This window comes from Nonomuraea diastatica (assembly GCF_004349015.1).
In the GTDB taxonomy this organism is placed as follows: Bacteria; Actinomycetota; Actinomycetes; order Streptosporangiales; family Streptosporangiaceae; genus Nonomuraea; species Nonomuraea diastatica.
The window spans coordinates 1-41266 of record NZ_SMKP01000086.1; the positions used below are offsets into that span (position 1 = coordinate 1).

The window sequence follows — 41266 nt, forward strand, 5'->3', positions numbered from 1 at the left end:
GGTGTCGTCGCCCTTGCTGTGAGGGCCGAGGCGGTGGGTGGCGAACTCGACGATCAGGGGCCGGGGGTCGGCGCGCAAGGAGGCGATCAGGGGCGCCAGGTCGGCCCGGACGCGGGCAATCTCGAACAGGTCCACGCGGTGGTGACCGATGCCGAACGCCCGTGCCCGGCCCTCGATCGTCCCCGCCATCTGGAGAGCCGTGGGCGTGGACTGGGCGATGCCGTTGTGCTCGACCACGACCAGCAGTGGCAGGCGCCACAGTTGAGCCAGGTTCAGAGCCTCGTACACGGCGCCCTCGCCCCACGTGCCGTCACCGATGTACACGCACGCCAGCGCGCCCGGCTCGTGCCGCTTCAGCCGCAGCGCCACCCCGGCGGCGACCGGCAGGCTCTGGCCCTGCACGCCGGTCGACAGGTAACGGTCCCGCCGCAGGTGCTGGCTGCCGCCGACTCCCTCGCAGACCGCGCCCTTCCTGCCCATGATCTCGGCGAGCAGCCCTTCGGCGTCGCCGAACCTGGCCAGGTAGTGCCCGTGCCCGCGGTGGTTGCTGAACACCCAGTCGGATTCGCGCAGGAGCGGGCGCAGGGACACGGGGACGTACTCCTGCCCCAGGCAGGTGTGGGTGGTGCCGTTGAGCTCGCCCCGCTCGAAGAGGTCGAGGAGCTTCAGCTCGAAGGATCGGATCAGGAGCAGCAGCGCCAGGTCGTCGTCAGAGAGTCTGTCCATAGGCTCCTCAGCACCAGGAAAACCTCCTGAAAGGGTATACACACCCGCACATGGCGTCCAGGACGGGGATGCCGCCGGGGCCGCGCCGCGCCTTGACGGCACGACGCTGCCCCGGCGTGCAGAGGCTGGACAAGAGGGATCAATCAGGCAGGGTCAGGCGGCGGCCTTGGCGGTGGCCGCTACCGACGCCCGCTCGGTGACGCCGTTGACGGTCACCGCGACCGTCACCTTCCCCTCGCGCAGCGCCGTGAGCGTGCCCTTCTCCGGGTCGAGCACGGCGACGTGCCAGGGCCTGGCCGTCTTGCGGCTGCCGACGTGCAGGTTGGGCGAGCCCGACCACGCCGCCGAGACGGGGTAGGCGGCGGGCACCGTCCTGTCGTCCTGCTTGACGGCGGCCGTCACCTCGGCGGGCGCGCCGACGGCGACGGTGGGCGGGGCGGTCAGCGTGAGCTCGTCCACGTGCGGGCGCACCTGGGTGCCGATCCAGTCGGGCGCGTCGGCGAACCAGTTCCGCTTGACGTGCTCGGCCTCGGCCGGCGTGACCGGGTCGACGCCCCACAGCGACCAGCCGGTGAACCCGCCGTCCTCGGGTGCGGTGGCGGGGTTCTTGCCGGAGTTGCCGTTGATGAAGTACGGCACCGCGTCCACGTGCTCGGCGTGGAACGTCCCCACGTGCGCCCCGATGTGGGCGGCGCCCTTGCCGGTGGTGCGCTGGAAGTCGGCCAGCCAGCCCTCCACGAGCGCCGCCTCCTTCCGGTCGCCGAGCCGGCTGCCCTTGCCCGGCGTGGGGTCGCGCGGCGGGACGTGGAAGAGGACGGTGACCGACCCGATCGAGGCGTCCTTCGCCGCCTTGTCCAGCTCGGACCTGAGCATGGCCACCTGCTCGAAGCCGCCGCCCCGCAGGCTCAGGCGGGAGGTGTCCAGGGTGATGAAGCGGGTGCCCTTGTGGTCGAAGGTCCGGTAGGTGTCGCCGAAGGCGGCCCTGAAATTGTCGATCGCTCCACCCATGACCTCATGGTTACCGGGGATGTAGTGATATTTCAGCTCTCCGCCCAGTTCCTCGTCGAGGATGCGCTTGGCCAGCACGAAGTCCTCGGGCGACGCCTCGTCCACCAGGTCACCGTTGATGACCAGGAAGTCGGGCTTGGCCGCCTTGATCTCGCGCAGCGTGCGGCGGGCGTTCTCGACGAGGTCGCTGTCCGGCTCCCTGGCCACGAACTGCGCGTCCGACATGACCGCGAACCGCCACGGCATCGTCGCCACCTCGTCCCTGACCACCGGGTCGGCGACCTTGGGCGCGGGCCGCGCGTCGACCGGCGGCGGCACCTTGGCGACCAGGCCGTCGATCATGATCTCGTTGGTGTACTGCACGTCGGCCTTGGTCTCGGCCACGTAGAAGCGCCGCAGCCGCAGCGGGTGGTCGACGCCGGGCGGCACGGCGAACTCGACGTACCTCCAGCCGGTCCACGTCATGTACGGCCCGCGCAGGATCTGCGACTGCCCGAGCGCGTCGTAGAACTCCAGGCTCGGCCACTCCCCCTTGCCGGTGGAGTGGATCCACAACCCGAACGCCTGCGGTTGCCCCTCCACCACGATCTCCTTCGGCGGGGCGGCGTACGCGGCCCGGGTGGCGGTCGAGGTGCTGAAGTCGTACGACAGCTTGAGGCCGCCGCCGTCGTGACCGGGCGCGGCCGACAACGAGCCGGTGGCGCGGGCGGCGGCGAACTTCCACGCGGCCGCGTCCTCGAAGTCGGCGACCGGTTTCTCGTCGAACCCCACGGTGACGGGCACGGCGGTGGTGAGCTTGCCGACCTTGGCGGTGATCAGCCCCGCCGCCGAGGCCTGCTTGGCCTTGACGGTGAAGAAGCCGTGCTCGGCGGCGCTCACCTCGAAGAGGTTCCTGTCGTAGCCGAGCTTCAGGTCGGCGGGCTCGATGGGCGCGGAGTTGCCGTTGCGGTCGTAGCCGACCACGCCGAACGTGGCCACGCCATCCGCGCCGGCGATGCCGAGCCGGTCGGCGGTGGCGCCGAGCCGCTGGAGCGGCTGCAGGACGGTCAGCTCGATGCTGCCCTTGGCGCGGCCGCGGGAGGCGGTGACGGTGGTCTGGCCGGGCACCAGGGCGTGGAACCTGCCGTCGCGGACGACGCCGTGAACGGCGGGCTTCGTCCGCCAGGAGGGCTCGCCCTTGGCGGGACCGTACGTCTCGTCGTACCCGGCGGTGGTCAGGCTCCTGGTGAGGCCGGGGAAGACCCGGTCGGGGCGGCCACCGGCGACGGGCGCGACGCCTGGTGCCTTGGAGGGGTCGCTCGCGGTCTCCAGCCAGAAACCCTTCAACTTGCCGCTGCCTTCGGGCGCGTAGAGCGCCAGGCCGTTGGGGACGTGCCGCTCGCCGCCGTCGGAGGGGCTGTTCTCCACCTGGACGTCGGCGGCGCCGGGCTCGCGGGCGAGCATGGTGGAGGAGCCGCCGCCGTCGAGGTTGAGCGCGTGGGCCGCGCCCAGCTCGACCATCATCGCCGCGAGCTCGTTGAGCGTGACGCCGCGGCTGTCGGCCTGGCGGCCGTCCACGGTCAGCAGGTACATCTTCCTGCCGTCGGCCGAGAACCCGACGGCGGTGCGCGGGTGGGCGCTGGTGTCGGTGGAGTTCTGTACGGCACCGTCCTTGACCAGCACCCAGTTGCCGCCGACGGCCGCCTTGACCGTGCTGCCGTCCGACGCCTTGGGCTGGTACTTCACGTCGACCCGGTCGCCCTGTTTCAGCGCGGACAGCGCCTCGGCGCCGGCGTCGCGGCCGAGCAGGATCGAGGTGCCCGCCGGGATCGCGCCGGTGCCCGCGGAAGTGCGTACCTCGGTGACCACGCCGTCGTCAAGGACGACCTCGGCGACGGACGTGGCGCCCTCGACGGCGCGGGCCCGGTTGTAGGAGCCCCACAGCGGCGTGAAGAGCCCCACGCCGCCGTCCTGCACGATCTGGTTGAACTGGGTGAGCGTGATCGGCGAGCCGCCGGCGGGCGTGGCGGTGCCCTCGAAGTACATCTTGAGCACGCGTCCGACGCCGTCGCCGGTGATCGCGACCGCGTTCTCGTGCCCGGCGACGGGTGACTGGACGAGCGTGCCGTCCTGGACACCGATGCCCCGGGCGGCGCCGGAGTTGTTGATGTCGAAGAAGTCGCCGTTGACGGCGGCGACAGCGTGGGAGCGCCTGGCGGGGCCGGACAGCGGCTCGGTCTTGGACACCTCGCCGGAGAACACGTAGTCGGCCTTGGCTCCGTGCTCTCCGGCCAGGTCTGCGGTGATCGCGTCGGCGCGCAGCCAGCCGAGCGGGTCGTAGGTGTCGAACGAGGTCAGCGAGATCCCCGGCGCCACCGGCCGGGTCCTCTTGGCCGTCTCCAGCCGTTGCCGCCCTTCGGCGGTCCCATGGCCAGAGGTGGTCCCAGAGGTGATCAGCGTGGACGGCGGCGGATAGGACGACGCTTGGGGAGCGTCCTCCACGGGGGGCGCGGGATCGGCGTGCGCGGGCGCGCTCAGGGCCACGGGGGCTAACAGGAGCGCGGCGGCGGCCAGCAATCTGAGGGTCTGCACGACCGAACTCAATCGCTCATGGATATAACTTTCAAGGCTTAAGTATGAACTAAAAGAAAATTTCAGATCTTGTACGCCTCGCGCGCGGACCGCCACGATGGCACGTGTGGATCGAGAGGCCTTCTACCGCGACCCGTACCCCGTCTACGCCCGCGCCCGCGCCACCCCCGAGCTGACCTTCGCCGGCGAGCTGGACGCCTGGCTCGTGGTCCGGCACGCGGACGTGCGCGAGGTGCTGAGCCGGCCGGCCGACTTCTCCTCCCAGGGCGCCTTCCGCGGCGACGTGACGCCGAGCCCGCGCGCGTTCGCCGAGCTGGCCGGCGCGCCCGGCAACGCCCCCGTGGTGCTCAGCTCGGACGGCGAGGCCCACCAGCGTTACCGCAGGCCTCTCACCCGCGGCCTGTCGGCCGCCAGGGTGGCCGCCGCGCGGCCGTTCATCCAGGCCGCGGCGGCCGGGCTGGTCGCGTCGTTCGCGGCAGCGGGCCGGGTGGAGTGGATGGGCGGATACGCCAGGCCGCTGCCCGCGACCGTCATCGGCCACCTGCTCGGCCTCGACCCGGCCGACGTGCCCGCCGTCATCCAGGCGGGCGACCGCGCCGAGGACCTGATCTTCACGCCCATGCCGGAGGACGAGCAGATCGCCGCCGCCCGCGAGGTGGCCGCGCTGCGGCACCGGCTGGTCGCGCACGCCGCCCGTTCGCGCGAGCAGGAGACCCTGACCGGCGAGCTGGTCCGCGGCCTGGCCCCCGGCCCCGGCGAGCCGACCACCCGGCAGCGCGACGAGATCGTGTCCAACACCCAGAACCTCATGCTGGCCGGTCACCTGACCACCACCGCGCTGCTCGGCACCGCCGTGCACCACCTGCTGCGCGACCGCCGTCAGTGGGAGCTGCTGTGCGAGCGGCCCGAGCTGATCCCGGCGGCGATCGAGGAGGCGGCCAGGTTCGAGGCGCCGGTGCAGGGCTTCCGCCGCCGGGTCACCAGGCCGCTCACGCTGAGCGGCATGGAGCTGGACGAGGGCGACACGGTGTTCGTGTCGTTCGCCTCGGCGGGCCGGGACGAGGCCGTGTTCGCGGAGCCGGACGTGTTCGACATCGCGCGGGAGCCGGCGCGCCACCTGTCGTTCGGGCACGGCGTGCACGGCTGCCCCGGCGCGCTCCTGGCCCGCGAGCAACTGCGGATCACGCTGGAGCTGCTCGTACGCGACCTGCCCGGGCTGCACCTCGCCGAAGGCGAGGTCACCATGGCGGCCACCCTGATCCACCGCGCCCCCGAGAAGCTCGTCCTGGCCTGGTGATCCGGGCCCGCCCGGGCCTGGACCGCTACCGGGCCGTACGCTCGGGCGGCAGGCTGGGCGTGATCAACCGGGCCAGCTCGTCGTGGTAGGGCGGATCGAGCCAGTAGCCCGAGTGCCAGCGCGCCTCGGGCAGCGGCTCGCCGGGCTCCGGCCGGAGCGGATCCCAGCAGAACCGGTCCACCGTGTTGCCGCGATCGGGTTCGGCGGCGAGGGGGTCAGCGCGGCGGAACGCGGGACCGCCGATGGGGTCGCTCAGCCGGTACAGGTTGCGCCAGGCGACCGCGTCGCGCAGGGCCGGCAGGCCATGGCCGGCGAAGTACGCGGGGAAGAACGGGGCGTACAGGCGGCGCAGCGGCGACCCGTGGGTGAGCAGCCTGATCCGCCGGCGCGCGTCCGGGTCGAGCTGCAGGACCAGCGCGGCCGCGATGACGCTGCCCTGGCTGTGCCCGGACAGCACGACGGTGTCGCGATCGGTCGTGGCCAGCCTGCCGATGCGCGCGATCAGCTCGGGGATGACGCGCTCGGTGTAGCAGGGCGGGGCCAGCGGGTGGATGGCCCTGGGCCAGAAGGTGGACACGTCCCAGACGATCCCGACGGTCCTGCGCAGCCGCGAGCTGCCGTACGTGCGGCGGCCGAGCAGCGCCAGGCCGACGACGGTGGCCGCCGTGGCCCAGCTCCCGATCGAGGCGAGCAGCCCCGCGAACCCCGCCTTCGGCGTGTACAGCTGGAGCTGGTAGATCGCGGTCACCACGGCGAACCCGGCCACCCCGATGCCGGTGAGCACGCCCAGCACCAGCCCGGCCCGGTCGGTGAGCGCGGCCAGCGCCCACTTCCGCGCGACCGCGGCGCCGCCGCGCTCCCCGTAGTGGGCCTCCAGCCCGGGCGCCAGCCTGCCCGCCTCGGCGCGGCGGATCAGCCAGAGGGCGATCGCCACCCCGGCGAACGCCGCCGCCAGCAGCGGCACCAGGGCGGCCGTCCACCAGACCGGGTCGTCGATGAAGAGCCTCCTGCCGGGCGGCCCCGGGTCGGCCATGCTGCCGGGGACCCCGAAAAACGTGGCGGTCCAGAAGAGCACGCCGAGCGCCAGCACGTTCGCGCAGCCCGCGGCCACCATCAACATGAACCACGCGGCGAGGCCGCCCATCGCCGGCCGGTCGAGCGGGTCCCCGCCGGGGCCTGGCCGGTCCATGCGGGCCAGCACCCAGGTGGCGGCCAGGACGAACGCCCCGAGCCCCAGCATAAGCGCGAACTGGACCGGTCCCGCGCCCACGCCGGGCAGCACGAGCCCCTCCGCGCTCGGCGGCAGACCGGCCAGCGCCGCCCAGAACGTGGCCAGGAACACCAGCGGAGCGGCCACCCGCAGCGCGTGGCACGCGACCTTGAGCCAGGTGGGCTCGCGCCCGCCGGAGTGCGGGTCCAGCCGCCGGCCGGTCCACGGCAGCACCACCAGCACGGCGGCGGCGAGCTCGACGCCCGCGTTCGCCGACGTGAGCGCCAGCCCCAGCGGGGTGCCCGCGAAGGGGGCGGCGACGGCCAGCCCGATCGAGGCGATCGCGAAGGCGACGTGCACGACGCGCAGCCGCCACACCGGCGCGCCGCCGTGCCACAGTCGTGCCCGCGCCAGCAGCAGCCGCTCACGCGCGGGCCCGTCCCCGGGCCCAGAGACGGACCCAGAGACGGAACCGACGTCGGGATCCCCGGCGCGACCGCTCTCAGGATCGCCGGCGGGGACACCCTTGCGCTCGTCGCGGCGCCAGGTGCGGCGGGCGATCCACCACAGCAGGACGACCACCAGCAGCGGCGCCAGCGCGGTGACGGCCAGGCGCTTGGACGGCTCGTGCCCCCACATCTCGCCCATCCACCGCAGCCAGACGGGCGCGAGCGCATCGGTGCAGGCCCGCCCCGCGGCCGTGCACTGCCAGCCGACGAGGTCCACGCAGGCCCGGGTCACGGCGCCGACGAGGGTGCCGGTGAGCAGCAGGGCGAACAGCCGCTGCGCCGCCTCCGCCACGTGCCGCAGCCGGTCGCCGCCCCGCGGCCTGGGCAGCATGAAGTAGGACAGGTTCGCCAGCGAGAACGGCAGCAGGAGCAGCCACAATGCGATCGTCCGCCCGCCGGAGGTGAGGCCGCCCCACGCGTACGCCTCCCGCCGGCGGACGCCCGGCACGTCGGCCCGGTCGCCCACCGGCCGGCCCGCCGTCCACCAGCGCCGGTAGAACCCGGTGGTGCCGTCGCCCGCGACCAGCCGGGGATGGGGGTGGTTGAGCATGCCCGCCGGCGGCGTGCCGGAGACACCGTGGACGCGCAGCTCCGTCACCCCGCCGCAGGTCTCGTCGAGGAATCCGTCCATGTGGACAAGGATCCTGCGACAGCCTCGTCGCGTACAGTTATCGGTCGAATACTTTACGCTTTGGTCGCGCCGGCGGTGAGCCCGGTGATCAGGTGGCGCTGCACGAGGAGGAATACCACGCCCGCCGGGATCGCGATCAGCACGGCGGAGGCGGTCATCAGCCCCCAGTCCGACCAGTGCTGGCCGACGAACTGCTGCAGGCCCACCCCCAGCGTGCGTTTGTCCTCCTGCGACATGAACACCGTGGCGTAGCCGACCTCGCCCCAGGCGGTCATGAAGCAGTAGAACGCGGTCACCGCGATGCCCGGACGGGCCAGCGGCAGCACCACCCGCCAGAACGTGCCGAACGGCGTCAGCCCGTCCACCATCGCGGCCTGGTCGATCTCCACTGGCACGGTGTCGAAGTAGCTCTTCATCATCCAGGCGCAGAACGGCACCGCGATCGTCATGTAGGCGATCACCAGGCCGGGGATCTGGTTGAGCAGGCCGAGCCCGGCCATCAGGTTGTACAGGGGGACGATGAGGATGGCCACCGGGAACATCTGGGTGATCAGCAGCAGCCACATGACCGAGCGGTGACCGGGGAAGCGGAAGCGGCTGACGGCGTAGCCGGTGGTCGCGGCGAGGAACACGCCGAGCACCATGGTCAGCCCCGCCGTCAGCACGCTGTTGAGCAGCCACTGCGGGAACGCGGTGGCGGTCAGCACGCGGGCGTAGTTGTCCAGCGAGGAGTCGTCGAACAGCCGGAGCTCGGCCGACAACCAGCTGTCGCGCGGCTTGAGCGAGGTGAGCACCAGCCACACCACCGGGAACAGCGAGATCGCCACGGCGATGAGCAGGCCGGCGTGCAGGCCGATGGAGGCCAGCGGTCCCCGCTCGCCGCGGGGCCGGGTCGCGCGGGTCACCAGGGGCCTCCTTGATTGCGCAGGGTGCGGCGGTAGCCGGTGGCCAGCACGACCAGCATGGCGAGGATGATCACGCCCCATGCGGCCGAGCCGGAGTAGTTGCGGATGCCGGTGAAGGCCTCGCGGAAGGCGTAGGTGACGAGGATCTCGGTCTCGCTGCCCGGCCCGCCCCGCGTGACCAGGAAGATGATCGGGAACATGTTGAACGTCCAGATCGTGCCGAGCAGGACCACGGTGGTGGAGACCTGCCGCAACCCGGGCAGTGTGATCGCCTTGAAGCGCTGCCATGGGGAGGCGCCGTCGACCTCGGCCGCTTCGTACAGCTCGGCCGGGATCGACTGCAGGCCGCCGAGCATGGCGACCATCATGAACGGCACCCCGATCCACACGTTGACCGCGATCACCGCGATCTTCGCGGTGACCGGGTCGTCCAGCCATCCCACGCCGGACAGCCCGGCGATCTCGAGGAAGCCGTTGATCACGCCGTAGTCGCTGTTGTAGAGATAGCGCCAGATGAACGCGGCCACGAACGCCGGCACCGCCCACGGCAGGATCAGCAGCACCCGGTAGACCGACCGGAGGCGCAGCTTGCGGTTGAGCATCACGGCCAGGCCGAGCCCGATGCCGTAGTGGAGGCCGACGCACACCGCGGTCCACGTCACGGTCCAGAGCACCTTGTCCCAGAACAGGCTGCTGGTCAGGATCTGGAGGTAGTTGTCCAGGCCGACGAACTCGTACGTGGACGGGATCACGTTGACCCCGATGGTGCGGCCCATGTTGGCCTCGGTCGCGTCGGTCAGCGACAGATAGACGCCCCTGGCCAGCGGCCAGCCGATCAGCACCAGCATCACGACCACCACCGGCGCGATCATCGCCCAGGCGTACCAGTGGGCCGACAGGGCGCGTCTCAGCCGTCCGGGGCTGTCATGGCGGCGGCTCCGGCCGCGGGCGGACTCGCCCGCGGCCGGAGCCCGTCCGGTCGAGACTGCCACCGGTCAGCTCCAGTCCTTCATGATCCCGTGGTACTGCTCGTCGACCTTCTTGAGCATGTCGGCGGGCGTGGCCTGGCCGCCCACGAGCGACTGGTAGCCCTCCAGCAGCGGCTGGAACAGTTGCCCGCCCTCGGGGATCCACGGGCGCGGCACGGCGGTGTCCATGATCGGCTTGAACACCGCGACGTCGGGATTGCCCTGCACGTCGGGGTCGGCGTAGGCGGAGGTGCGGGTGGGCAGCAGGCTGATCTCCTTGGCGATCTTCGCCTGGGCCTTGGCCGTGGTCATGAACCGCACGAACTCGTACGCGGCCGGGATGTTCTTCGACCCGGCGTAGATCGCCAGGTTCCAGCCGCCCGTGGGGGCGCCTGCCTTCACCGAGCCGGCCGGGACGGGGGCGATGCCGAGATTGGCCTTGTCCTTGAACTCCTTGCCCTGGTAGATCTCCGACAGGGCCCACGGCCCGTTGTAGATCATGGCCGCCTTGCCCTCCTTGAGGGCCGTCATGGCGTTGGCGTAGCTGTCGGTCGTGGCCGGCTTGGGCGCGGCGCCGGAGTTGATCAGGTCGGCCACTGTCTCGACGGCCTTCACGTTGGCCGGCGAGTTGACCACGATCTTCTTGCTCTGCACGTCGAGCAGGTCGCCGCCCTCGCCGTACATGAACGGCAGCAGGAAGTAGGAGTCGACGTTGAGCGCCAGGCCGTCGGCGTCGGTCTTGTCCTTGACGTCGAGGGCGGCCTGCTTCAGCTCGGCGATCGTCCTGGGCGGCTCGTCGTGGCCGGCCTCCTTCAGCAGCCGCTTGTTGTAGATCAACGCCAGCGTGTCGGTGACCTGCGGCACCGCGTAGGTCTTGCCGCTGTACTGGGTGCTGCTCAACGGCCCAGGCAGGAAGTCGGACTCGTCATCCACCGCCCGGGTGCCGTCAAGGGGCTGCAGATAGCCCAGCGAGGCGAACTGCGGGGTCCACGCCACCTCGGAGCGGATCACGTCGGGCGCGCCGGTGCCGGCCTGCGCGGCCGTCTGGAACTGGTTCTGGGCCTGGTCGGACGGCACGTTCACATATTTGACCTTGATGCCGGGGTATTGCGCCTCGAACTCCTTGATCAACGCCTGGAACGTCGGGCCCTCGCTGTCGGGCCTGGTCGTGTCCCACCAGGTCAGCTCACCGGTGATCTTCGACGGGTCGGTGACGGAGGCGGTGGGAGCGGCGGCCTCGCCACCCCCGCCGCCGCAGGCGGTGGCCGTCAGGGTGAGCGCCGCCACGGCCGAGGCCGCTAAGAGTCGTCGCATGTCCTTGTCCTCACAGCAGTCTGAATCAGAGGTCGGAGTACGCCGGAGGTTACGCCGAGGCGGCGTTCCCGGAAAGATGGGGACGCAAGATTTCTGCAAGTTGTTACATTGATCCGCACGTGCGCCCTTCCGTCGGCCGCGCGCCCCGCCCTTTGGCGTTTCCGCAGGTGAGACTCATATCGGCGGAAGCCGTCCCACATGGTGGACCGCTGGACGGCGCGCGGCCACCGTCGGGCGAGCCGGGAACCGGATGAGACGTTGCAGAAATTTCCAGAAATCATTGCAAGCTGGACGGCGGCCACGGTGGCGGCCGACGACCCGTGTCGCTCAGGCGTTCCGCCCGAGCCGGGCATAAATGGTAATATCACGATCACACAGGGTGAACATCGGGAGTGGGGATGCGGGGTTCCGCGTGATCCGCCGTCGGCCGGCTCGCCCCGGCGCCGAAGGCGGCCGGCCACCGCCGCCCCCACGCGCGGACGCCGACCTGACCGCCGACCTGACCAGGGCGAGAGCCTGCTGGATCGACCGCGACACGGTGGCCTGGCGCGTCGAGCCGTCGCTGCGGCACGCGCTCGCCTTCAGCGCCGACGGCGACATCACCCTCGACGAGAGCGAGCTGACCGGCGACCCGCGGCTCATCCGGCTCGCACCCGGCACGATGAGCGAGGAGCAGCGACGCCGGTGGCCCCACCTGGCCTCCTTCACCGCTCTCAAGGTGGACCCTCGCGACGCAGGACTGGTGAGGAGCGCTCTGCGCGGCCAGATCGTGGCCGTGGAGCGAGACGCCGCGGGCGAGTTGCTGGCCGCGACCGGTGTGCAGCTGCCCGGCGTGCTCGACGACGTCTACGCCGAGGCCGCCACCGCCAGGCTGGGCCCTGCGGGTCGGGTGATCCCGTCGCTGTCGTTGTGGGCGCCGACCGCGCGCACGGTCGCACTGGCGCTCTACGCGCCCGGCACCGACCGGCGCCGGGTGCACCGGATGCTGCGCGACGACCGGACCGGCGTCTGGTCGGTGCGCGGGCTGCCGACGTGGCTGGGCCGCGAGTACACGTTCCTCGTCACGGTCTACTCCCCCAGGGAGGGCAGGACCGTGACGAACGAGGTCACCGACCCGTACAGCCTGGCCGTCACTCCCGACGGCGCGCGCAGCAGGCTCGTCAGCCTGAACGGCGCCGCGCACAAGCCGCGCGGCTGGGACCGGCTGGTCAAGCCCGCGGCCGTGCCGCAGCACCGGGCGTCGATCTACGAGCTGCACGTACGCGACTTCTCCGCCTCCGACGCCACCGTCCCCGCCGCGCTGCGCGGCACGTACGCGGCCTTCGGCGGCGACGGCGCCGGGATGCGGGAGCTGCGGGCGCTGGCCGGCGACGGGCTGACACACGTGCACCTGCTGCCGGTCTTCGACTTCGCCACCGTGCCCGAGCGGGCGGCCGACCGTACCGAGCCCGGCTGCGACCTGGCCGCGTTCCCGCCCGGCTCCGAGCGGCAGCAGGAGTGCGTGGCGAGGACCGCGGCGAAAGACTCCTTCAACTGGGGGTACGACCCGCTGCACTACACGGTGCCCGAGGGCTCGTACGCGACGGACCCCGACGAGCGCACGAAGGAGTTCCGCGGCATGGTCGCCGGGCTCAACCGGGCCGGGCTGCGCGTGGTGATGGACGTCGTCTACAACCACACCCACTCCACCGAGGTGCTCGACCCGATCGTGCCCGGCTACTACCACCGGCTGCTCGACGACGGCACGGTGGCCACCTCCACGTGCTGCGCCAACACCGCGCCCGAGCACACCATGATGGGCAGGCTGGTCGTCGACTCGGTCGTCACGTGGGCGGCCCAGTACAAGATCGACGGTTTCCGCTTCGACCTGATGGGACACCACCCGAAGGCCGGCATGCTCGCCGTCCGCGCGGCCCTCGACCGGCTGACCCCGGAGAAGGACGGCGTCGACGGAAAGTCGATCATCCTGTACGGCGAGGGCTGGAACCTCGGCGAGGTGGCCTGCGACGCCAGGTTCGAGCAGGCCACGCAGGCGAATCTGGCCGGCACCGGCATCGGGACGTTCACCGACCGGCTGCGCGACGCGGTGCGCGGCGGCGGCCCGTTCGACGCCGACCCGCGCGTGCAGGGGTTCGGCTCCGGCCTGGCGGGCGCGCCCAACGGCGCACCGGCCAACGGCACCGAGGAGGAGCAGCGGGCCAGGCTGGCCGCCTGCACAGAGCTGGTCAAGGTGGGGTTGACCGGCAGCCTGAGCGACTACGTCCTGCCCTCGGGCAGGAAGGGCTCCGAGGTCGGCTACAACGGCTCGCCCGCCGGCTACACCGCCGCGCCGGGTGAGGCGGTGGCGTACGTCGACGCGCACGACAACGAGACGCTGTTCGACGCTCTGGCGTACAAGCTGCCGCGGCGGACGCCGATGGCCGACCGGGTCCGCATGCAGGTGCTCTCGCTGGCCACGGCGGTGCTGGCGCAGGGGACGACGTTCGTGCACGCGGGCAGCGAGCGGCTGCGGTCGAAGTCGCTGGACCGCAACTCCTACGACTCGGGCGACTGGTTCAACCGGCTGTTGTGGGACTGCGCGGCGGGCAACGGCTTCGGCGCCGGCCTGCCGCCCAGGGCCGCCAACGAGGCCGCGTGGCCGTACGCGAAACCCCTGCTCGACGACCCGGCGCTGCGCCCGGGTTGCGCGGCCATCAACGCCTGCCGGGCGAGGTACGGCGAGCTGCTGCGGATCAGGGCGTCGTCACCGGCGTTCGCCCTGGGCTCGGCGGCCGAGGTGCGGCGGCGGTTGTCGTTCCCCGCCTCGGCGGAGGGCGTGATCGCCATGCACATCGACACGACGGGAATCGACCCACGCTGGACGTCCGTCACCGTCGTGTTCAACGCGACGCCGTACGCGCACGCGCAGGCGATGCCCGGCCTGGCGGGACAGGCCGTGTCGCTCCATCCCGTGCAGGAGTGCTCCGGCGACGCGGTGGTGCGGAGCTCGGCGTTCGACCCGGACACCGGCACGCTGTCGGTCCCGGCCCGCACGGTCGCGGTCTTCGTCACGGCCCAGGCACCGAAGCCGGTAGACGACGGGTGCGCTGGGTAGGGGACCCCCAGGTCGAAAACCCATGGCTTTCAGCCGCATGACGACGCAGACTGGATAGTCGGCGATCGCGTGGAGCAGTGGAGCACCCGTGGACAATCACCTTGAACACATGCCGGTCCTGTCCCGAGGCAGACATCGCAACCCGAAACGCGGTGCCTGTTTCATGGAGCTGGCCTCCTATCTGGCCGGAGAGCGCTGGAGTGACCATCCGGCCTGCACACATCCGTTGCTGGCCGCGCTCGCCCGCCTGGTCAACGACAACACCGGCGACGAGAGCCGGGCCGGGCTCGTCCACCTGGTGCCGTCCATCATCGGCCTGGCCAGCGACGACCTGCGCGTGGACGCGCGGATCGCGCTGCGCTGCGCCACCACGGCGCTGCCGGTGGCGGCGGCCGAGCGCCAGCTCGCGCTCGCGGTGTCGGTGCTGGCGGCCGAGGAGATGCTGGCCAGGCTCGACGGTGCTCCGTCGGGGCGGCTCAGCGAGTCGAGCGTGCGGGTGATGGACGAAGTCCCCCACGCGGCCGAGCAGGCACGCCGCTTCAGCCGTGCGGCCAGGATCACCTCGAAGGGCTTCCGCCGGTACGCCGCGCCCAACGCGGTGCAACTGTCGGTGGTCGGCATCGTCCAGGCCTGCATCCCCGACCCGGACTCACTGCTGCGCCGGCTCCTGGAGGAGACCATCGCCGACTGCGACGCCATGATCCGCGGCCAGCAAGCCGGCACCATAACCACCCCGGCCCACGCCTGAAACGGCGCGGCGTCCCCGGCGCCCGCCGGGGACGCCATGGCCGCCTCCGCGGCCCTGGCGCTCTTCCGTGGGCGCGGAGCTGAATGCGGAAAACCACTCGCGTCAGCCGATCCAGCCCTTCGCCCCAGGGCACGAGGTCGGCGGCGCAGTCTTGTCGTGAGACCCTGCATCGGATTACGGTCATGACCGTAAAGCTCCGTCTCATGGAGGCCCGCATGCTAGCTCGACTTGCAGCCACGTTTGCCGCGCTATTAGTTGTCTCCCTCACACCTGCGGTCCAGGCCCAAACGGCTGCTCCACCGACCGGCTGCGGCTTCCACGATCTAGGCACCCTCCCCCTCACCGGCGCCACCACCGCGGGCACCGCGTTGGACACCACCCACCCCGGCGGGCCGCGTGTCTACTCGGTCACCTCGAGCGCCTCCGGCCCCGCCCAGCTCGGCATCAGGAACGCCACGGACGGCGGCCTCATCGCCGAGCGCCCCCTCCCCCTCGCCCTCGGCTCCTGGGCCGTCGCCGTCGCCCCCGACCGCAGCGTCTACGTCGGCAGCTACAACGCCACCCCCGGCGCCATGGGGCGCCTGTTCCGCTACACCCCCGCCGACGACACCGTCACCGAGCTCGGCATCCCCGTCTCCACCGAGACCTTCGTCTGGACGGTCGCGGTCAGCCCCGACGGGTCGGCCGTCTACGGCGGCACCTCGCCCAACGGCAGGCTCTTCCGCCACGACACCGCCACCGGCGTCACCACCGACCTGGGCAGCCCGGTGCCCGGCGAGCAGTTCGTCCGGGACCTGGCGATCGGCCCCGACGGCACCGTCTACGCCGGCGTCGGCGCGCAGAGCATGAAGATCGCCGTCCTTGACCCCGACGGCCGGGTCAAACGCGTCATCGACCCGCCGGTCCAGGGCAGCGGCTACGCCTACGACCTCGACATCACCGGCCACCACCTGCTGACCCGCTTCGTCCCGTCCGACGGCACCACCCTCATGGGCGTGTACGACCTGAGGACCGGCCGGTGGCGCACGGTGGTCGACGGCGTCGGGAGCCTCACCGTCGGCGGCGGCGTGCGCGGCCACCTCGTGCACGTCTTCCAACACGGTGAGCTGGTGGCGTACGACCTCAAGACCGGGAAGATCACCCGTCTCGGCTTCGGCGACTACGGCGGCGGCGCGGCCAGGACCCTCGGCTGGGTCGGCAGCACCCTCGTCGGCACCGGCTCCACCGGCCGCATCTGGCACTACGACCGCAAGAGCGGCCAGGGCAGGCTGCTCGACGGCACGCTGACCGGCCAGCCCGTCAGCATCCGCTCGATGGGGCTGGGCCCCGACGGCCGCGTCTACGCCGGCGGCTTCTTCACCGGGGGCCTGGCCGCGTACGACCCGGCGTCGGGCGAGTCGGAGTTCTGGCCCAACGTCGGCCAGAGCGAGGGCATCGTCACCCACAAGGGCAAGCTCTACCTCGGCGTCTACCCCGGCGCCCGCATCTACGCGTTCGAGGCCGGCGTCCCCAGGCTGCTGCTCGACCTGAGCGACCAGGAGCAGGACCGGCCCTTCGCCATGGTCTCGGCCGGCGACTGGCTGGCCTTCGGCACCGTGCCCAAGTCGGGAACGGTCGGCGGCGCGCTCGGCCTGCTCAACCCGGCCACCGGCGAGAAGATCGTCAAGCGGAACCTCATCCCCGGCCAGTCCATCATCGGCCTGGAATATCGCGAGGGCATCCTGTACGGCACGACCTCCGCCTTCGGCGGCATCAGCACCCCGCAGGGCGACGCCGCCCACGTCTTCGCCTACGACCTGGCCACCCACCGCCTGCTGTGGCAGACCGCGCCCGTCGAGGGCGACCTGGCGCTCGGCTCGATCATTTTCGACGACGCGGGCCGGCTCTGGGGTCTGTCCCCTGACGCGCTGTTCGAGATGGACCCCGCAACCGGCCGGTCGCTCCGCACCGTCAAGCACCAGACCTACCCCTGGTCGACGGTCACCCAGGTCTGGCTCGACACCCACATCGAGCTCGGCGGCGACGGGATGTTGTACGGCAAGGTGCAGGGCAAGACCTACCGGATCGACCGGGCGACCATGGCCTTCACCCTGATCGCCCGCCCGATCTCGATCCTGCTCAAGGGCGCGGACGGGCACATGTACCTGTCGCGCATGGAGAACTTCTCCACCTACCGCCTCTGCTGACGTACACGTCATTGGACCCGTGCGCCGCCGGCCGGCGCGCGGATCCGTCCCGGCGGGGCCCAGCCGTCCGCGGGGCTACGGCTCGATCGGGCGCACCCGTTCGCGATAGCGCTCGTACAGCGCGGCGTTGTGGTCGTCGCCGCCCGCCAGGCTCGCCGAGACGAACACCGGGACGCCGGCTCCTCGTTCGAGCAGCCTCCGGCAGGCGAGCTCGGCGAGCACCTGCGCTATGAGCACTCCCGTGAGGGAGGAGACCGCGCCGATGCGTGCCCCGGGGGTGAGCTCGACCGCGGCGTCGCCGGCCGGGGCACAGTTGTCGATCACGACGTCCGCGAGATCGGCCAGGCGTGGTCCCCCCGTCTTTCGCGCGGACGACGAGCGGGTGTGTTCGAGCGACGTGAGCGCGATCACCCGATGGCCGTTGGCGCGGGCGAGCTTTCACCCGACGCGGTGCTCTTCACCGGAGACCTCGTCCAGGGCGGCGGCTACCAGCCCGGCTGGGACGAGTTCTTCCGTCACACCGCCGGGGCCTCCGGCGACCTGCTGACCGACGTGCCCATCATCCCCGCGTTCGGGAAGTGGGAGAGCTACGGGGCGATCAACGGCGGGTACGGCACGCCGGAGGACCGGACCCCGGTCGTACGATCGCGCGCCAAGTTCCACGCGTACTTCGACGCGCCGGGCAACGGAACGCCGGAGCACCGCGACAACTACCACCGCGTCGACTACGGGCCGGTCACCGTGCTGACGCTCGACAGCAACAACGGCGAACCGGACGACAGCGCGGCGAACTACCCTCCCGAGGAGAAGCTGACCGGCCGCGAGTACACCGGGCCGGGCAGGCGACGGCACGGGTGTGCACTACTACGACGCGGGTGTCTCGGGCGACGGCCTGCGGGGCGTGCGCCGGGACGGCCCCACGCTCGACAGCCCGCCGCTGGCGTACAACGCCTTCAGCCGGTGGACGGCGGACCAGGGCGAGCCCGAGGTGTGGGACGTCGCCGGCGGGACGCCGCGGCTGCTCTCGGGCGGAAAGCACTACGGTCATCTCGAGATCGACGTCAACCGGGTGCAGGGGAAGAGCGCCGGAAGGCGCGGATCACCCTGACACCCGTCCATGTCTTCCCGGTCATGGACGACAAGCTGACGGTGCTCCGGACCGAGCGGCGAACCTACTCCGACCGCGTGGTGATCGACGTCGCCGCCGACGGGACGCCCGCGCGCTGAGCCGGGCCCACCACGTGCCCCGGGTCCCCCTCACGGCATACCGCCTGGCACTGGAACGTGGTCGCCGGGGCTGTGACCTCGATCCTCGGCCGCGACGCGGGCCTCGTCGCGTTCAACGAGCTGTGCTGGGGACAGGACAGCTCGATCCAGACCGAGCTCCGGTCCAGAGGCTGGCCCGAAATGCCTGGCCAGGGAAGGCTCTCCTTCGTTGCGGATCTTGGGGACGTATGCCTACATTTCGGGAAGAAGCATGTGAAAGCGGAGGAACTACATGACCATCGAGCTCACCCGGCCGTACTCGCCCGAGAAGCACCACCGCCACCGGGACGTGACCGGCGGCTGGCTGCGTCCGGCCGTGTTCGGGGCGATGGATGGGCTCGTGTCCAATTTCGCGTTGATCGCCGGCGTCGTCGGCGCGGCGGGCGCCGGGCGCGGCGCGGTGCTCGCGGGGTTCGCCGGTCTCGTCGCCGGCGCATGCTCCATGGCGGCCGGGGAGTACACGTCCGTGAAGTCCCAGACCGAGCTGATGCGGGCGGAGATCGCCGTCGAGCGGCGTGAGCTGGCCAGGGACCCCGAGGGCGAGCTGGCCGAGCTGGCGGCCCTCTACCAGGCGCGCGGGCTCGACCCCGCGCTGGCGCACCGGGTGGCCGAGGGGCTGTCCGCCGATCCCGAGCGGGCGTTGCGGGTGCACGTCCGCGAGGAGCTGGGCGTGGATCCCGACGACCTGCCCTCGCCGTACGTGGCCGCGGGGTCCTCGTTCTGCGCGTTCGCCGCCGGTGCGCTGGTGCCGCTGGCGCCCTTCCTCCTCGGAGCGTCGGGGCTGGCGGTGGCCGTGGTGATCAGCGTGCTGGGACTGTTCGGGTTCGGGGCGGCGGTGGCGCGGATGACGGCGCGGCCGTGGTGGCTGGGCGGGCTGCGCCAGGTCGTGCTGGGTGTGGGAGCGGCGTCCGTCACCTTCGGGCTGGGGCACCTCCTCGGCGTCGCCGTCTCCTGATGGCGGCCGCCGCGCGAATCGTATGCAATTGTCTTTCATGGTCACCGGACACGTCCCTGGAGAACGAGCATGAGCAGCCCCCGCGAGCACACGTTCCGTCCCGCCCGCCGTTCCGACGTCCCGGCGCTGGTCGACCTGGTGGAGTCGGCGTACCGGGGAGAGAGGAGCCGGAACGGGTGGACCGGTGAGGCGGATCTCCTCCAGGGGCAGCGCGTCGACGCGACGATGGTGACCGAGATGATCGACGATCCGTCCACGACCGTGATCGTCGCCGAGGCCGATGGCGTCATGGTGGGGTGCTGTCAGCTCGAGCGCCATGACGGCCACGCCTACTTCGGGACGTTCGCCGTCGCGCCCGACCTGCAGGGCGCGGGCACGGGGCGGGCGCTGCTCGCCGAGGCCGAGCGGCTCGCCCGCGACGAGTGGGGTGCCGGCGAGCTGCGGATGACGGTGATCGTCCAGCGTGAGGATCTCATCGCCTGGTACGTACGCCGCGGCTACGTCCGCACCGGCGAGCTGTCGCCCTTCCCGTACGGCGATGAGCGGTTCGGTGTTCCCTTGCGTGACGACCTGGCGTTCGAGACCCTGACGAAGAAGCTCGGCTGAATCCCGCGTCCGGCGCGGCGCTCAGCACATGGTCCACGAGGCGGACCGGCTCTTCCGCACCGGCGAGGTGAGCTGGAAGACGACCGTGTGCTCGGTCCCGAGGTCGGGGCTGATCTGCTTCTTCGAGCCGAAATAGTCGGACCGGGCGTGAGACGGGATCCGCCTGGAGCCGCTCTCGATCACCTGGCCGTCGACCAGCCACTGGTAGGAGAACGGGGCTCCCATCTCGGACGCGTCCAGCCCGACGCCGAAGCCCAGCGAGCCCGTGTAACAGGTGACGCCCGCACTGTTGATCTTGGACGCGCCGGCGACCCGGACGTAGGCGAGGGTGAACGAGGCGGCCTTCGCGCTCTTCCTGCTCGCGGTGGGCGACGGCCGCCTGGTCACCGGCCTCCTGGTCGCCGGCCTCCTCGTCGGCCTCGGTGTGCTCGTGGGCGTTCGCCGCGCGGCGGTGCGCTCCCGTGACGGCTGTGTGGCGGGGCGCGAGCGCGTGGTCTCGGGAGCGGCCGATGGAGTACGCGTCCTCCTGGGCGGGGCGGTCTTCTCGCGCCTGGGCGTGCTGGTGGCGGAGGGAGACGGCTCGCTGGAGCCGGCGGCCAGCACCGGCGGGGCGGGGCTCCTGTCCGCCGAGGCGTTCCACACGACGACGACGGCCGCCAGGCACACGGCGACCGCCCCGGAAACGGCGGCGATCAGCGGCACCCGCGCTCTCGTGCGGCGCGGCGGAAGGGTGCGACGCGGGTCGCCGCCCCCCGAGGGGTGCAGGTGACCGGGCGCGCCCGGCTGAGGGGCTGGGGCCATCGGGTGACCGGTCGCGCCTGGCCGGGGACCGGGGGTCGTCGGGTGACCGGGCAGGCCGTGCTGGGCACCGGGCGAGCCGTGCGGATCACCCGGCGCGCCCGGCCCGGGGGCGTGCGCGGACTCCGGTGGCGGGGGCTGCGCCCCGGCCGGGTGGGGCCGTGGCCCGCCGAGCAGGCGCAGCAGGACGTCCCGCATCCGCGGGCGGGCGCCCGGGTCCTTGGCCAGGCAGGCGTACACGACCTGGCGCAGCGGCTCCGGCAGGTCGCCCAGGAACGGTTCCTGGTTGAGCACCCGGTTGATGACCGCGGGCAGCGAGTCCTCGCCGAACGGCGGCGTGCCCGTCCCCGCGAACACCATGACCGACGCCCAGGCGAAGACGTCCGCCGCCGGGCCGACGTACGCGCCCGCGAGCTGCTCGGGGGCCATGTACGCGGGCGTCCCGACCACGCTGCTGGTCACGGTGACCGCGGAGTCGGCGAGGCGGGCGATGCCGAAGTCGACGACGCGCGGCCCGTCCCGTCCGAGCAGCACGTTGGAGGGCTTGAAGTCGCGGTGCACGACCCCCGCCTCGTGGATGGCGGCCAGCGCCGTGGCCGTGCTGACGGCCAGGCGCTGCAGATCGGCGCCGCGATGAGGGCCCGCCTCCTGCAGGGACGGGCCCTCGACGTACTCGCTGACGATGTACGGACGCCCGCTCATCGAAGCGTCGAGCACCTGCGCGATGCAGAACGGCTCCACGCGCCGGGCCGCGGCGATCTCCTTGGCGAAGCCGTTGCCCCCGGCGACGGACTGGCGTAGCACCTTGACGGCCACCGGCCGGCCGTCGGGGGCCTGTCCGAGGTAGACGGTGCCCTGGCCGCCCTCGCCGAGCCGCCCGACGAGCCGGTAGGCGGCGATCGCCTCGGGATCGTCGGGGCGCAGCGGCTCGGCGTTCGGCATGAGGGGGCTGACTCCTGTGACGGCTGGGACGGACCTCATGCACCTTAACGGGATAAATCCCGACGCGTGGGCGTGTTACGTGATCGACGCGCTCACCTGCGGTCGCGTGCCGCTCAGTAGCTGGGCGGAGTGGCGACGATCAGGAAGTCGACCGGCTCATCCCCGGTGTTGAGATAGCGGTGCGGCAGCGACGAGTCGAAGGAGCAGCTGTCCCCCGCCTCCAGCACGTGCTCGGCTCCGGACACCTCGACGACGAGCCGTCCCCGCAGCACGAGCACGCACTCCTCGGACGGGTGCGACCACGGCTCGGCGGCCGACGATCCGCCGGGCAGCAGGTGCCCTTCCAGCACCTCCAGCCGCCCGTGCCCGGGCGACACGCGGGTGTAGGTGATCCCGCCCGTGGGGGACCTGACCAGCATCCGCCCGTCACGCCTGACCACGGCCACGGCGGCCGCGTCGGGCTCCTGGAACAGGCTGAACAGCGGCAGGTCGAACACCTTCGCGATCTTCCTGAGCGTTTCCAGGCTGGGGTCGGCCAGGTCGCGCTCGACCTGGCTGATCAGTCCGCTCGACACGCCCGCCTCCGCGGCCAGCTGGGCGAGGGTCAGCCCGCGCGCGGTGCGGAGCTCACGGATCCTGGCGCCAATCACGCGCAGATCCTATCGGGCGTTAATCACATTGAAGACATATTGACCTGGTTAAATCCGTCCGGATAAGGTGCCCGAAATGTCGCATCTGTTGAACGTCACTCAGTTCCGGGCCGAGTTTCCCTCCCTGACCGACTCCGTGCACCTGGCGAGCTGCAGCCAGGGCGCCCTGTCGTCGCGGCTCGCGTACGCGCTCCAGGAGATCGGCCATTCGCTGCGCGACAGAGGCGCCCCCTGGGAGGTGTGGATGGCGGAGGTCGGCCGCGCCCGGCAGCGGTTCGCCCGGCTCATCGGCGCCGAGCCCGACGAGGTGGCCGTGTTGTCGTGCGCCTCGGAGGCCGCCTTCCAGGCCGCCTCGTCGCTCGACTGGTCGCGCCGTCCCGGCCTCGTCACCAATGACCTGGAGTTCCCGTCCATAGCGCACGTGTGGCTGGCCCAGCGCGGGCGCGGCGCCACGGTCAAGGTGGCCGCCGACACCGGCGAGAACGTCGCGGCCGAGGCGTACGAGCAGGTCGTCGACGAGACCGTCAACCTGGTGTCGGTGCCGCTGCACACCTACCGCAACGGCGCCCGCCTCCCGGTGGAGGACGTCGTCCGCCTGGCGCACGAGAAGGGCGCGCGCGTGTTTGTGGACGCCTACCAGGGCGCCGGCGTCACCCCGATCGACGTGAAACGGCTCGGCTGCGACTATCTGGCGGCCGGGTCGCTCAAATACCTGCTCGGCCTGCCCGGACTCGCCTTCCTCTACGTACGCGGCGGCATGGAGCAGCAGCGCGAGCCCGAGCTCACCGGCTGGTTCGGCCGCACCGACCCGTTCGCTTTCGACCCGCGGCTGCTCGACTTCCCCGCCGGCGCCCGGCGCTTCGAGACCGGCACGCCGCCCATCCCGTCCGCCTACGCGGCCAACGCCGGGTTCGACCTCATCGAACGGGTCGACATGGACGCCGTGGACAAACACGTGTCCGCCCTGGTCGAGGAGCTGGCGGAGCGGCTGTCAGCGGCCGGCGAACGCGTGGCGAGCCCGGCGGGAGCACGCGGCCCGCAGGTGGCCATCGCCGACGACGACCCGGCCCGGCTGGCGGCCCGGCTGGCCGAGCGCCGCATCTGGACCGCGCCGCGGGGCGACCTGCTGCGGCTGTCCTTCCACTACTACAACGACCGGTCCGACGTGGACGCGGCCGTCGAAGCCATCAGTGTCTGCCGCCGGGCCTGAACCCCCCGAAAGGTCTCTTGTGGACAACACATCCGGATTGCGACGCCGGCTGACCGGGCGCCAGCTCACCATGATCGGGCTGGGCGGCGCGATCGGCACCGGGCTCTTCCTCGGCTCCAGCCTGGCGATCTCCCAGGCAGGCCCTGCGACCATCGTCGCCTACATCATCTGCGCGGGCGTCGCCCTGGTGATCGGCTGGTCGCTGGCCGAGATGGTCGTCGTCCACCCCGAGGCGGGCGCCTTCGGCGTCATCGCGCACCGGTACCTCGGCCCGTGGGGCGGGTTCGTGGTCCGCTGGACGTACTGGACGATCCAGGTCATCGCCATCGGCGGCGAGGTCATCGCGGCCGGGATCTACGTGCAGTTCTGGTGGCCGTCGTTGCCGCTGTGGCTGCCCGTCACCGTCTTCTCCGCCGTGGTGCTCGGCGTGAACACCGCCGCGGTCAAGATGTTCGGCGAGGTCGAGTACTGGTTCGCGATGATCAAGGTGGTGGCGATCATCGTGTTCACCCTGCTCGGCGTGCTGCTCGTCACCGTCGGCCTGCCCGGCGCGGAAGCCACCGGCGTCTCGAACCTCACCGCGCACGACGGATTCCTGCCCAACGGGATGAGCGGGTTGTTCCTCGCCATGGTGTTCGTGTTGTTCAGCTACATCGGCACCGAGGTCGTCTCGGTCACCGCCGCCGAGTCGGAGAACCCGGTGCGCGACATCCCGCGCGCCGCCCGCCGCATGGTCACCCGGCTGGCCCTCTTCTACGTGCTGGCCATCGCGATCGTGCTCACGGTGGTGCCGTGGACCACCACCGCCCAGGGCGGCGCCGTGACCGAGAGCCCGTTCGTCAGCGTGTTCTCCGCCGCGGGCATCCCGGCCGCGGCGACCGTCATGAACTTCGTCGTGCTGACCGCCGCGCTGTCCAGCGCCAACACGAACCTCTACCTGACCACCAGGATGATGCACTCGCTCGCCGCCAACAGGTACGCGCCCGCCTGGACCGGGCGGCTCAGTGCCGCCGGCGTGCCGCGCAACGCGCTCGCGCTGTCGGCGCTCGGCCTCGCGCTCGCCGCGGTCGTGTCGGCGGCCAGCGAGAGCGAGGCCTACCTGGCGTTGTTCGGCGTGTCGGTGTTCGGCGCGCTGGTCGTGTGGCTGCTGATCCTCCTCACGCACCACGCCTTCCGGCGCACCCGCGCCGCGCAGGGGCTGCCGCCCTCGCCGGTCCGGCTCTGGGGCGCGCCCGTCACGTCGGGGCTCGTGGTGCTCTTCCTCGCCGCGGTGCTCGTCTCGACGCTGTTCATCGAGTCGCTGCGGCCGGCGTGGTGGGCGGGCGTCCCGTTCTTCGTGATCGTCAGCCTGGCGTACGCCGTCGTCTCCCGCCGCTCGACCTCACCGGTGTAGCTAGGGGTTGCCGGAGGTGGCCAGCTTGACGCCGAGGGCGATCAGGGCGGCGCCCGTCAGGCCGTCCACGGTCTTGCGCACGGCGGGCCTGGCGAAGATCTTGCGCAGTGTCCCCACGATGTTGGCCACCACCAGGAACCACGCGACCGTGCCCGCCAGCGCGATCAACGACAGCACCAGGGTGTCCGGCAGCGAGGCGCCGGAGCTGACGAACTGGGGCACGAGGGCCACGAAGAACAGGGCGGCCTTGGGGTTGAGCACGTTGGTGAGCAGCCCTTCCGCGAACGCCGCCCATGCGCCCCGCCCTCCCGGGTCCGGCACGTCGAGCGTCAGGTCGCCGCCCCGGCGCAGGGCGGCGCGCAGCGCCTTGACGCCGAGATAGAGCAGGTAGGCCGCGCCGGCCACCTTCACCACGGTGAACGCCATGGCCGAGGCGGCCAGCAGCGCCGCGACGCCGGTGGCCGCGGCCACCACCCAGGCGAAGACGCCCACGGAGATCCCCGTCGCCGCCGCCATGCCGTGCCCGCGCCCGGAGACGGCCGAGCGGCGTACGACGACCGCGAAGTCGGGGCCGGGCGACATCGCGCCGAGCAGCACCACCCCGCCGAAAGCGACAAGCTGTGTCACGGAGGTCATGGCGTCCACTCTACGCGCCCCGCGTCCCTCGATCCCCCGGCGTTCCAGGCTCAGACGCGGCGGCCGCGCAGCTCGCGGTATCGGCGCACGAGCCGCTCGGTGGAGGGGTCGGGCAGCGCGGCCCCGCTCAGCTCCGGCGCCTCGCCGGAGGTGAGCGCGGGCGCCAGGTCGAGCGCCATCTTCTTGCCCAGCTCGACGCCCCACTGGTCGAAGGAGTCGACGCCCCAGATGGCGCCCTCGGCGAAGACGATGTGCTCGTAGAGGGCGACGAGCTGGCCCAGCGTGGACGGAGTCAGCTTGGGCACGAGGATGGTGGAGGAGGGGCGGTTGCCCGGCATCACCTTGTGGGGGACGATCTCGGCCGCGGTGCCCTCGCCCGCGATCTCCTCGGCTGTCTTGCCGAACGCCAGCGCCGAGGTCTGCGCGAGCAGGTTGGCGACGAGCTGGTCGTGCATGCCCCCACGATCTTCGAAGGGCTCGGCGAAACCGATGAAGTCGGCGGGCACCAGCCGGGTGCCCTGGTGGAGCAGCTGATAGAAGGCGTGCTGGCCGTTGGTGCCCGGCTCGCCCCAGAAGATCTCGCCGGTGGCGGCGGCCACGGGAGCACCGTCGGCGCGCACGGACTTGCCGTTGGACTCCATCGTGAGCTGCTGCAGGTAGGCCGGGAAGCGGTGCAGACGCTGGCTGTAGGGCAGCACGGCGCGGGTCTCCGCGCCGAAGAAATTGTTGTACCAGACGCCGAGCAGGGCCATCAGCACCGGCAGGTTGGCCTCGAACGGCGCCGTGCGGAAGTGCTCGTCGATGGTGTGGAAGCCGGCCAGCATCTCGCGGAACCGCTCGGGCCCGATCGCGATCATCAGCGAGAGGCCGATGGCGCCGTCGAAGGAGTAGCGGCCGCCCACCCAGTCCCAGAAGCCGAACATGTTGTCGGTGTCGATGCCGAACTCGGCGACCTTCGCGGCGTTGGTGGAGACGGCCACGAAGTGCCGGGACACCGCGTCCTCGCCCAGCGCGTCGACCAGCCAGCGGCGCGCGATCCTGGCGTTGGTCAGCGTCTCCAGCGTGGTGAAGGTCTTGGAGCTGATCACGAACAGCGTGGTCGCGGGGTCGAGCCCGGCGAGGGCGCCGGTGATGTCGGCCGGGTCGATGTTGGAGACGAAGCTGGCCGCGATGCCCGCGTCGGCGTAGTCGCGCAGCGCTTCGTAGGCCATGGCGGGGCCCAGGTCGGACCCGCCGATGCCGATGTTGACGACGGTCTCGATGGGCCTGCCCGTGGCGCCCTTCCACTCCTGCGAGCGGATCCGCCCGGAGAAGGCGCTCATCTTGTCGAGCACGGCGTGCACGTCGGCCACGACGTCCTGCCCGTCGACCACCAGCTCCGCCTCGCGCGGCAGGCGCAGCGCGACGTGCAGCACGGCGCGGTCCTCGCTGACGTTGATGTGCTCGCCGCCGAACATGGCCGCGATCCGCTCGCGCAGGCCGGCCCGCTCGGCCAGGGCCAGCAGCAGGCCGATCGTCTCGCGTGTGGCGCGGTGCTTGGAGTAGTCGAGGTAGAGGTCGCCGGCGGTCGCCGTCATGCGGTCGGCGCGGCCCGGGTCATCCGCGAACAGCTCCCGGAGCTGTTTGCCCGCCAGCTCGCCGTGGTGCTTGTCGAGGGCCGCCCACTCCTGGCTCCGGGTGATGTCGCCGTTCACGCTCTTCCTCCTCGCGTCGCCAAACCGATCACCATCGTGCCGTAACCACGTACCCCCCGGCGTTGATTCCGCGCGTGGCCGAGGAGACCTTTTGCGTACGCGGGACTTACGTCATGTCCCACACCTTGCCAGGCGGAAAGTGGATTCAGCTCGCTCTACGGAGGAAGCAGCAGGAGCATGGAGCATATAGACGCATACTGGCGGGCGGCCAACTATCTGTCCGTCGGGCAGATCTACCTGCTGGACAACCCGCTGCTGAGCGAGCCGCTGCGGCCGGAGCACATCAAGCCGCGCCTGCTCGGCCACTTTGGCACCACGCCGGGCCTGAACTTCTGCTTCGCCCACCTCAACCGGGTGATCAAGGAACGCGACCAGGACATGATCTACATCGCCGGTCCCGGGCACGGCGGCCCGGCGGCGGTCGCGCACGCCTGGCTGGAGGGCACCTACACCGAGCGCTACCCCGACGTCTCGCAGGACGTCGCGGGCATGCGGCGGCTGTTCCGCCAGTTCTCCTTCCCGGGTGGCGTGCCCAGTCACGTCGCGCCGGAGACGCCCGGATCCATCCACGAGGGCGGCGAGCTGGGTTACTCGCTCGCGCACGCCTACGGTGCCGCCTTCGACAACCCGGACCTGGTCGTGGCCTGCGTCATCGGCGACGGCGAGGCCGAGACCGGCCCTCTGGCCGCCGGCTGGCACGCCAACAAGTTCGCCGACCGCCGCCGGGACGGCGTGGTGCTGCCCATCCTGCACCTGAACGGATACAAGATCGCCAACCCGGCCGTGCTCGCCCGCATCCCCGAGCACGAGCTGATCAAACTCATCGAGGGGTACGGCTACCGCCCCCATCTGGTCGGCCCCGACCACGCCGAGATGGCCGGCACGCTCGACACCGTCTGGGACGAGATCGCCGCGTACAAGGCCGGCGACGCCGACCGCCTCCCCATGATCATCCTGCGCACCCCGAAGGGGTGGACCGGGCCGCGCGAGGTGGACGGCAAGCCCGTCGAGGGCACCTGGCGGGCCCACCAGGTACCGCTGGCGAAGGTACGCGAGAACTCCGCCCACCTGGCCATGCTGGAGGAGTGGATGCGCTCCTACCGCCCCGAGGAGTTGTTCGACGCCGACGGGCGCCCGACCGCGGAGATCGCGGACACCGTGCCCGCCGGACCGCGCAGGATGAGCGCCAACCCGCACGCCAACGGTGGCGAGTTGCTGGAGCCGCTGCGGCTGCCGGACTTCCGCACCCACGCGGTCGAGGTCAAGTCGCCCGCTGTGCAGGAGACCGAGCCGACGCGGGTGTTCGGCGGGCTGCTGGGCGACGTGATCGCCCGGAATCCGCACACGTTCCGGCTGATGGGGCCGGACGAGACCGCCTCCAACCGGCTGCAGGAGGTGTTCGAGGTCACCGACCGGGCCTGGAACGCCGAGCTGCTGCCCACCGACGAGAACCTCGCCGCCGGCGGGCGCGTCATGGAGGTGCTCAGCGAGCACCTGTGCCAGGGCTGGCTGGAGGGCTATCTGCTGACCGGCCGCCACGGGCTGTTCAACTGCTACGAGGCCTTCATCCACATCGTGGACTCCATGTTCAACCAGCACGCCAAGTGGCTGGAGTCGTCGCAGAAGATTCCGTGGCGGCGGCCGGTCGCGTCGCTGACGTACCTGCTGTCGTCGCACGTGTGGCGCCAGGACCACAACGGCTTCAGCCACCAGGATCCCGGCTTCCTCGACGTCGTGGTCAACAAGAAGGCCTCCGTGGTGCGGGTCTACCTGCCGCCGGACGCCAACACGCTGCTCTCGGTCGGCGACCACTGCCTGCGCTCCCGCGACTACGTCAACGTCGTCGTCGCCGGCAAGCAGCCCGTGCTCGACCTGTTCACCATGGACGAGGCCATCGCCCACTGCACGCGCGGCCTCGGCATCCTGCCCTGGGCCTCCACCGACCAGGGGGGCGAGCCCGACGTGGTGCTCGCCTGCGCCGGCGACGTGCCCACCCTGGAGACGCTCGCCGCCGCCGCGCTGCTGCGCGAGCACCTGCCCGAGCTGAAGGTGCGCGTGGTCAACGTCGTCGACCTCATGCGCCTCCAGCCCCGGTCGGAGCACCCGCACGGCATGTCCGACGCCGAGTTCGACACGCTCTTCACGACCGGCAGGCCGGTCATCTTCAACTTCCACGGCTACCCCTCGCTCATCCACCAGCTCACCTACCGGCGGAACGGCCACGACAACATCCACGTGCGCGGATACAAGGAGGAGGGCACCACCACCACGCCCTTCGACATGTGCATGCTCAACGACATCGACCGCTACCACCTGGTCATGGACGTCATCGACCGTGTCCCCGGGCTGGGCGCCACCCGGGCGCACCTGCGCCAGCACATGAGCGATGAGCGGCTGCGCGCCCGCGCCCACACGCGCGAGCACGGCGAGGACCCCGCCGACATAAGGTCGTGGACGTGGCCGGCCGCATCCTCGTCCTGAACACCGGCTCCTCGTCCATCAAGTACGAGCTCATCGACGTCCGCACCCGCGAGCGCCCCGCCAGGGGGCTGGTCGAGCGCATCGGCGAGGACGAGGGGCGCCTGACGCACCACGCGGGTGCCGGGCCCGCCTACGAGAGGCAGACCCGCTTCCCCGGGCACGCCGAGGGGCTGGACGCGGTCATGGAGGCGTTCGAGACGGCCGGGCCCGAGCTGAGCCCGGTCGCGGTCGGGCACCGGGTCGTGCACGGCGGCACCACGTTCACCCGGGCCGTGCTCATCGACGACGCCGTGATCGCCGCCATCGAGCGCCTGGCGCCGCTCGCGCCCCTGCACAACCCGGTCAACCTGACCGGCGTCCGGGTCGCGCGCGAGGCCTTTCCCGGGGTGCCCCAGGTGGCCGTGTTCGACACCGCCTTCCAGCTGACGCTGCCGCCGGCGGCGCACACGTACGCGGTGCCGCGCGCGTGGCGTGAGCGGCTGGGCGTGCGGCGCTTCGGCTTCCACGGCACGTCCTGCGCCTACGTCTCGCGCCGCGCCGCCGCCCTGCTCGGCCGCGACCTGGCCGGGCTCGATCTCATCGTGCTGCACCTGGGCAACGGCGCCAGCGCCACCGCCGTCTCCGGCGGCCGCAGCGTCGACACCTCCATGGGCCTGACCCCGCTGGAGGGCCTGGTCATGGGAACGCGCTCGGGTGACGTCGACCCGGCGATCGGCGGCTATCTCGCCCGGGTGAACGGGATGGACGCCGAGGAGGTGGAGGAGGCGCTCGGACGCCAGGGCGGCCTGCTCGGCCTCACCGGCAGCGGCGACATGCGCGAGGTGCGGGCCCGCGACGACGAGGAGGCGCGGCTGGCCCTGGAGATCTACACCAGGCGCATCCGCAAGTACGTCGGCGCCTACTACGCGCTGCTGGGCCGGGTGGACGCGATCGTGTTCACGGGCGGGGTCGGCGAGCACGACGCCGCCACCCGGGCCGAGTCGCTGGCCGGGCTCGGCCGGCTCGGCATCACCGTCGACCCGGCGCTCAACCGGGCCGCGTCGGCCGCGGAGCGCGCGGTGTCGCCGCCCGGCGCCGAGGTGGCCGTGCTCGTCGTCCCGACCGACGAGGAGTGGGAGATCGCCCGTGAGGCCCTCGCCCTGATCAGCGCGGGACCCGAGCAGGGCACCGCATCAGGTCCCTGACGGCCGGCACGCGTCACTGACCGGCACGCGTCGCTGACGGCCGGCACGTGTCACTGATGGGCGGATCACGTCACCGGAGGACGGATCAGATCTCGGCCGGGCGGATCCGGGTGAGGTCGGCGGCGAGCTCGCACCACACCGTCTTGCCGCGCTCGGCCGGCGCGACGCCCCACCCGGTGGACAGCAGCCTGACGACGTGCAGCCCCCAGCCGTCACCGGGACCGGGCTCGCGGGGCCGGGGCAGCTCGGCGCCGGCGTCGCTCACCTCGATCCGCACGCTCGACGCGTCGGCCCGCATGCGCAGCGAGGGCGGGCCGTCGCCGTGCACGAGCGCATTCGTGACCAGCTCGGACACCACCAGGAGGACGTCCCCACGCCGCCCCTGGTAGCCGCGTGTGGCCAGAGCCTCACCGACGATCTGCCGCGACGCCGTGATGCTGCCCATTTCCTCCGGCAACCGGGTGTTCACGATGTACGGCTGCGCCTCCTTGCTGCCCATTCCTCTGCTCTCGGGGGGTCTCGTGCGGCCGGTCGGCCGTCCGTTGAACGCGGTTCGTCACGTTGCGCCGTTGAGCAGTCTCCCACGAGTCACCATCCCGCGAGCGGCGGGGGCACGACCGGCCGCGAGCCGACCTGCGCAGGTGTCGCCGGTGGGCCCGGTAAGCGTGCGTATAACGCGGGTAATGCGTTGGTAGGGTTGTCCGGAAAAATACGGATCTGAACAGGTGGGACAGGTGGAGGTCGAACAAACAGCACTTCCCGGCATCGGTCTGCGGCACGATTTCACGACGCGCAAAGGACAGCGGGTCGGCATCGTGTCCCACCGCACCGGGCGCCGGGACCTCGTGATCTACGACAAAGAGGACCCCGACGCCGTCTGTCATACGGTCAAGCTCAATGATGAGGAGGCCGACACCCTGGCCGAGCTCCTGGGGGCGCCACGCATCGTGCAGCGGCTCAACCAGCTGCACGAGCAGGTCGAGGGCCTGGTCAGCGTGCAACTGCCGATATCGGCGGACTCCCCGTACGTGGGACGCCCCATGGGCGACGCGCGTGTGCGCACACGTACGAGCGCCTCCATCGTGGCCGTCGTGCGCGGCGGCAAGGTTGTCGCCAGTCCTGGACCCGACTTCGTCTTCACCGGCGGTGACGTCGTGGTCGTCGTCGGCAGCGAGGACACCACCGCCGAGGTCGCCGGCATTCTGGCAGAAGGGTAGGGCCGCGGGTGCACCATACCGCGATCCTTTTCCTCGAATTCGGTGCGGTACTGCTGGGTCTCGGAGTGCTGGGCGCGCTGGCGTTGCGCGGCGGCATCTCCCCCATCCCCCTCTATCTGATCGCCGGACTGGCGTTCGGCACCGGCGGCGTGCTGCCGCTGGCCACCAGCGAGGAGTTCATCTCCGTCGGCGCGGAGCTGGGCGTCGTCCTTCTGCTGCTGACACTGGGTCTGGAATACAACGCCGACGAGCTCGTCACCAGCCTGACGAGCAACGCCCGCGCGGGCATCGTCGACCTGGTGCTCAACGCGGCGCCCGGCGCGATCATCGCGCTGCTGCTGGACTGGGGCCCGGTCGCGGCGGTGGCCATGGCCGGCGTCACCTACGCCACCTCATCGGGCATCACCGCCAAAGTGCTGTCGGACCTCGGGTGGATCGGTAACCGGGAGACACCGACGGTCCTGTCGCTGCTGGTGTTCGAAGACCTCACGATGGCGGTCTACCTGCCGATCCTGACGACCATGCTGGCCGGGCTGAGCCTGGTGAGCGGGGCGATCTCGGTGGGCATCGCGCTGCTCACGGTCAGCGTGGTGCTGGTCGTGGCGCTCCGGTTCGGGCGCTTCATCGAGGCATTCGTGTCCAGCCCCAACTCCGAGGTGTTATTGCTCAAGGTCGTCGGCCTGGCCCTGCTGGTCGCCGGTCTCGCGCAGCAGTTGCAGGTCTCGGCGGCGGTCGGCGCGTTCCTGGTCGGCATCGCGCTCTCCGGCGAGCTGGCCGAGGACGCGCAGGCGCTGCTGGCACCGCTGCGCGACCTGTTCGCCGCGGTGTTCTTCGTGTTCTTCGGCTTCCAGACCGACCCAGCGAAGATCCTTCCGGTGGCCGGGCTGGCCGCGCTGCTGGCCCTGGTCAGCATGATCACGAAGCTGCTCACGGGCATGTACGCGGCCAAACGGGCGGGCATCGCCAGGGCCGGTCAGGCACGAGCGGGCATCGCGCTCATCCCGCGCGGCGAGTTCAACATCGTCATCGCCGGTCTGGCGGTCGGCGCGGGCGCGCATCCCGACCTGGGAGCGCTGGCGGCGGCGTACGTGCTGATCCTGGCCGCGTTCGGGCCGCTGGCGGCCAAGGCCGTGCAGCCCCTCATCACCGCCATCGCGAAGCGGGCCTGATCCGCTAACTTGTTCGCATGGCCCACCCCACAGAGAAGACGGTCTGGGCCACGGACTGGGACACGCTCGAGATCTCCGGCGAGAGCCATCGCCGGGTTCTGTTCCAGGACGTGGACATGACCGAGCTCGTCGACCACGGATCCTCCTTCGAGGAGTGCCATTTCAGCAACGTGCGGTTCAACGTGTCGGAGCACACCGGCGCGAGGTTTCTCAACTGCACGTTCACGCGGTGCTCCCTCTTCGACGCCACCTTCACCGAGTGCAAGCTCACCGGGAGCGTGTTCGACGGCTGCACGTACGGCCTGCTGAAGGTCGAGGGCGGCGACTGGTCCTACACGGGCCTGGCGGGGGCCGATCTGCGGGGCAGCGCCTTTCACGGCACCCGGCTGCGCGAGGCCGATCTGGCGGACGCCCGGCTGGAGCGGGCCGAGCTGCGGCGGGCCGACCTGACGGGGGCGTCGCTGCGCGGCGCCGACCTGACCAAGTGCGACCTTCGCGGCAGCGACCTCAGCACGCTCGACCCGCGCACGGCCACGATGACCGGCGCGGTCATCGACCCGTTCCAGGCCACGGTCGTAGCCGCCGCGCTGGGCTTCGACGTCCGCGAGTGAGCAGCCGCGAGGTCAGCCGTTCACCGCGTGGAGGGCGCCCGGCACGCGGCCCATGAGGCGGTCGAGCGCGTCCGCGGTGTCGGCGCCGGCCGGCAGGTGGACGACGATGCTCTGCTCGCCGTCCGGCAGGTCGAGCGTCTCGCGCGACAACCGCAGCTCACCGACGCCGGGATGCGCCACCCGCTCCACTGGCACCGTCGGCGGCGTCAGCGGCGGGGCGGCGAACCTCGACGTGAACGCCTCCCCCGCCGCGAACGACAACTCGGAGATCAGGTCGTCGACGTAGAGGTCGTCGTAGCCGCTGATCAGCTTCAGCAGGGCGGCGTGCTCGGCCGCGACGCGCTCCCACTCCGGGTAGGCGTCTTTGGCCCGCTCGTCCTCGAACACGAATCTGTGCACGTTGGGCGGGTCTCCGTCCAGGAGGCCGAGGGGCTCGAAGAGCCGCGCGTACCCCTCGGTGCGGGCGATCACGTCGCCCAGCCTGTTGAGCACCGCGGCGGGGGCGGGCTCCAGCCGGTCGAGCAGGGCGCGCACCGTGGGACGCACGTCGCGGGAGGGCGCCTGCCCCGCCGCCATGCACAGCGCGATGCCGCCGCCGGCCACCTTGGCCAGGTTGCGCAGGTGCAGGCGCTCCTCCTGCGTCATGCGCAGGGCGTCGGCGAGCGTGACGAGCACCTGCGTGGACGGGTTGCGGTCGCGCCCCTGCTCCAGCCTGGTCAGATATTCGACGCTGATGCCCGCCACCGTGGCCAGCTCGGACCTGCGCAGCCCTGGCGTGCGCCGCCGCGGGCCGTCGGGCAGCCCCACGTCGGCGGGTTTGACGGCCTCGCGGCGGGAGCGCAGGAAGGCGCCCAGCTCGTTGTCGCTCACGTCCCCGAGTGTACGGAACATCCGCCTGGCCCCATCGTGGCCCCGGCAGGGCCAGTCTCGGCACGGTCTCCCTCGGCCGCGCGGATTCCGGGAGGGTGGTGCGCATGATGTCCACGACTCGATCGAAAGCCGGAGCACCGCCCGTCCGTGCCAGGAGGGTGCTCCCATGATGCGTTACCGTCTGCTGGGCCGTACCGGGCTCAGGGTCTCTCAACTCTTCCTCGGCGCGATGACCTACGGCGAGGCGTCCCCGGAGGCGCGGCGCATCTTCGACCTGTACGCCGACGCGGGCGGCAACGTCGTGGACACGGCCTCCATGTACGGCGAGAGCGAGAGCGTCGTCGGCGAGCTGCTCCAGGGCCGCCGGGACCGTTACGTCCTGGCCACGAAGTACACCGGCACCATCGACGGCACCGACCCGAACGCCGCGGGCAACCACCGCAAGAGCCTCGTCCGTTCGCTGGAGCAGAGCCTGCGGCGGCTGCGCACCGACTACATCGACCTCTACTGGGTGCACGTCTGGGACCGGCACACCCCGGTCGAGGAGACGATGCGGGCGCTGGACGACGCGGTCACCGCGGGCAAGGTGCTCTACGCCGGCATCTCCGACGCCCCCGCCTGGGTGGTGAGCCGGGCCAACACGCTGGCCGAGTGGCGCGGGTGGACTCCGTTCGCCGGGTTGCAGGTGCCGTACAGCCTGCTGTCGCGGGACGTGGAGCGGGAACTGCTGCCGATGGCGCGGGAGTACGGGATGAGCGTGGCGGCGTGGGGGGTGCTCGCGCACGGTGTGCTGTCCGGCCGCTACAACGCGCCGGACGCGGCGGCCTCGCGGCTGTCTCCCGGCTCCCTCACCGAGCGGGATCGGACGGCGGCGCGAGCCGTGATGGAGGTGGCCGACGAGCTGGGCGTCACCGCCTCGCAGGTGGCCATCGCGTGGGTGCTGCGGCGCGGGGTGCACCCGATCCTCGGCGTGAGCACCGCCGAGCAGCTCAAGGACAACCTGGGGGCGACCGAGGTGGAGCTGCCCGACGAGGCGGTGCGGCGGCTGGAGTCGGCGGTCGGCTTCGAGCTGGGCTTCCCCGGCGACTTCATCGGCGAGGTGGACCGCAGCCCCGGCATCTACGGCGACGCCGTCGACCGCCTCGACGGCCGGTGACCCCCGGTCAGCACAGCGACATGGCCGTCTCCCACAAGGCGGGCAGCCCGGCCAGCACGCGGTCGGCGCGCCGCCTGCGGCCGGCGAACGTCTCCGCCCCCAGGTCCGCGAGCAACTCCAGCAGCCCCTCCTCGTAGCCCCGCTCCCCCGCCGCGGCCCGCTTGGCCAGGCACCGCGCGTAGGTGGCGGCGATCCAGAAGACGGCCTCCCTGTGCAGCCCACGCGCGATGAGCTCCCGGCTGCCGTCGATGGCGACGGGCCTGGCCGGGGCGGCGATGTCCGAGTCGAACCGGTACGCGGGCACCCGCACGGCCGCGGTCGCGTCGAACACCGTCTCCAACGCCGCCAGGTGACCCTCCACTCGTGCCGCGCCGAGGCCGGCGCAGCCGAGCCAGTCGAGCAGGGTCTCGTGGACGTCCAGCCGGCCGTGCGCGGCGAGCAGGTCGCGCACGGCCGCGTACCGGCGGCGGACGGTCGGGTTGCGCAGCCCGGCCACCAGCAGCACGTGCGTGGTCACCCCTGTGCCGAACAGCCAGGTGGTGACCTGGTCGGGCAGCGGCGCCGACGCGTCCATGCCGCCGAGGAACGCGCGCACGCGGTCCATCGCGCCCGCGCAGCGGGCCGTCGTCCACGGTCGCGCGGCGAAGTCGCGGGCCACGACCCGCTGGATCGCGCTCAGGCGGCCCGACGGGTCGGCCAGCACGCACGGCAGGTGGAAGCTGCCGGCCAGGTGGTAGTCGGCCAGGACCTCGTCCGCGGACCCGATGCCGGGCAGGGAGGAGACCTCGAGCAGCACACCCTCGTAGGCGAACTTGCCCGGCCTGACGCCGGGGTCGGCGATCAGCATGACGTCGACGTCGGAGGCCGGGGGCAGCTCGGCGCGCGGGTCGCCCCACAACACCGACCCGGTCAGGAACGCCCCGCCGAACCCGGGCAGCCGGGCGCCTTCCATCTCCACCCATCGCCCGGCGACCTGTCTGGCCTGCTCATTGAGCATCCGGCTCCTCTCCTCCTGGGCGGCGGCGCGCGGCCCTGAGCGCGACGACCGCGCCGAGCACGACGAGCACCGCCAGCGCGCCCCAGATCCAGGCTGGCACACCGGACGACGCCGTGTCCGGGGAGGCGGCCGTCGAGGCGGCGGCGTCCTGCCCGCTGGCGGGCCCGGAAGAGGCCGGCTCAGCGGAAGCGGGAGCAGACGAGGGGGGTTCAGAGGAAGGCGGTGCGGACGAGGTGGAGGCCGCGCCCTTCACGGTGAAGGGGATCTCCCCCTCGATGGGGTGGCCGTCGGAGGAGACGACCCGCCAGGCGATCACGTACGAGCCGGGGGCGAGCGGCTGCGGCACGGCGGCGGACACCTTCGGCCCGTCGATCCGGGGCTCGCCGAGCCCGACCTGCTCGCCCGACTCGTCGCGCAACACCACGAACGGGAACTTGACGGTTGCGGTGTATTCGAGCTCGATCATCTCGACCGCGGACACCTCGGCGTCCTTGGCGGGCGAGCTGCTCTTGAGCTTGTCGTGGGCGTGGGCGGGCGCGGCGGGAAGGACGAGGGCGAGCAGGCAGGCGAACGCCGCGAGCGCCGCCTTGCGGATGCGTGATGTGCGGATGGTGGGTGGCGGGAATGCCATGACAGGTCTCCGGAAAGGGTCTTCCGGACGACCGCGCCCGTGGCGCCGGCGTCCGGATGCTGGCAGGGCGGCGAGCTTCAGCGTGAACGCTGGACCTTTCGGGGCGGGCCGCGCCTGCTGACCGTTCCTGAGACGATCTCTCCCGCGTACGCGGGGACGTCGGGGGTGGGCGGCCGCCATGACGGCAGGGCGACCTCCACGGGGGCGGCGACGAGCACCCGGATGACCGGCGGCGGCGTGGCGTACAGGCGAATCATGAGCCACAACGCGCGCTCGCCGCGGTGCAGCCACCACGCCGTCAGCGCCGCCACCGTGAGATGGACCAGCGCCATGCCCGGCCCCGGGTGCGCATGCGCGAGCTCGGGCCCGGGGGCGGTGGTGGGGGCCAGCCGCTCGAAGAGCTGGTGCAGCAGCATCTGGGTGCCTGCGGTCGCGGCGAGCACGGCGACGGGCCCGCGCTCGCGCCCGTCGATCAGGTAGGCCAGGCCGAGCGCCGCCAGCACCGCGGCGCCGTAGACCGGGAGCGGCACCGGCCCGCCGCCCGCCAGCGCGTGCCCGCCCGCCGACACCGCGCCGCACACGGCGGCGAACACGACGGCCCGCGCGAGCCGCAGCCCGGCCGCCGCCGGGAGCGCGGGTGATGACGGAAGGGGCACAGCCGCCATCCTTACACAGGGGCCGGCCGGTCCCGTGTTCTCACCGCCCGCGGTGCATCGCCGGCCGGACCGTCAGGTCCTGGCGGTTCCGCCTGCCACCGCCCGTCGCGTCACGGGGCCCGGCCGTCAGGTCCTGGCGGTTTCGCGCAGTGGCCGGCCCACCTCGTGCAGGTGGCGCAGTGCCTGCCCCCAGGACTGGAACAGGCCGCATTCGACGTAGTCGATGCCGAGCGACTCGCAGTACTCCCTGACGATGGGCTGCGCCTTGCGCAGGTTCGCGGTGGGCATGCTGGGGAACAGGTGGTGCTCGATCTGGTAGTTCAGGCCGCCGAGCGCGGTGTTGACCAGGCGGCCGCCGCGGACGTTGCGGGAGGTCAGCACCTGGCGCCGGAGGAAGTCCAGCTCGTCCTCGGCGGTGAGCACCGGCATGCCCTTGTGGTTGGGCGCGAACGTGCAGCCGAGGTAGACGCCGTAGCACGCCTGGTGCACGGCGAGGAACGCCAGCGCCAGGCCGGGCGGCAACACCAGGAGCAGCGCGCCCGCGTAGGCCAGCACGTGCCCGGTCAGCAGCAGCCCTTCGAGTCTCCTGTTCTTCAGCGACTTCCTGCGCAGCGCGCGGAAGCTCGACACCTTCAGGTTCAGCCCTTCGAGGGTGAGCAGCGGGAAGAACAGGAACGCCTGCCAGCGGCCCACGAACCTGGGCAGCCCCTGGCTGGCCTCGACCTGCTTCTCCGACCAGAGGAGGACGTCGGGCGAGACGTCGGGGTCGTGGTCCTCGTGGTTGGGGTTGGCGTGGTGGCGGGTGTGCTTGTCCATCCACCAGCCGTAGCTGAGCCCGATGGCCAGGTTGCCGGTGATCAGCCCGGCGATCCTGCTGGTGCGCCGTGAGCGGGAGATCTGCCCGTGCGCGAGGTCGTGGGCCAGGAGGGTGACCTGCCCGAACGCCACGGCCATGAGGACCGCGACGGCGAGCTGCCACCACGAGTCGCCGACCCAGGCGAACAGCGCCCAGCTTCCCGCGAACAGGCCGGCGACCAGGGTGATCCTGGCCGCGTAGTAGCCTGGCCGCTTCTTCAGCAGGCCCGCCTGCGCCAGACGGCGCGACAGCTTGGCGAAGTCGCTTCCTCTCTCTCCTGATGGCCGGGCACGGGACGTGTCCACCACAGTCAAAGTCTTCTCCGATGCTGATGCGTCGTACGGGGGATTACGTACAGCATCGCGGACAATGCGACCGAGTGTGACCCCCGCTGTCACCCTTTCCCGTGGTAGGGCAGGCCCTACCACGGGCGCCGGAACGACGCCCCCGCCGCCTGGGCATGGGCTGCCGTCACCTTCGGGGTGGGGCGGGCGGCGGGGACGCCCAGTTCAGATCGGCTGCAGGTCCGGCACCTCCTCGGGCGCGGCGGCGTCGCCGTAGACGTGCAGGTCGGGGCGGAAGACGTCGAGATAGGCGGCCCGGTCGCGGAAGGTGGCGGCCAGCGCGTCGCCGTAGTCGATGAGCTCCCTGTGCGCGTGCCTGCGGGGCTCGTAGCGGGCGTAGAGCAGCCGGTCGAGCAGGTCCTGGTCGCCGCCGGCGGTGCAGATCGCGTCGGCCAGGATCTCGGCGTCGTGCAGCGTGTAGCTCATGCCCATGCCCGTCATCGGGTGGCAGGCGAAGGCGGCGGATCCGAGCAGCGCGGCGTTGCCCTTGTGGTAGGCGGCCACGCGCAACGACGAGACCTTGATCCGCTGCCAGGTGGCGGGCTGCAGGGCGTTGAAGGCGTCCGAGCTGTCGGTGACGAACTTCTTCAGCGTGTCGATGAGGACGGGGATGCCGTCCTGGAAGATCTCCTTGTCGTCCTCGGGCGGCAGGCCGACGAACACCCTGGCCTGGTCCCTGTTGAGCGGGTAGAGGTAGGCGAGCCAGCCTTCTGAGCTGAAGTAGAGCCGGTTGAGCTGGGCCACGCTGGCGGTCAGCGGCACGGTGGCCACCCGCATCAGCAACCGCTCGTACGGCATCGTCTGCTGCTCGATGTCCAGCGCCCGGCGTACGGCGGACTTGGTGCCGTCGGCGCCGATCACGACGCCGGCCTTGAGCGTGCGGCCGTCGGAGAGCGTCAGCTCCTCCACCTGGCCGTCGCCGATCGCGATGTCGTCGATGCTCGTGTCGAACCAGAACTCGACGCCTTCCATGGCGCAGGAGGTGTAGATGAGCTCGACCAACTCGCGGTAGGGGCGGATGAGGAAGCCGCCGTCGGGGAAGCGGCATTCCCTGATCGGGTCGCCGTCGTGGTAATAGCGGATGGTGTCACGCCTGAGGCCATGGCGTTCGACGAGGTCCGCCAGCCCGTGACGGGCGAGCACGCGCTGGCCCGGGGGCTTGAGGAAGTCGGCGCCCGCGCTGGGGACCGAGGGTCCCTGCTCGATGACGACGACGTGCTGTCCGCGGCGGCCCAGTAATAAGGCCAGGAAGCAGCCGCCGAGCCCGGCGCCGACGATGGCCACGTCGCACGATGTGGTTGCCATGACGAGAGCCCTTCTGAATGGTTGAACTAGTTCGTAGGCCCGCGGGTGCCGGCGAGCGGGCCTGTTTCGGCCGCCCGCGGCAGCGGGACCCGGCCCATCCGGGTGTCCACGGGGGACACCGGCTGGGCATCCGGCTGGAGGGCCGGTGGGGTGGTCGTCGGGGGTGTGCGGGTCTCGACCGGCAGCAGCGCGTCCGCCTCCGCCGCGACGGTGGCGAGGGTCATGCGCAGTTCGAGCAGGAGCTTGCGCGGCACCTTGACCATGACGTCGCCCGGGTCGGGACGCATCTTGGTGATCTTGGTGAGGGCCAGCGCGCCGATCAGCACGGAGATGGCCACGCACAACGCCAGCGCGCCCGCGAGGCCGGCGAAGGGGCCGGTCATGAACGGGTGGTCGATGACGACCGACACCACGGCGACCCCCACAGCGCCGCCGACCATGCGCGCCATGGTGGCCGAGCCGACGGCGGAGG

General features: G+C 71.7%; 34 protein-coding genes. 15 read left to right on the forward strand and 19 right to left on the reverse strand.

Annotated features, from left to right (window positions below):
- On the reverse strand, positions 1-726 hold a 726-nt coding region (locus E1294_RS27650; RefSeq protein WP_132513084.1), incomplete at its 3' end, for a thiamine pyrophosphate-dependent dehydrogenase E1 component subunit alpha.
- A gap of 153 nt (positions 727-879) precedes the next feature.
- The gene (locus E1294_RS27655; RefSeq protein WP_246083322.1) at positions 880-4305 is read right to left on the reverse strand and encodes a phosphodiester glycosidase family protein; all 3426 of its coding nucleotides are present in this window, start codon (positions 4303-4305) and stop codon (positions 880-882) included.
- 106 nt (positions 4306-4411) lie between these two features.
- Between E1294_RS27655 and E1294_RS27660 the strand changes: the two genes are divergently transcribed.
- Complete coding sequence (locus tag E1294_RS27660; RefSeq protein WP_246083323.1) at positions 4412-5602, forward strand: cytochrome P450; 1191 nt, start codon at positions 4412-4414, stop codon at positions 5600-5602.
- 25 nt (positions 5603-5627) lie between these two features.
- On the opposite strand, the gene E1294_RS52985 is transcribed toward E1294_RS27660, so the two are convergent.
- Genes E1294_RS52985 through E1294_RS27680 form a run of 4 tightly spaced genes read right to left on the reverse strand, consistent with a single transcriptional unit; the run spans position 5628 to position 11139 of the window.
- The gene (locus tag E1294_RS52985) at positions 5628-7952 is read right to left on the reverse strand and encodes a hypothetical protein (protein ID WP_165977505.1); all 2325 of its coding nucleotides are present in this window, start codon (positions 7950-7952) and stop codon (positions 5628-5630) included.
- 53 nt (positions 7953-8005) lie between these two features.
- Positions 8006-8857: a sugar ABC transporter permease gene (locus E1294_RS27670; RefSeq protein WP_246083324.1), complete on the reverse strand. Its 852-nt coding sequence runs from the start codon at positions 8855-8857 to the stop codon at positions 8006-8008.
- Positions 8854-9849, reverse strand: coding sequence for a carbohydrate ABC transporter permease (locus E1294_RS27675; protein ID WP_132513088.1), 996 nt, complete (start codon positions 9847-9849; stop codon positions 8854-8856). The genes E1294_RS27670 and E1294_RS27675 overlap by 4 nt, the downstream gene beginning before the upstream one ends.
- 3 nt (positions 9850-9852) lie before the next feature.
- Positions 9853-11139, reverse strand: coding sequence for an extracellular solute-binding protein (locus E1294_RS27680; RefSeq protein ID WP_132513090.1), 1287 nt, complete (start codon positions 11137-11139; stop codon positions 9853-9855).
- A gap of 379 nt (positions 11140-11518) precedes the next feature.
- Between E1294_RS27680 and pulA the strand changes: the two genes are divergently transcribed.
- The 3 genes from pulA (at position 11519) to E1294_RS27695 (ending at position 17167) form a co-directional block, all read left to right on the forward strand.
- Positions 11519-14233 carry a pullulanase-type alpha-1,6-glucosidase gene (gene pulA / locus E1294_RS27685; protein WP_246083325.1) on the forward strand — a complete coding sequence of 905 codons (2715 nt, stop codon included), beginning with the start codon at positions 11519-11521 and terminating at the stop codon, positions 14231-14233.
- Positions 14234-14396: 163 nt separating this feature from the next.
- Positions 14397-14981: a hypothetical protein gene (locus E1294_RS27690; protein ID WP_132513094.1), complete on the forward strand. Its 585-nt coding sequence runs from the start codon at positions 14397-14399 to the stop codon at positions 14979-14981.
- A 368-nt stretch (positions 14982-15349) separates the two neighbouring features.
- On the forward strand, positions 15350-17167 hold the full coding sequence (locus tag E1294_RS27695) for an NHL repeat-containing protein (protein ID WP_132513096.1): 1818 nt from the start codon (positions 15350-15352) through the stop codon (positions 17165-17167).
- 75 nt (positions 17168-17242) lie between these two features.
- Here E1294_RS27695 and E1294_RS27700 read toward each other — a convergent pair whose 3' ends face one another.
- Positions 17243-17578 (reverse strand): phosphoheptose isomerase family protein, encoded by a 336-nt coding sequence (locus E1294_RS27700; RefSeq protein WP_132513098.1) that lies wholly within the window; start codon positions 17576-17578, stop codon positions 17243-17245.
- Positions 17579-17581: 3 nt separating this feature from the next.
- Here E1294_RS27700 and E1294_RS27705 point away from each other — a divergent pair, with 3 nt between their 5' ends.
- From E1294_RS27705 to E1294_RS27715, 3 genes are all read left to right on the forward strand, one after another.
- Positions 17582-18394: a hypothetical protein gene (locus E1294_RS27705; protein WP_132513100.1), complete on the forward strand. Its 813-nt coding sequence runs from the start codon at positions 17582-17584 to the stop codon at positions 18392-18394.
- A gap of 271 nt (positions 18395-18665) precedes the next feature.
- Positions 18666-19388 carry a VIT1/CCC1 transporter family protein gene (locus E1294_RS27710; protein WP_132513102.1) on the forward strand — a complete coding sequence of 241 codons (723 nt, stop codon included), beginning with the start codon at positions 18666-18668 and terminating at the stop codon, positions 19386-19388.
- Positions 19389-19457: 69 nt separating this feature from the next.
- Entirely contained in the window at positions 19458-19994 is a 537-nt protein-coding gene (locus tag E1294_RS27715) for a GNAT family N-acetyltransferase (protein WP_132513104.1), read from the forward strand.
- Between the two features lie 21 nt (positions 19995-20015).
- Here E1294_RS27715 and E1294_RS57365 read toward each other — a convergent pair whose 3' ends face one another.
- Together E1294_RS57365 and E1294_RS27725 are read right to left on the reverse strand one after the other, a co-directional pair.
- Positions 20016-21734, reverse strand: a complete 1719-nt coding sequence (locus tag E1294_RS57365; protein ID WP_281284527.1) for a serine/threonine protein kinase — start codon at positions 21732-21734, stop codon at positions 20016-20018.
- A 113-nt stretch (positions 21735-21847) separates the two neighbouring features.
- A complete protein-coding gene (locus E1294_RS27725) occupies positions 21848-22384 on the reverse strand; it encodes a helix-turn-helix domain-containing protein (RefSeq protein ID WP_132513106.1) in 537 nt (178 codons plus the stop codon).
- A 76-nt stretch (positions 22385-22460) separates the two neighbouring features.
- Here E1294_RS27725 and E1294_RS27730 point away from each other — a divergent pair, with 76 nt between their 5' ends.
- Both E1294_RS27730 and E1294_RS27735 read left to right on the forward strand, forming a co-directional pair.
- Positions 22461-23594: an aminotransferase class V-fold PLP-dependent enzyme gene (locus E1294_RS27730; RefSeq protein WP_132513108.1), complete on the forward strand. Its 1134-nt coding sequence runs from the start codon at positions 22461-22463 to the stop codon at positions 23592-23594.
- Between the two features lie 19 nt (positions 23595-23613).
- Positions 23614-24987, forward strand: coding sequence for an amino acid permease (locus E1294_RS27735; protein ID WP_220447971.1), 1374 nt, complete (start codon positions 23614-23616; stop codon positions 24985-24987).
- Here E1294_RS27735 and E1294_RS27740 read toward each other — a convergent pair whose 3' ends face one another.
- Both E1294_RS27740 and pgi read right to left on the reverse strand, forming a co-directional pair.
- Positions 24988-25623, reverse strand: a complete 636-nt coding sequence (locus E1294_RS27740; protein ID WP_132513110.1) for a LysE family translocator — start codon at positions 25621-25623, stop codon at positions 24988-24990. It abuts the gene before it with no gap.
- 50 nt (positions 25624-25673) lie between these two features.
- The gene (pgi, locus tag E1294_RS27745; RefSeq protein ID WP_132513112.1) at positions 25674-27317 is read right to left on the reverse strand and encodes a glucose-6-phosphate isomerase; all 1644 of its coding nucleotides are present in this window, start codon (positions 27315-27317) and stop codon (positions 25674-25676) included.
- Between the two features lie 177 nt (positions 27318-27494).
- On the opposite strand from pgi, the gene E1294_RS27750 reads away from it, so the two are divergent.
- Positions 27495-29798, forward strand: a complete 2304-nt coding sequence (locus tag E1294_RS27750) for a phosphoketolase family protein (RefSeq protein ID WP_132513114.1) — start codon at positions 27495-27497, stop codon at positions 29796-29798.
- Entirely contained in the window at positions 29774-30982 is a 1209-nt protein-coding gene (locus tag E1294_RS27755; protein ID WP_181958561.1) for an acetate/propionate family kinase, read from the forward strand. The genes E1294_RS27750 and E1294_RS27755 overlap by 25 nt, the downstream gene beginning before the upstream one ends.
- An 85-nt stretch (positions 30983-31067) precedes the next feature.
- Here the strand turns inward: E1294_RS27755 and E1294_RS27760 are convergent, their stop codons facing one another.
- Positions 31068-31481 carry an ATP-binding protein gene (locus E1294_RS27760; protein WP_132513118.1) on the reverse strand — a complete coding sequence of 138 codons (414 nt, stop codon included), beginning with the start codon at positions 31479-31481 and terminating at the stop codon, positions 31068-31070.
- 235 nt (positions 31482-31716) lie between these two features.
- Between E1294_RS27760 and E1294_RS27765 the strand changes: the two genes are divergently transcribed.
- Genes E1294_RS27765 through E1294_RS27775 form a run of 3 tightly spaced genes read left to right on the forward strand, consistent with a single transcriptional unit; the run spans position 31717 to position 33979 of the window.
- Positions 31717-32199, forward strand: a complete 483-nt coding sequence (locus tag E1294_RS27765; protein ID WP_132513120.1) for a cation:proton antiporter regulatory subunit — start codon at positions 31717-31719, stop codon at positions 32197-32199.
- 8 nt (positions 32200-32207) lie between these two features.
- Positions 32208-33368 (forward strand): cation:proton antiporter, encoded by a 1161-nt coding sequence (locus E1294_RS27770; RefSeq protein WP_132513122.1) that lies wholly within the window; start codon positions 32208-32210, stop codon positions 33366-33368.
- A 17-nt stretch (positions 33369-33385) separates the two neighbouring features.
- Positions 33386-33979 (forward strand): pentapeptide repeat-containing protein, encoded by a 594-nt coding sequence (locus E1294_RS27775; protein ID WP_132513124.1) that lies wholly within the window; start codon positions 33386-33388, stop codon positions 33977-33979.
- Positions 33980-33991: 12 nt separating this feature from the next.
- On the opposite strand, the gene E1294_RS27780 is transcribed toward E1294_RS27775, so the two are convergent.
- On the reverse strand, positions 33992-34849 hold the full coding sequence (locus E1294_RS27780) for a helix-turn-helix domain-containing protein (protein ID WP_132513126.1): 858 nt from the start codon (positions 34847-34849) through the stop codon (positions 33992-33994).
- A gap of 169 nt (positions 34850-35018) precedes the next feature.
- Here E1294_RS27780 and E1294_RS27785 point away from each other — a divergent pair, with 169 nt between their 5' ends.
- Complete coding sequence (locus E1294_RS27785) at positions 35019-36005, forward strand: aldo/keto reductase (protein ID WP_132513146.1); 987 nt, start codon at positions 35019-35021, stop codon at positions 36003-36005.
- A 7-nt stretch (positions 36006-36012) separates the two neighbouring features.
- Here E1294_RS27785 and E1294_RS27790 read toward each other — a convergent pair whose 3' ends face one another.
- The 6 genes from E1294_RS27790 to E1294_RS27815 form a co-directional block, all read right to left on the reverse strand.
- Positions 36013-37002, reverse strand: a complete 990-nt coding sequence (locus E1294_RS27790) for a hypothetical protein (RefSeq protein ID WP_132513128.1) — start codon at positions 37000-37002, stop codon at positions 36013-36015.
- Positions 36992-37633, reverse strand: coding sequence for a copper resistance CopC family protein (locus E1294_RS27795; protein ID WP_165977506.1), 642 nt, complete (start codon positions 37631-37633; stop codon positions 36992-36994). The genes E1294_RS27790 and E1294_RS27795 overlap by 11 nt, the downstream gene beginning before the upstream one ends.
- Before the next feature lie 77 nt (positions 37634-37710).
- Complete coding sequence (locus tag E1294_RS27800) at positions 37711-38289, reverse strand: hypothetical protein (RefSeq protein ID WP_132513132.1); 579 nt, start codon at positions 38287-38289, stop codon at positions 37711-37713.
- Positions 38290-38415: 126 nt separating this feature from the next.
- Positions 38416-39450, reverse strand: coding sequence for a fatty acid desaturase family protein (locus E1294_RS27805; protein ID WP_132513134.1), 1035 nt, complete (start codon positions 39448-39450; stop codon positions 38416-38418).
- 204 nt (positions 39451-39654) lie between these two features.
- A complete protein-coding gene (locus E1294_RS27810; RefSeq protein ID WP_132513136.1) occupies positions 39655-40794 on the reverse strand; it encodes an FAD-dependent monooxygenase in 1140 nt (379 codons plus the stop codon).
- A gap of 26 nt (positions 40795-40820) precedes the next feature.
- On the reverse strand, positions 40821-41266 hold a 446-nt coding region (locus E1294_RS27815), incomplete at its 5' end, for a hypothetical protein (RefSeq protein WP_220447972.1).

Bases quoted from the DNA above. Each gene is read 5' to 3' on its own strand.
- E1294_RS27790 (WP_132513128.1), bottom strand. From the start codon at position 37,002: ATGCTCAATGAGCAGGCCAGACAGGTCGCCGGGCGATGGGTGGAGATG.
- E1294_RS27740 (WP_132513110.1), bottom strand. From the start codon at position 25,623: ATGACCTCCGTGACACAGCTTGTCGCTTTCGGCGGGGTGGTGCTGCTC.
- E1294_RS52985 (WP_165977505.1), bottom strand. From the start codon at position 7,952: ATGGACGGATTCCTCGACGAGACCTGCGGCGGGGTGACGGAGCTGCGC.
- E1294_RS27730 (WP_132513108.1), top strand. From the start codon at position 22,461: ATGTCGCATCTGTTGAACGTCACTCAGTTCCGGGCCGAGTTTCCCTCC.
- E1294_RS27705 (WP_132513100.1), top strand. From the start codon at position 17,582: ATGGCCGTTGGCGCGGGCGAGCTTTCACCCGACGCGGTGCTCTTCACC.
- E1294_RS27785 (WP_132513146.1), top strand. From the start codon at position 35,019: ATGCGTTACCGTCTGCTGGGCCGTACCGGGCTCAGGGTCTCTCAACTC.
- E1294_RS27715 (WP_132513104.1), top strand. From the start codon at position 19,458: ATGAGCAGCCCCCGCGAGCACACGTTCCGTCCCGCCCGCCGTTCCGAC.
- E1294_RS57365 (WP_281284527.1), bottom strand. From the start codon at position 21,734: ATGCCGAACGCCGAGCCGCTGCGCCCCGACGATCCCGAGGCGATCGCC.
- E1294_RS27690 (WP_132513094.1), top strand. From the start codon at position 14,397: ATGGAGCTGGCCTCCTATCTGGCCGGAGAGCGCTGGAGTGACCATCCG.
- E1294_RS27795 (WP_165977506.1), bottom strand. From the start codon at position 37,633: ATGGCATTCCCGCCACCCACCATCCGCACATCACGCATCCGCAAGGCG.
- E1294_RS27760 (WP_132513118.1), bottom strand. From the start codon at position 31,481: ATGGGCAGCAAGGAGGCGCAGCCGTACATCGTGAACACCCGGTTGCCG.
- E1294_RS27750 (WP_132513114.1), top strand. From the start codon at position 27,495: ATGGAGCATATAGACGCATACTGGCGGGCGGCCAACTATCTGTCCGTC.
- E1294_RS27680 (WP_132513090.1), bottom strand. From the start codon at position 11,139: ATGCGACGACTCTTAGCGGCCTCGGCCGTGGCGGCGCTCACCCTGACG.
- E1294_RS27810 (WP_132513136.1), bottom strand. From the start codon at position 40,794: ATGGCAACCACATCGTGCGACGTGGCCATCGTCGGCGCCGGGCTCGGC.
- E1294_RS27710 (WP_132513102.1), top strand. From the start codon at position 18,666: ATGACCATCGAGCTCACCCGGCCGTACTCGCCCGAGAAGCACCACCGC.
- E1294_RS27775 (WP_132513124.1), top strand. From the start codon at position 33,386: ATGGCCCACCCCACAGAGAAGACGGTCTGGGCCACGGACTGGGACACG.